The following is a 57,671-nucleotide window of genomic DNA, read 5'->3' on the forward strand; positions in this document are numbered from 1 at the left end:
TTTAAACACCCCCCCCCCCACCCCCGCCTGTATTTGCGTGTCACCCTCTAACCCCCGGGCGGGCGGGGGGGGGGGGGGGGGCCCCCCCCCCCCCCCCGGCTCAACGCGGGTTGTTTCTCACTTGTCCGTGGTGATCCGCCGCGGCAGACCGGGGCCGCACACCGAGTCGCAGGACTCTTCGGCGGCTGTCTCCCTTCCGGCGGGCCGACCGCTGTGCTGTCCGCGAAGGAGCGCGCTGCCCCTGGCGGGCGGGGGCACGAGCTGGTACTCCCGGCCCAGCGCGTCGGCCTGGGTGTTTCCGTAGACCGTCACCTCTCCGCCGGACCAGCGGACGAAGAGGTCGTCCTCCCACAGATTGCCGCCGAACTCGCCGGGCACAAGGACACGGGAGTGGGTCCACGCCCTTGCGGAATTCGCTCGACCGGCTGGTCAACCAGGCGGCATCGCCCGCCAGCAGCCCGAACCGATCACCGCTTGCCTGGTGCGCATGGCCAGGCGAACTCGGCGCTTGGGACGCTCGCGCTCCAAGGCTGGCCGTCCTTCTGTGCGGAGGAGGCGCGGCCAGGGGTGATCCCGGCCGCGCCGGCACGTGGGATGCGGGTGGGATGCGGGTGTTCCTAGACTCGTAGGGGGGCCGGAAGGCGGTGGCGCCTCGTGCCGTATGTCGCGGTGAGTTCGATCAGTCATCCCGGGCTGCTGCGGGAGCGGAACGAGGACAGCCTCGTCGTCGGGCCGTGGACCCTGTGCGGCACGGTGACCGAGAATCCGCAGACCCTGGTCTTCCCACTCGGCACCCCGCTCGTCGTGGCCGTCGCCGACGGGCTCGGCGGGCATCCCGGCGGTGATGTGGCCAGCTCTCTGGTCGCCCGGAATCTCGCCGCGCTGGGCCCTGCCCTGACCAGCGAGGTCGCCGTCCGCGATGCCGTGAACGCCTGCAACCGTGCCGTGTACCAGGCGGCGGGAGGCGACGAGGAGACCCCGCTCACCGCCATGGGGACCACCGTCGCCGGTGTGGTCGTACAGCCCGAATCGATGCTCGTGTTCAACGTGGGCGACAGCCAGGTCTTCGTGGCCGGCGGCGACGGGCTGAGCCAGGTGAGCGTCGACGACAATCCGCCCCATCCGCCCGGCCGGACCACCTCCCTGGTCACCCAGTGCCTGGGCGGCTCACCCACCTACCGTGCCGTCCATCCCCATGTGACGTCCCGGTCCCTGGCGCCCGGCGAGCGTTACCTCATCTGCTCGGACGGTCTGACGGACCCGCTGACCACGGACGTACTGGACGAGATCCTGAGCGAGCACGACGACGGGCGGGCGGCCTTCGAGCTGTGGAAGGCCGCGATCGAGGCGGGCGGGCCGGACAACATCACGGTGGCGGTGGTGCGGGTCGGGGAGTGATCAGATCTCGGGTGACGGCTCGTGGGCGAGGGCCAGTACGAGCCGGGCCGTGGAGTCGATGAGCTCTCTGTCGATGGGTGTGCCGGACACGAGCACCCGGTAGTAGAGCGGGCCGAGGAGCAGGTCGACGAGGTGGTCGAGGGTCCGGTCGTCGATGACGGGTCCGTGATCGCGGGCGAGGAGCTCGCGCAGGCCGGTCGTGTCGCGTTCGCGTTGTTCCTTGAGGAAGCCGTCCCGCAGGGACGTGGCGGTGTCGCTCTCCAGTTGGGCGTGGCCGAGCAGTGCCTGGAGCACCTGGCCGGCCGGCTCCTCGAAGAAGTCGGCCACGCGCCGCAGATGGGCGACGAGGTTCTCCTCGGCGCTCACGGTCCCGTCCGTCCGCCACCGCAGGGCCTCACGGGCGTCGTCGATGAGGGTGTCCAGAAGGATGTCGACCTTCGACTTCCACCAGCGGTAGATCGTCTGCTTGGCCACGCCCGCGCGCTGGGCGATGCCCTCGATGGTCAGACCGGCGAACCCCCGCTCCACGAGGAGGTCGTCCGCGGCGTGCAGTACCGCCAGCCGGACACTCTCGCTGCGGCGCGGGCCGGTTCGGCTGATGACCTCGGTCTGTTCACAGGCCGGTCGTGGCTTACGCGTGGCGCTGATGGTCCCGTCAACCTCTCGACTCGTACGGCTGCTGAGGATTCTGGCACAGGGGCGGGATCGGTCAGGCGGCCCTCTTGCCGGTGCGCACCAGGCTGAGCAGGACACCGAGGGAGAGTACGGCGACGACCGCGCTGAACGTCTCGCCCGCGGGGCGCAGGCTGGTCTCGCGGATCAGGACGCCCACGCCGATCGCGGGAACCGCCAGCATCGCGTACAGGATCGCGAAGAAGGTGGACACCGACGCGCCCCGGTGCTGGGGAGCGCTGCGCGTGGTGATGCCGCCGATGCCGTGGCCCACGGCGATTCCCGTCGCGAGGCCGTTCACCGCGGCACCGGTCAGCAGGGGTGCCAGGGTGCCGGTGGCCATCGACGTGGCGATCAGGCCGGCGGCGACGATCAGGCCCAGACAGGCCGCGGGCAGGGCGGTGACCGGCTTGAGGGTGCGCACCAGGAGCTGGCCGAACGCGGTGCAGGCGAAGGCGATGAAGACCACGAGGCCGGTCAGCGCATGACTGGTTTCGTTGAGCACGGTGCCGAGGAACAGGCCGGTCACGGCGGTCAGCACGCCGAGCACCGCGAAGCCCGAACCGGCCGCCATGGCGGAGCGCAGGAAGTCCGAGCGGATCTCGCCCGGCACGTGCAGCGGCTGGAACCGCAGGGAGAAGCCGGACCGGTGCGCGGAGCTCTCCCCGTTCACCATGACCCCGAGCATGCCGATGGCGGCCAGGACGAGCATGACGACCCACGGTGTGCGCAGCGGGGACGGGGCGACGTCGGCCAGGACGCCGGCCAGCAGCGTGCCGCACGCCAGGCCGCCCATGTTGGCGAACAGCGCCAGGGTGGCGGGCCTCACGCGGGCGCCGGGCCCCAGCCGTTCGGCGAGCGACGCGGTGGCCGCGCCGGTCACCAGGGCCGCGGAGAAGCCGGAGATGACCCGGGCGACGAGCATGGCCCCGACGTTCTCGGCGACCAGGAAGACGGCCGCGGCGCACACGGACAGCAGCGTCGCCGCGATGAGCACCGGGCGACGCCCCACCTGGTCCGACAGCGGCCCGAAGAGCAGCAGTCCGAGGACGACGCCGAGCGCGTAGACGGCGAAGACGACCGTCACGGTGAAGGGCATGAAGCCGAACCGCTCGCCGTAGAGCGGGTAGAGGGGGGTCGGGGCCGTGGTGCCGGCCATGGTGATCCATAAGGCGAAGGCCACGCTGAACACGGCGAGTCCGCCGCCCTTCCGCTTCTCCGGTGCGTTGGTTCGGGCCGCGGAGTCCATGGAGTCCGTGGAGTCCGTGGGGCCTGTGGAGTCCATGGGCCGGACGGTGGGGTTGCCCACTGCTGTGGCCTCTCGTGAGTCGGTGCGGGTTGAGCGACGCGCGAGCGAGACAAGACTCACCGTTGCGTCTATTTAATAGACTAGACGAGTCGTCGCGTCTATTCAACGGCCGCGTTGGCGGGAGAGGCCGGGGACGCGCGTGAAGGTCCCGGTCAGAGGATCTTGCGCTGAACCATGATCGACAGTACGAGTGCGCCCGGCAGCAGCGGGACCCAGACCGTGAGGATGCGGTGGCCGATGACCGTGGCCGCGGCCAGGCCCATCGGGGCGCCGAAGGTGACCATCATGAAGACCAGGGCCGCGTCCACGGGGCCGATACCGCCGGGCGCGGGCACGGCGCCCACGGCGGTGCTGGCGAGCAGCAGGGCCAGCGTCACCTGCGTCCAGGACAGCGGCAGACCGAGCGCGAAACCGACCGAGGCGATCACGCTCGCCTGGAGCAGCGGCGTGGCCGCGGCGCCGCCCCACAGGGCGAGGACGCGGCTGGGCCGGGTGTGCAGGATCCGGGCGTCGGTCAGCGCGGTGCGGACGAAGCCGAGCAGGGGGCGGCGCAGCGGCCGTACGGTCGTCACGAGTACGGCCGCCGTCGCGAGGGCCGCCGTCACGCCGCCGGCCACCAGGAGCGACGTCCGCCGGTCGGGGACGAGTTCGCCCAGGTGCAGCAGCTCGGGGAAGGCCACGAGGAAGCCGAGCAGTACGGCCGTCTTCGCGACCGGCTTGGCCAGCGAGTACAGGGCGAGTGAGGCGGTGCCCCGGGCCAGGGGTATGCCCTGGCCCTGGAGGAAGCGCAGGGTGACGGCGTGGGCGCCGATGGACGCCGGCAGCACGTGATTGGCGGCGCCCGCCGCGAACTGCGACGCGAGCAGCAGGCCCGGCGGCAGCCGCTCCGGTATCGAACCCTGGCGCACCACGGCGGCGACGACCCAGCCCATACATGTGAAGAACAGACCGGCCAGCACCCACCAGGGGTCGGCGGACACAAGCCGGGCGGCCCCGTCGCGCACGGTGTGCCAGTCGGCCGCCGCCCACGCCCCGATCAGGAGGAGCGGGAGCAGGGTGAGTGCGTGGCGGGCGAGATGGGCGGGGGAGAAGGGGGAGGGGGAGGGGGTGGGTGTGGTGGGGGCCTCGGCGGCGGCGGGGAGGGCCGAGGCGGGGGGAGTGGAGGAGATGGGGCTGGTGGGGCGAGCGGTGGTGGCCGGGATGGCCGGGGCGGGGCGCGTGGGCAGCGGTCCGGGGAGATCGCTGAGCGGGAGCGAGGAGGACACGGCGCGGTCGTCCTTCCGCGTCGCACCCACGCTGACGCGGGCGGACGGCTAGAGGGCGAGGGCAGGAGGGGACGACGGCAACGTGCCCGCCCGGTGTGACGCGACGGTGTCCGGGAACCGACGGGGCGTCGGCGGATGAGCGACGCGACCGGGGGATGTCACTCCGTTGTGTGAAGGGAGGGGTGCGTGATGGTGCTGGGGTGCGGGCTGCTGAATCAGCCAGCCATCGGATGGTTGACTTTCGGCTTACCCAGCCAGAGCATTGTCGAGGTGAGCCCTTTCGAACACGAGCACGTCCCCCTCCGATCGGCCGCCGCACTCCCCGCCGACCTGGACGAAGCCGCCCACCGCTGTCTCGTCGCCGGGTTCGACGGGGTCGCGAGCGTGCCGGACACCCTCAAGGAGCTCATCGACCGCGGCCTCGGCGGCGTCATCCTCTTCACCCGCAACATCCGCGACGCACACCAGGTGCGCCACCTCACCGACGAACTGCGGGCCATACGCCCCGACCTCCTCGTCGCCATCGACAACGAGGGCGGCGGCATCGGCCACCTGGTGAGCGCCGGCGCCCCCGAGGTCCCCGGCTCCTACGCCCTCGGCGTCGCCGACGACCCGAACCTCACCGCCCGCTGTGCCGACGCGCTCGCCGGACACCTGGCCCGCCTCGGCATCACCGCCTCCTACGCCCCCGTCGCCGACCTCCAGCACCGGCCGGACAACCCGATCGTGCGCACCCGTTCCTTCGGCGCCGGCCCCGCACTCGCCGCCCGCCATCTGCGCGCCTGGATCACCGCCACCGAGGCCCGCGGCATAGCCTCCTGCGCCAAGCACTTCCCCGGCCACGGCGGCACCGTCACCGACAGCCACCACGGCCTGGCCGTCGACCCGCGGCCGTACGACGAACTCCGCGTCGACCTCGAACCGTTCCGTGCGGCCGTCGCCGCGGGTGTGCCGATGCTGATGAGCGCCCATGTCGTGTTCCCGGCGTTCGACCCCAACCGGCCCGCCACGCTCAGCCGCCGCATCCTGGGCGATCTGCTCCGCCACGACCTCGGCTTCGACGGCGTCCTCGTCAGCGACGCGCTGGAGATGAAGGCCATCGCAGACGCGTACGGCGAGGCGGCCGGCGCGCGCATCGCCCTCGCCGCCGGGGCCGACCAGGTCATCGTCGCCGTGGCGGATCCGGACGTCACGCTGGCCTGCCGGGACGCGGTGCTCGACGCGCTGCGGACCGGCGTGCTCGCCCCGGAACGCGTCGAGGAGGCCGCCGGCCGGGTGCGACGGCTCGCCGAGCGCTATGCCACCCCGCCCGGCGAGGTCGCCGACTGGGACGCCGGGGCCGGTCTCGCGGCCGCGCGGCGCGCCGTACGCGGCCGGGGCGTACCGCCCGCCGTGCGCGGCGCCCATGTCGTCGACCTCTTCCCGCCGCCGCACCCCGCGCTCAACTGGGGCGGCGAGGACCTGCTGACCGAGGTACGCGCCGTCGACCCCACGGCCACCGGCACGGCGGTCACGGGTGAGTGCGCCGACCCGGACGCCCTCGTAGAGGGCATCGTGCGCCACTGCGGAGCCGCTCCACTGGTCGTCGCCACCTGCGACGCCGGGCTGCACCCCTGGCAACTGCGGTTGCGGGACGCCCTGTTGGACCGCCGACCGGACGCGGTACGGGTGGACACGGGGCTGCCGGAAGGCGGCGCGCTGTGCTCCTACGGGCGGGGGCGGGTGAACCTGCGGGCGGTGGCCGAGGTGCTGGCGGGGGTCTGACGGGCGTCCGGCCCTCAGTGCTCAGGTCGGCCCGCGGCGCTCAGGCCGGTCGCAAGTGCTCAAGTCGGTCGTACGACCTCCCTGATGCCCCGCGCCGCCAGGTGTTCCGTGTCCTCTGCCCGGGCGGCCAGGACCACCGCCGGGCGTACCCCTTCCGTCCGCAGCCGCATCCACGACTCGAAGTACGCCCCGCCGGGGCCGGACACCGAGCGCGTGCCCGGCTCGCAGTCCAGCACCAGGGCGATGTCGCGCGGCGGCGCGCCCACAGGGGCCCGGCGCAGTTCGGCGATGGTCTCGGCGAGGGCTTTCGCGATCGGCTTCGGGTGGCCGGACGAGTCGAACAGGCCCAGTGTGTATTCCAGTTCCGGGAAGTCGGACAGTGAGCGGTCCACGTCGTGGGAGCACCACCAGGTCACGCCCCACAGCCCCGCGCACTCGGCGGCGTTCCGTACGGTGGCGCGCGCGAAGTCCGGTGCGTCGGCGGCCGGGATGTGCGGCTGCGGCGCGCCCGTCTCCTGGACCCAGACCGGACGTGCCGGGTCGGTCGCGTAGGCCTTGGCCAGCTCGGTGCCGTACTCGGCGAGATGGCGGACGTGCGGGGAGCGGGGGCCGTAGCGGCGGGCGCAGTCGCCGGAGAACACCCACGGGTGGACGGTGGTCAGGTCGCCCTTGCGGGCGGAGGCCTCGGGAGTGAAGGGGTGGTCGTCGCCGTACCAGGCGGCGTCGTACGCGGAGTGCGTGACCAGGCCGCCGCCGTCGCCGAGTCCGTCCCGGGCGGCGGCCAGCAGGGTGTCGAGATAGTGGTCGACCTCGTCCGCCGTCACCGGGTTGTGCTCGACCAGGTTGTTGAGCTCGTTGCCGAGCTGGAGGCCGATGAGGTGGGGGCGGCCCGCGAGGGCGTGGCCGAGAGTGCGCAGGAGGGTGGCCTGGGCCTCGATGGCCTCGGGGTCGGTGAACACGTTGCGGTGGTGCCAGCTGCGCGTCCACTCCGGGTAGAAGTCGAAGCTCGACAGATGGCCTTGTACGGCGTCCACCATCACGTCGAGACCGGCCTCGCCGGCCAGGTCGACCAGATGCGTCAGGTCGTCCACTGCCGTGGGGCGGATCAGGGTGCGGTTGGGCTGGAGCAGCGGCCACAGGGGGAAGACGCGGACGTGGTCGAGGCCGAGTGCGGCTATCGCGTCGAGGTCCGCACGCGCGCGTGCCGGGTCGAAGTCGTGCCAGGAGTGGAACCACCCGTGGCGGGGCGTGTAGTTGACGCCGAAGCGGAGCGTGTGGATGGGATCCTCCCCGAGTCCTGACCGTCCTGCCGTCCTGTCCGTGTTCCTGGCCTTGTACCCAGCGAATGTATCAACCACCATGGTCGATGATGAATAGTGATTTGAACCAGACCTCGTACGTCGTCGGCCTCGACGCCGGCGGCACCCGCACGCGCGCCGTCCTGGCGCCCGTGGGCGAGGGCGAGCCGGAGAGTGAGGGCGTCTCCGGACCCGGCAACGCGTTGACCGTCCCCGGCACGCAACTCACCGAGCATCTCGCCGAGGCCCTCGCCCGCGCCGTGCCGGAGGCGCTGCGCGGCCGGGTCGTGGCGGTGGCGGGCGGGTTCGCCGGTGCCTCACGTACCGCTCCGGACGAGCCGGGCCGCGTCAGGGCGCATGCCGCGCTCACCATCGCCCTGCGGCGGCTCGGCATCGACGCCGCCGAGGTCGAGGTCCACAGCGACATCGAGGCCGCGTTCGCCTCGGCGCCCGGGCATCCCGCCGACGGGCTCGCCCTGGTGGCCGGCACCGGCGCGGTCGCGGCACGCGTCACCGCACGCGCGTGCACCACGACAGCGGGCGGGGACGGCTGGCTGCTCGGCGACGACGGCGGCGGCTTCTGGATCGGGCGCGAGGCGGTGCGGGTGGCGCTGCGCATGGCGGACGGGCGGGGCGGGCCGACGGCGCTGGGCGCCTCGGTGGGGCGGGCGCTGGGGGTGCCGGAGGACGTGCTGCCGCCGGGTGCTCCGGGCCCGTACGACACCGCGTCCTGGACCCGGGCCCGGCACGAGGCCTACCGCATGCACCTGCTCCCCGCCGTCATGGACCGGCCGCCGGTCCAACTGGCCGAACTGGCACCGCTCGTCGCGGAGGCCGCCGCCCACAAGGACGCCGTGGCCGAGGGAATCCTCGAAGCGGCGGCCGGCCATCTGTCCGGCCTCGTCCGCGCTCTCGAACCCCGGCCCGGGGAGCGGATCGTCGCGACCGGCGGCCTGCTCGGCCCGGACGGACCGCTGACCGGCCCCCTCTCCGCCCGGACGCGGCCGCTCGGCCTCACCCTCGACTGGGTCCCCGACGGCTCCAGGGGTGCCGTCGCCCTCGCCCGCCTGGGATACGACATGGGGCACGAGGTGAGACCCGACGTGGGACACGACGGACACTCCGCGGGACACGACGGATGACCGGCTCCGCCGCCCAGCGGCACCGCACCGACGTCCCGCACACCGCGCAAACCCCGCCCACCCCGCAACCCCCACGCACCCCGCTCCACCGCGACCCCACCGCCCCCGTCGACACCCGCGTCCGCGACCTGCTCTCCCGTATGACCCTGCGCGAGAAGGTCGGCCAGCTCAACCAGCGGATGTACGGCTGGAACGCCTACCGCCGCACCCCCGACGGCGGCTTGGAACTCACCGACGCCCTGTACGCCGAGACCGACCGCTTCGAGGGACTCGGCGCCCTCTACGGCCTCCAGCGCGCCGACGCCTGGTCCGGCGTCGAGCACGGCGAGGGACCCGGTGCCGAGGACGGCGCGGCCCTCGCCGAGCTGGTGCAGCGGCATGTCGTCGAGCGCAGCCGGCTCGGGATCCCCGCGCTGTTCGTCGAGGAGGTGCCGCACGGACTGATGGCCCTCGACGGCACGGTCCTCCCGGTCAATCTGGCCGTCGGCGCCACCTGGGACCCGGCGCTGTACGAGCGCGCCGCCGCCCACGCCGCCGCCGAACTACGCGCCCGGGGTGGGCATGTCGCCCTGGTCTCGGCGCTGGACATCGCCCGTGACCCGCGCTGGGGCCGCACCGAGGAGTGCTTCGGCGAGGACCCGTACCTGGCGGCCCGCCTCACGGAGGCCGTCGTACGCGGCATGCAGGGTGAGCCCGGCACAGGCGCGCCCGGCGAGCACTTCGCCGCCGACAAGGCCGCCGTGGTCCTCAAGCACTTCGCCGGTCAGGGCGCCACCGTCGGCGGCCGGAACTCCGCCGAGTCCGAACTGGGGCTCCGGGAACTGCACGAGATCCACCTCCCCGCCGCCCGGGCCGGCATCCGCGCCGGGGCCGCCGCCGTCATGGCCGCGTACAACCAGGTCGACGGCCTGCCCTGCGCCGGCAACCGCGCCCTGCTCACCGAACTCCTCAGGGAACGCTGGGGGTTCGAGGGCCTCGTCATGGCGGACGGACTCGCCGTGGACCGGCTGGCCCGGATCACCGGCGACAAGGTGTCGGCGGGCGCGCTCGCGCTCGACGCCGGTGTCGATCTGAGCCTCTGGGACGAGGGCTTCACCCGTCTGGAAGAGGCGGTCGAGCGAGGGCTGGTGGCCGAGGAGGCCGTGGACGCCGCCGTCGCCCGCGTCCTGCGGCTCAAGTTCCGGCTGGGGCTGTTCGACCGGCGGCAGGGCGACCCGACCTCGCCCCCGACCGGCGGCAGGGACCTGAGCACAGCCCTCGCCCGCGCCGCCGTCACGCTGCTCCGCAACGACGACGTACTTCCGGTACCGGACTCCGTCTCCCGTATCGCCGTACTGGGACCCCAATCGGCCACCGCCGCCCACCAGTTGGGCGACTACACCGCCCCGCAACCTCCGGGCACGGGCACCGGCGTCCTCGACGCCCTGCGCACCCTCGCCCCGCCCGGCGTCGACATCCGCCACACCCTCGGATGCGCCCTCACCGGCGACGACCTCTCCGGCATCCCCGCCGCGGTCGCCGCGGCCGCCGCCTCCGACCTGGCCGTGCTCGTGCTGGGCGGCAGCAGTGCCCGTACGCCCGACACGGAGTTCGACGCCAACGGCGCCGCACGGACCGGCGTCTCCCACATGACCTGCGGCGAGGGCGCCGACCTGTCCGGGCTGGGGCTGGGCCGCGCCCAGTACGCGCTGCTGGACGCCGTGATCGCCACGGGCACGCCGACGGCGGTCGTCCTGGTCCAGGGCCGCCCACACGTCGTGCCCGACACCGCGGGCGCCCTGCTCACCGCCTGGTACCCCGGCCCGTGGGGCGGCGAGGCGATCGCCGAGGTACTGCTCGGGCTGCGGGAGCCGCTGGGCCGCCTCCCGCTGTCCGTGCCGCGCTCCGCCGCCCAGCTCCCCGTCCACTACAACCACAAGGACATCGAGTACGGCGGCTACGTGGACGAGAGTGCCGAGCCGCGGTACTCCTTCGGGCACGGGCTGTCGTACACGAGTTTCGCCTACGGCCCACCGCGGCTGTCCGGGCTCGCGGTCGAGGCCGACATCACCAACACCGGTCGGCGGCACGGCCGTTCGGTCGCCCAGCTCTATCTGCGCCGACTGCGGACACCCGTCTGGCCGCGCACCCTCGAACTGTGCGGATTCCAGGCCGTCGAGCTGGCGCCGGGCGAGACCCGCACGGTCACGTTCCCGCTCGGCGCCGACGAGGAGGCCGCCGTCCCGCCCGGCACGGTGGTCGAGTTCCGGGTCGCCGAGTCGGCGCGGGCGGCGCTGGCCGCCGTACCGACTCAGAGCTTCACGGCCCCCGACGAGACCCCCTTGTAGAACCACCGCTGAGTGATCACGAACAGCACCAGCACCGGGACCACGGAGATCACCGAGCCCGCCATCACCAGCCGTTGGTCGTAGCCGAACGAGGACGTCTGCAGCCGGGCCAGGCCCAGTGTCAGCGTGAAGTGCTCCTCGGAGCGAAGCACGATCAGCGGCCAGAGGAAGTCGTCCCAGGCGCTGATGAAGGTGTTGATGGTGACGACCAGGATCGCGCCGTAGGCCGACGGCAGGTACAGATGGCGGAACCGCTTCCACTCGCCCGCGCCGTCCAGCATCGCCGCGTCCTCGATCTCGCGCGGGACGGCGAGGAACGCGGCCCGCATGATGAGGACGTTGATCGCGGCGACGAAGCCGGGCAGCCAGACGCCCACCAGGTTGTCGACCAGGCCCATGTCCCGGACGCTCAGGAACAGCGACACCATGATCGACTCGAAGGGGAACATCATGGACGCCATCAGCAGCACCCAGACCAGCTTTCGGCCCTTCCAGCCCGGCTTGGAGAGCATGTAGCCCGCCATGGTGGAGAAGACGAGCTGGCTGGTGATGGAGATGACCGCGACGAACAAGCTGTTCCTGATGTACGTCCACACCGGGACCTGGGCGAACACCTCGCGGTAGGCCCGCAGGGTGGGGTGACGGGGTATCAGGGAGGCGCCCGCGCCGAAGACGTCCTCGCCCGCGCCCTTCAGGGACGACAGCACCTGCCAGAGCAGCGGGCCGACCGTGATGAACAGGACGAAGACCAACAGCAGGTAGCGGACGAGGAGTTCGCGGGGGCGGCCGTAGTCGCGCCAGCGGGGCATCAGGCGCCTGCGCCCCCGCACAGCCGTGGTCATGCCTCGTCCTCCTTCGTCAGGCGCTGGGCGAGCAGCGTCAGGCCCAGGGTGAGCGCGAACAGGGCGACGCTGACCGCCGCGCCGTAGCCGGCGTTGCCGGTGAGCGGGTCGAGGCCGACGTCGCGGATGTAGAAGGGGAGCGTGCGGTCGGCGCCGCCGGGGCCGCCGGTGGAGCCGCCGAGCATGTAGATCTCGGTGAAGACGCGCAGCGAGCCGATGCCGGTGAGGGTGCCGACCAGCATCATCGAGGTACGGACGCCGGGGACCGTGACATGCCAGAAGCGGCGGATCGCGCCCGCGCCGTCCACGGCCGCCGCCTCGTGGAGTTCCCTGGGCACGTTCCCGAGCGCGGCCAGGTAGAAGATCATGTACCAGCCGAGGCCCTTCCACAGCGTCAGGCCCATCGCCGACAGCAGGATCAGCCAGGAGTCGGACAGGAAGGGGACGGCCTCGCGGATCAGGTGCGCCTTCTGCAGCCAGGTGTTGACCAGCCCCTGGTCGCTCAGCAGCCACTGCCAGCTCAGGCCCACGACCACGGACGAGGCGAGGACCGGGGTGTAGAAGGCGGAGCGGAAGAAGCCGATGCCCGGGAGGTTCTTCTCCACCAGGACCGCGAGCAGCAGCGGCAGCAGCACCATCAGCGGGACCACGATCAGCGCGTACAGCAGGCTGTTGCGGGTGGCCAGCCAGAAGTCCGGATCCCCCAGCATCCGGGTGTAGTTGTCCAGACCCACCACGTCGTACGCGCCGCCGAGCGGCTTGGCGTCGGTGAAGGACACCAGGATCGTGTTGAGGAACGGGAACACCCCGAAGACGGTCGTGCCGACGATCGCCGGGAGCATCCACAGCCACGGCAGCCACCAGCGGCGGTACAGCGCCGCGCCCCCCGCGTCCACCGACGGGCCGGGTGTGACGGCGCGCAGGGCACGGCGCAGCGGCCCGGGCGCAGGGGGCGTGGGGGATACGCCGGGGCGCGGGGCGCCCGCCCCCGGGGGAGCGGGAACGGGCGCCTTGGCCGGTACGGTGCGCTGAGCCATCGTCAGCTGCCCTGCTCGATCAGCTCGTTGGCCTTGGACTGGGCTTCCTTCAGCGCGTCCCCTGCGCTCTTCTTGCCCTGCATCGCGAGCTGGATCTGAGCCGCGATGGCGTTCAACTTGCCCGGTGTGAGGGAGATTTCGTCCGCCGTGGCGGTCTGCCGGTCACCGGCGACGATCTTGCGGGCCTCGGCGAACGGGTCGCTGCCCTGCGCGGACTGGAAGAAGGGGTCCTTCAGCGACGCTGTCGTCGACGGGAAGATGACGACGTTCGGGTCCTTCGCCCACGCCAGCTGGTTCTCCGCGTTGGTCAGGAACTGGGCGAAGGCGAGCGCGGTGGACGCGTTCTTGCTGGTGGAGGCGACACCGACGTACTGCGGGGCGCCGACGGTGTGGCCGAGGTCGTCCAGCATGTAGCGGGCGACGCCCGTCTTCTCGTAGATGGACGGGTTGTTCTGCTGGATGAAGCGCAGGTAGTTGGGGTTGGTCGAGCCGTAGACCAGCTTGCCCTGGCCGTAGACGGTGGAGGAGTCCTGCGTGGAGGAGAGCGAGTCCCTCGGCATGGCCCCGGCCTTGTAGAGCCTGGTCATGCCGTCGACCCACCGCACGGTCCGCGGGTCGTCGGCGAAGGTGAACTTCTTGCCGTCGGCGGAGAGGACGCTGATGCCCATCTGCTGCCAGTCGGCCGGGATGCGCAGCTGCGGGTTGGCCAGGAAGGCGTAGTACTTGCCGTCGGACGCCTTGGCGATCTTCTCGGCGTCGGCGAACAGACCGAGGACGGACGTCGGAGGTTTCGCCGGATCCAGGCCCGCCTTCGTCAGCAACTCGGTGTTGAAGGTCTGCACGATGCCGCCGGAGTACCAGGGCAGCACGCTGTGCACCTTGGTGCCGTCGGCCTCGGCGTAGGTGCTCGACTTCCACATAGCCTCGGTGAACGGCTTGCCCGCGTCCGGCGCCTTCTTGTCGAGGTTGAGCAGATAGCCGTTCTTGGTCAGTGCCACCGCCGTGTTCACGTTGATGTTGACCACGTCCGGCAGCGTGCAGCCCTGAGCGTCGGCGACCAGGCGCTGGGTGAAGGTGGCGTCGCCGGGGTCGTCGATCCACTTGACCTTCGTGTCCGGGTGCTCCTTCTCGAAGGCGGAGATGACGCCGTTGAAGTAGTCGCCGAAGTCTTTCTTCAGGTTCGTCGTCTGGAAGGTGATGTCGCCCTTGACGTCCCCGGAGAGCGCGCCGGACCCGACGTTGGCCTTGTCGACCTTGCAGCCGCCGGCCGTGGCGTCGCCGTCGTCGGATCCGCCGGACAGGCCGCAGCCGGCGGCCGTGAGCGTCAGAAGGACAAGGCAGGTCAGAGTTCCGGTCAGTCGTCTCGCACGCATGTGTACCCTCCTGCAACCTGCCGATGGCGGTTCAATTAACCAACTTCGGCTCCGATTGATGAAAAGGTGGACCAGAATTCATCGGAGGTCAAGAGGTGCCGTGTTGCTTTCGGGTTCAGTTCGCTTCAGTGGCGGTGCTCGTGGTCCGGGTGGGACGGGTCGCCGGGGTGCTCGTGTCCCGGGGCGTACTCCACACCCCCGCGCACTCCGTCCAGCCAGTCGAAGAACGCCACCCGGCCGGCCGCCCTGCGCAGCTCGCGTCCGATGCCGTCGCGGACTTGGCCGTACGTCAGGAAGTCCGCCGGTTCGGCCGAGGCGCCGTAGGGATCGACACCGCGCCGGAGCGCGTCCGGGGTCAGATGGCGGTCCCGGTTGCGGGCGTAGTACTCCCGTACCGCTTCCTCCGGGATGTGCTGCTCGCCCTCCAGTGCGGTGAGCAGTGCGCGGGCGGCGGGGGAGTGGGCCAGTGCGGCCGCGATGATGCTGCCGAGGTCGGCGACGTCTGCCTCCGGCACGGTCAGCATGGCGGCGGGGGAGACGTCCGGCGGGGCCGGTAGGCCGCGCTCCGCGCAGGTGCGGCGGGCCAGTTCGTCGATGAGTACGACCTGGGTGGCCCAGCGGCGGCGTTGGCGCTCCGCTCGGGCCAAGCGGTTCGCTGTGAGTGCCGGGGCAGGTTGTCGTGTGTCTGCGGGTTCGTCGTGGCTGGTCGCGCAGTTCCCTGCGCCCCTGGGGGGCGTTGTCGGACCGGCCGTCAGGAAGGCGTCCACTCTCTTTCTCGGGACCTCCTCACCCTGCACGCGAGCCGCGTACTCCGTCTCACTGTGCTGTTCCGTCATGGCGTCACCTCCAGCTCCACCGCCGCCGTGTACGCCACGCAGCCATGCCAGCCCACCTTCGCCATCAGCCAGTACGAACCCGGCGCCACCGCCCCGCCGTCCACCTCGATCACGCACTCCAGCCGTTCCCCGCCGGGCACGGTGAAGCCCTGGCAGCCCGGTGATACGCCCGCCCAGGTTCCCCATGAGGAGACGGCCCACAGGGCGCCGGTGATCGGTCCCCGGGTCGTGTTGCGCAGGGTCACCGGCAGCCGGGCCCGTTCACCCCGCCGTACGTTGACCCGCTCGACTCCCGGCTCTGCCAGCAGCGTTGGACCGCGATGCCCGTCCGCCACGTCCAGCGCCACGACGTCCTCGTAGGTCTGCCCGCCGTACGACAGCCGGGCGGCGAGCCAGTGCCGCCCCGGCTCGGCGTCGGGTGGTGGGGTCACCGTGGCCTCCGCGACCGTGAAGCCGCCGGGGCCCAGGGTGTAGGGCAGTTCGGCCGGTTCGACGGACCAGCCGGGCGGGGCGTGCAGGCTCACCGTGCCCGAGACGGGGGCGTCGGTCAGTTCCGAGGCGACCCGGACTGTCGCTGTGACGGGGCCGTAGGAGGCGGTGAGCGTGGTCGGAGAGACGTACACCGTGACCGGCATGTTGCCGCGTGGGGCGGGGCCGGAGTTGTGGAGCCAGTAGCGGGTGGGGGCGGGCTGGGCGGGTTCATGGGCGGCGACGCCCTGGCCGGGTGAGGTGTGCGTCGCTTCGGTGGCGGCCAGGACGGTGGCGACCTCGAAGCCTGTCATGGTGAGGTCGAGTGCCCCCTGGCCGTCCGGCGTCAGCGGCTCGCCCCGCCTCTCCAGTACGTCCGCACGCGCACCCTCCGTCCACTCCCGCGGCCCGCTCACCCGCGCCCGCACCGGCCGCCCGTTCACCTCATGCACCCGTACGACGACCCCGCGCCCAGGATCGGCCGCCGCCACACTCCCCCGCGCGAGCGGCGACCCGGCCGCCTTGAACGCGTCGAGCAGCACCTCCCCGGCAGGTTCGAGCCCCAACAGCACGGCCTTCCTGGGCAGTACGGCATCCTCGGCCGGCGTCCGCCTCAGCCGTGCCGTCAGCGGATGGTTGAAGGCGTGCCCGGCCTGCGGCAGCCGCAGCTCCCGCCAGTCGCCGGCGCCCGCGACCACCGCGTACTCGAACGTGTGCGACCAGCGCTGCAGTTGGAAGGCGGACCCGTCGGGCGCCGTGCGCCGGGGCGGGTCGACCCAGATGCCGGAGGGCCAGCCGGTGCAGGAGCGCATCAGCGACATGTAGAGGTCACCGGACGAGGTGATCACACAGCCGGGGGTGCCCCGGTTCAGGACCGCGAAGCTGCGCCCGTCCCACGCGTCCCCGGGCGGCAGGGCCTCGCCGCCGCCCGCCGCCGTGGCCGACACGACCCCGTCGTCCAGGTCGGCGATCAGCGCGTCCACCGCCTTGGCGTCGTCCTCGGGCCGGGCGCCCGCCACCACCAGCAGCGGCAGCCGCTCCAGGTCGCGCAGGTCGGCGCCGGGCACCCACTCCTCGCGAAGTGAGGCGCGCGGCGCGACCCAGACGGCCGCCACGCCCCGCTCGGCCAGCTGGCGGCGCAGCTCCCGCCCGGCCGCCGGGTCCCAGCCGAGGGCCTCGGCGACCACGGAGTTGCGCTCGGGCGCGCCGACCGCGATCCGGATGTCGGGCAGATTGGAGTCGACCTCCAGATCGCCGTAGCGCGGGCCCCCGGCGATCGTCGACGTCGCCGTCACGCCCACCCGCACCAGGGCCGCCGCGAGCGCGGTGCCCAGTTCACCGGCGTCGTCCCAGGAGGCGTACACCAACTCGGCGACCCCGATGGACCGTTCACCGAGCGGTAGCCCGGAGCCGTCGGCGACCGCGACCCGTGCGGTGGAGCCCAGCCCGAACCAGGTGTTGGCCGGGTTGTCCAGCGTCCACGGGAACCGCTCGCTGTCCACCTCCACGAACCCGAACCCACGCCCGATCACCGCGTCCGCCACCTCGTGCACCGGCAGCCCGCCCCGTACGTCGGAGGGCCAGCGGACCCGGATGAGCCGGTCGGCGCCGTCGTAGCCGTCGAGGGTGGTGGTGAGGTCGAGGCGGTCTACGCCCTTCCACAGCGTCAGGCGCTGCGTGTAGCGGAACGGGCCGAGGTCGGCGCGGACCGTGATGCGCGCGCCGGCGGGGGAGTGCTCGACATCGATGTCGGCCGTGACGTCCCGGCCGCGGGCGGCCGTCGTGCCGGTCGGTGTGAGGTGCCAGGGGCCCTCGCCGAAGCGCGGGTGCCTCGGGTACTCCTCCTGGACGACCAGCTCGTTGCCGATGTCGCCGGGGCGCAGCAGTTCCCGGCCGTCCTCCGCGAGCGCGCGCAGGCTGCTGACGGCGCCTCCGCGTGCGGGGTCGACCGTCACCTCGTAGAACTCGTTGCGGATGGTGGTGCCCTCGGCGCGCGTCCAGCCGGGGACGCTGCCCTCGGCGAGCGGGAGTGCCTTGAGGCCCATGCCGGGCACCTCCGGTACGACGACGCGGAGTGCGCCGTCCTCCCGTACGGCGGGCAGGGGCAGGCCGGTGTCGTCGAGGGGGACGAGCCCCGGGTCCTCGACCGTCAGCACGTCCCGCCGCTGCCAGGTCGCCGCGTTGAAGACCACCAAGTCCGGTGTGGCGCCCGGCAGTTGGGCGACCCGGCGGGCGAGGGCGTCGGTCGCGTCGGCGTGCACCGTCCCGGCGAGGTCGTACAGCTCCCGCCAGCCGGTGAGCAGGTCGATGTAGACCTGGTCCGACTCCGAGCCGGTGATGGCGTCGTGATGGGCGCCGTAGATCAGCTGCCGCCAGGCCTTGTCGAGTGCCGCGTCCGGATAGGGGTGCCCGGCCACCAGCGAGGCGAGCGTCGCCCAGGCCTCCGCGTCGGCGAGCAGCGTCTCGCCGTACCGCTGGGCCTGCTTGGTGTCGATGTAGGAGACGTCCTTGCCGGTGTAGATCGGGTTCATGTCGCGGGTCTGCGGGGACGCCTTGCGGCCCTCGGCGTCGAGCTGGGCGCGGACGGCGGCGAAGAAGTCGCGCGGGATGCCGCTGACGAACCGCGGCCAGACATAACGCTCGTTCCAGTCCCGGTGGATGCCCATCACCCAGCGGCACGGCGGTGCGTAGTCGCCGCCGACCGGGAGCAGGACGTTCCGGGTGAGCGCGACCTGCTTCAGGCCCTTGAACAGCTTGAGTGCGGCCGCCTCGGCCGCGGGCAGGGTGGGCGCGTTGTCGATCGCCCAGCCGGCGCCGTAGTGGTTGACCATGTACGCCGTCAGCAGGCCGCGCCCGGACGGCGCGATCCAGCTGAACTCCGCCGGGAACTGCATCCGCTTCGGGTCGCGGGGCTCCTCGCCGAAGACGGAGAGCGTCGGGCCCCACTGGTGGAAAGGGCCGCGCGCCCATGAACTGGAGCTGACCCCCGCGTCCGCCATCAGCCCGGGGAACTGCGGATCGTGCCCGAACGCGTCCAGCTGCCAGGCCGTCTCCGGGGACGCCCCGATGATGCCGCGCTGGAAGCCGTCGCCGTACAGAGCGTTGCGTACGGTCGCCTCGGCGCCGGTGAGGTTGGTGTTCGGCTCGTTGTAGGTGCCGCCCATGATCTCGACGCGGCCGGTGCGGATCAGCTGGCGCAGGAAGGCGCGCTCCTCCGGGAAGGCGTCCCAGTAGGGCTTGAGGTAGTCGACCTCGGCGAGCACGAAGGTGTACGCCGGGTCGCGCCGGGCCAGCTCGCAGTGGGCCCGGACCAGGCTCATCCCGGACTGGCCGCGCGAGTCGAAGGTGCGGGCGGGCAGGCCGGTGGAGGCGCGGTCGTCGGCGACGTCCCAGGTCTCGGTGTAGGCGCCCTGGGTGTTCCACCAGACGGGGTCGTAGTGGAAGTGGCTGACCATGAACATGGTCCAGCCGGGTTCGGCGGCCGTGAAGGCGGTGGAGTGCTGCGCGGCCTGGTCCGGGTCCTCGGTGTCCTCCGCCGTGACCCTGATGTGCGTACGGTCGCCGGGGGCGAGGTCGGTCGTCACCGGTATCTCGGCGCGTACCGTGCCGTCGTCCCCCGTGGCCGCCTCGGCGGTGCCGTGCACACCCGGCCCCTCCACGGTGAGGCGGACCGCACGGCCGGGAGTGTGCCCGATCTCGACGGCCAGCACCTGCCGCGGCCGGTCCTCGGTGCCGACGAACAGCTCGGTCGACTCGACAGAGATGACGCGCATGGGGCTCCTACGAGTACTCGTGGGGGAGCCCCATCCTGGCACCGGCGGGGTGGCTCAAACAACCACTCGGGCGCATCCTTGGTGGTTCATCCATGCAGTCCCGGACAGGCCGGGCGGGCTCAGCGCGTCCGGCGGGACTTCACCGCGTGCTGCGGGGTGATGTGGTCGGTCAGCGCCAGCGAGGCGCTCGCGCGCTGGTAGGTGAGCTGGGCGACCCGGACGTACAGACAGTCCACGAGCATCAGGACCGAGTGCCGACTGCTGATGCTCTCGGCGCGGAAGCTGGTCTCCGAGGACGACGAGACGAGCCGGATGTCGGCCGCCCGGGCGAGCGGGGAGCGCGGGTCGGTGGTGAGGGCGACGGTGGTGGCGCCGCGCTCCTTGGCCATCTCGAACGGTTCCAGCGTCTCGCGGGTCGCCCCGGAGTGGGAGATGCCGATCGCCACGTCCGCCGGGGTGAGCAGGGCCGCGGAGGTGGCCGCCGCGTGCACCTCGGTCCAGCCGCGCACCGAGCAGCCGATCCGGAACAGCCTGGTCTCCGTCTCCTGTGTCACGGCGCCGCTGCCGCCGACGCCGTAGACGTCGATGCGCCGGGCGCGGGCCAGCGCCTGGGCCGCCCGCTCGATCGCGTCGAGGTCGATCCGGTCCATGGTCTGCTGGATGGCCCGCAGATCGGCGGTGCCCACGACCTGCACGACCCGCTCCAGACTGTCGTCGGGCGAGATGTCCGGGCCGATCTCGGCGGTGCCCCAGTCGGAGACCTCGCCGCGACCGCGCTCCTGGGCCAGCTCGATCAGCAGATGCTGGTAGGAGTCGAGCCCGATGGCCCGGCAGAAGCGGGTCACCGTGGCCTGCGAGGTGCCGGTGCGGCGGCCCAGCTCGGCGGCCGAGCAGTGGGTGACGGCGGCCGGATCCTCCAGGATCAGCTCGCCGACCTTCCGCAGGGAGCCGGCCAGCCGGGGCAGCTCGGTGCGGATCAGTGTGGTGACGTCCGTCGAGGGCATGGGAAGAAGGTAGCAGCCACCGTTCCGCTCACTTGATGAATACCAGGACCGAATGCCGGGGGCCGTCCAGGGGTGGCGGCTCAGGTGGGTCATGGGCGGGTCATTGCCGGGGCCGTCCCGGGTGTGATTTATTGATTCATCGATGGAGTAGTACGAGGTGGTTCAATCCACCAGTGGGGAGTGAGTGACGCGTGTCCGACGACTCCGTGAGCGCCCGGCGCTTCGCCCGCGAGAGCATGGCCGTCCTCGACCGCACGACCGAGTCCGCCCGCGACGACGTGGCCCGCGCCGCCGGGCTGATCGCCGACTGCGTGCGCGCGGACGGCGTGATCCAGGCCTTCGGCACCGGCCACTCCCAGGCCATCGTCCTCGAACTCGCCGGACGGGCCGGCGGACTGGTGCCCACCAACCGCCTCAGCATCGCCGACCTCGTCCTGTACGGCGGCGAGCCCCCGAGCGTCCTCGACGACCCGCTCCTGGAGCGCCGCGCCGGAGTCGCCGGCCGCCTCTACGAACTGGCCGCACCGCGCCCCCAGGACCTCTTCGTCGTGATCTCCAACTCCGGCGTCAACAACGTCGTGGTGGAGATGGCCCTGCACGCCAAGGAGCACGGCCACCGCCTGCTCGCCATCACCTCCCTCGCCCACACCCGCGCCGTCCCCGCCGGGCACCCCAGCGGCAGGAAGCTCGCCGACCTCGCCGACGTCGTCCTCGACAACCGGGCACCGCGCGGCGACGCCCTGCTGGAGCTCCCCGAGGGCGGCGCGGTCTGCGCCCTGTCCACGCTGACCGGCGTGATGCTCGTCCAGATGGCCGTCGCCGAGGCCTCCGCCCTGCTCCTCGCCGCCGGGGAACGCCCGCCGGTGTACGTCTCGGCCAATGTGCCGGGCGGCTTCGAGGGCAATCTGGAGCTGGAGAAGCGGTACGCCGGACGGATCCGGCGTACCGCGAGCTGATCACTCCACCGGTACCGGCGTCAGCGCCACGGCGAGCGGGTAGGCGCCGGTCTTCAAGGCCTCCTTGGCGGTGCCCGACGCGGTGTCGACCGGTACGAGCGCGTTTCCGTCGGCCGTCGTGACGTAGGCGGTGGCGCCGTTCCAGTCCAGGCCGACGTCGAAGGCGGACCGCCCGACCGTCACCTTGGCGCCGGGCGCGCCCGTCACCGTGTCGACCGGTGTCACGTAGTCCCCGGTGCTGGGGCTGACCCACAGGGTCCGCCCGTCCGGCGACAGTCCGAGGCCGTAGGCCTGGCCGGTGACCAGCAGCGTCGGTGCGGTGTCGTTGGTGGCCGTGTCGATCGGAGTCACCGTCGAGCCGCCGGAGTTGGACACGTACACCGTCCGCCCGTCCGGCGCGGCGACGACGTTGAAGGGACGGGGCCCGACCGGAATGGCCCGGCCGGCGCTTCGGGTGGTGAGGTCGACGGGGCTGACCGTGTTGTCGTGGATGTTGGCCACGTACAGGGTCCGGCCGTCGGGCGTGACCGCCATGTTCTCCGGCCCGGAGCCCACCGGGACCGGTGTGCCCGCCGTCAGCGTGCCGGTGTCGATCGGCTGCACCGTGCCGTCCGTGTAGTTGGCGACCCAGAGCGTACGGCCGTCCGGGGTGAGGGCGAGCCCGGCGGGGACCCTGCCCACGGCGACGGTGGCGCTGACGGTGCCCTTCGCCACGTCGATCACGCTGACCGTGTTCGAGCCCTGGTTGGCGGCGTACGCGGTCCGGCCGTCCGCGCCGACGACGACCTCGCCGGGGTTGTCGCCGACCGCGATGTTCCTGCTCGTACCGCTGGACAGGTCGAGTGAACTCACCGACGCGCCACTGAAGTCGGCCGTCAGCGCGCGCGGCGTGCCCGTGCCGTCCGTGACCTGGACGGGGAGCGCGCGGGCGAGGAGCCCCGCACCCGACACGACGACGGAGTGGACGCCCTCGGTGACGCCGGTGAGGGTGACGGTGACCGAGGCCGGGGTGGTCGCCGTGCCCTCGGCGGGCGTGGCGGTAACGCCGTCGGGTACGTGGAGCCGCCAGCTGACGGTCCTGGCCCGCGCGTCGGACAGGTCGAGGGTGACCTTGGCGGAGGCCCCCGGCTTCAGTGACAGCGAGCCGGGCGAGAAGGCGGCGTCGATGCCCGGGTCGGGCGCGGTGTCCAGCATCGTCGTGTAGAGGAACTGGTCCATCACACCCGGGGAGACCTGCTGCGGGATGGCATCCAACTGCCCCCGCTGCGCCCGGAGTTGGGCCCAGTGGCGGGACACCGCGTCCGTGTCGCCGCGCTTGTGGGCCAGCAGCAGCTCCACGGCCGTCCCGCCCGCGGTGCCGTAACGGCCCAGCTTGTCCAGCCAGGCGGAGGTCTCCGCGAGGAACCCGGGGTTGTCCAGGCCGGCCCGCAACCGGCCCGGGGTGGCGGCCATGTCGGCGAAGTAGGACGTGAGCCGGGCCGCCGCACGGTCGAGTCCGCTGTCCTCCTCGTACGCCTTGCGGAACGCCTCGATGAGCCCGGTGAGCGTGGGGGACTCGGTCGGATCCAGCTGGGAGGAGTAGTTGTTCTCGGCGAAGATCCGCAGCCATTTCGCGAGCCGCTTCGAGGCGCCGGGCCCCGCGAGATCCCTCACGGAGGCGAGGAAGGCGGCCCGGGGATCGTAGGCGCCCGGGTTCCAGAGATACGCGGCCGACGTGAACAGCGCGAGTTTGCTCGCCTCGCCCTGGACCATCGGGTTGGCGGTCACCCCGGTGACCTCCTCGGCCACGCCGGGCTCCCGGCCGGTGCAGGGGCCGAGCAGGAGGCGGCTGGTGACGTAGTCGTTGACCGGGTAGTTGTCCCAGACCAGGATCGGGTGGCCGTACACCGCACGGGCCTGCCTCACCTGCTCGGCGGTGATCGTCGGCGCGATCACGCCGACGCCGGTCCACTCGACCACCACGGACGGGTCGAGCTTCTCCCGCAGCGCCTTCTTGTACGGGGAGTCGGCGAGGTCGGAGTACTCGGTCGGGACCATCTCCAGGGGCTGGAGGCCGGCGTGCCCGGCGCTGAACTCCCGCCACACCGTGTTCAGCAGCCGGGCCTGCGCGGTGCCCGCCGCACCCCCGCCCGTCCCGAACTCCGCCTCGTCGGCGGGGCAGTTCCACTTGGTGTAGCTGATGTCGTCCAGCGGGATCGCGAAGGACCGCACGCCGATCGCGTACAGCGAGTCGAACTTGGCGGTGAGCGCCTTGATGTCGGCGTCGGAGGAGTAGCAGACGGAGAGTCCGGGGGAGAGGGCGTAGGTGAAGCGGACGTGGTTGGCGCGGGCCCGGTCGACGAGCTCCCTCAGCTTCGCCAGCTCGGCGGGCGGGTACCCGTCGCGCCAGCGGGCCCGGAGATAGTCGTCGTCCTTGGGCGAGTAGACGTAGACGTTCTGTTTCGTACGGCCGTAGAAGTCCAGCTGGGCGAGGCGTTCGACGTGGGACCAGGGGGTGCCGTAGAAGCCCTCGATGACTCCGCGCAGGCCGGCCGTGGGCCAGTCGCGGACGTTCACCGCGGGCAGGCGGTCCCGTGTGACGAGTTGGCGCAGGGTCTGGGCCGCGTAGAAGGTGCCGGTGGTGTCGGTGCCGGAGAGGGCGACGAGGGCGTGGCCGTGGGAGCGGCCGGAGGCGAGGGCGTAGCCGCCGGAGGGCAGTCCCGCCGGGGACTTGGCGCCCAGTCGGCTCAACACCGGGCCGGTGGCGGTGTTCTCGGTGGGGCCGCCGACGTAGACCGTGAGCGCGGCGGCCGGGGGTCTCTCGCCCGCGGGCACGGTGACGATGTGCCGGGCGCCGGCGTCCCGCAGGACGGATTGCACGAGGCGCCGGGCGGAGGGGTCGGTGTCCGGGCCGACGACCTCGACGACCCGGTCCGGGACGGCGAGGCGGGCCGGGCCCGTGTGCATGCTCTTGGGCGTTGGCCACACCTGCGGGGCCCGGGCCTGAGCCTGGTCAGGGGGTGCGGACGTGGGCGCGGCGGTCGCGGACGGCGCGGTGAGGCCGATGGCCAGGAGCAGGACCGCTGGAACTACACGAAGGGATGGAAGCACGAATCCTCCCGGGGTGAATGTATCCACCGGGAGATGCTAGGGATGCTGAATGTTTCATTCAATGGGGCGGTTCGGGAGGCAGGTTTCCACAGGGGGCGCACACTGGATATGTGTGCCGTCGGTGCTCAAGGGGGTGTCGGCATGGCTGCGTCAGGGTGCCCGAGGGTGCGGTTGTGGCGGTGGCGGCGCAGCCCGTTGAGGCGGCGCAGCGACCTCGTCGAAGCCTGGGTCGTGCTGGCCGGATGGGTGTTCGCGCTGGTCGGTGCCCTGTTCGCGGGGCTGGCGGCGGCGGACGCGGTCACCCACTCCGCCAAGGAGCAGCGGGCCGCGAGCCACAAGGTCACGGCCGTACTCGTGAAGGACGCTGCGGATCCGGGTGCCTCACGGGTCACCACCGACCATCTCGTATGGGGCACCGTCCGCTGGACCGACCCGGACGGTACGACCCACACCGACGACGCTCGGGTGCCGCCCAAGACGCACGCGGGCAGCAAGGTCGTGGTGTGGGCCGACCGGCACGGCGCCGTCGTCAACGAGCCGCTGACCGAGACCGAGATCCTGCTCCACGCGGTCGCCGGAGGCATCCTGGCCGGCTGGGCCGCGGGCGGCGTCGTGCTCGGCTGCACCTGGGTGGTACGGCTGGGGCTGGAGCGGCGGCGGATGGACGAGTGGGCCGCGGAGTGGGAGCGGATGGACACGCCGTGGGGGTGGAAGACGGGCTGACTTGCCGTCTCACCCCGTGGGGTGGCAGACGGGCCGTCGTGCCGTCTCACCGCACGGCACGACCAGCAGCACGATCCGGGGGCGGCCCATCGCCGCCGTCACTTCACGTCAGCGCTCGGCAGCGCCGACGGGGACGCGGTGTTCAGGTCCTCCAGTCCCTTGGGGATGGAGAGCGTGAGGACCGGCGAGCCCGGCTGGGGTGCGGGCGGGGTCATCTGGTCCTTGGGGAGCTTCGGCGGGGTGGTCTGCTGGAAGTTGTTCGCGTCGAAGTTCACCAGGCCGGTCTTCTCCAGGACCGTCATGTGGTCGAGCACGGTGTCGTTGGCCAGGTCCGCCAGCTGACGGACCAGGCTGTTCTGCGTGGTGCCCCGGATCTTCGCGATCGCCGGGAAGATCTGCCCGTGCGTCACCCGCATGATCGCGACGCCCGTGGCGTCGAACTCCTTGCCCGTCTTGGAGTCCACCGTCGCCACGAACTGCTGCTGCTGCGGGCTGGCCTGGTTCGGCAGCGTGATGTTCAGCTGGGACGCGAGCTTGCGGCAGGCGAGGTCGAGCCGGGCATGTCCGACGACCAGGTGCTTGCCGGCCTCCTTCATCTCCGGGGTCGTCCCGCGCTGCATCGCCATCATGCCCAGCGGGTGCTCCCACAGGCCCGCCGCGCGGACCTTGACGACGAAGTCCCGGTCCGCCTCGGTCAGGGGCCCGAACTGCGTATTGGTGATGACACGGTCCTGGCTGGTGGAGGTGTTGTCCAGGCCCAGCATGGCCGGGTAGGCGAGCGCGGAGAGGGTGAGGACTAGCGCGCCTCCCACGAAGACGGTTCCTACCATGCGGCGCGAGATGGGCATCGTGCCTCCTGACGTGAGCGGCTTGGTCCCCAGGAAGTACGGATGGAACACGCGAAACAATCATCGCCGCGGGAAAAAACTTACGACCCGCTGTGCGTCGTCGGTCACACGCCACCGTGAACCGCCTGCTCGGCCCCGGCCGCCCGGTGACCGCGGCCGCTGTGCCCCGGTTCCTGATCCTTCTCGGCGGCGACAGCGGAGGCCGAGACGAGCGTCGCGGCGGCGAGGCCGCCCCACAGGGCGGTCGGGCCGTGGGGCGCGAGGGCGGTGATGACGGCCGGGGACACGGCGAGTCCGAGGCCCGTGGAGAGTTCGAACCGGGCGAGGGTACGGCCCAGGGCGTGGGCCGGGGCGAGGTGGGTGACGAGGGCGGTGGCGCTGCCGGCGTAGACGATCTCCCCGAGGGTGCAGAGCACGGACACCGCGGCGACGGCCGGGGCACCCCAGCCGCGTCCCAGCGAGGTGGCCGCGAGGAAGCCCAGGTAGGACACGGTGAGGAGGACACCGGCGAGCGCCAGCACCGTGCGCCGGGAGTAGCGGGACAGCAGCACGGTGACCGGCACCTGGAGGGTGACCACCAGCACCGTGTTGGCCACGAAGATGGCCGCCGACCACACCGGGGACGCGTCCAGCTGGGTCACCAGGATCAACGGGAGCGCGATCTCGGGGACGTTGAGGCAGAAGACGTAGACCACGTTGGCGGCCAGCAGCGCGCGCATCCGGGGCACCGCACCGTCGCCCCCGGCCCCAGCCTTAGCCCCAGTCCCGGCCCCGTCCACGTCCTTGGCCAGGGCGGCGGCCGGACGCGCGTGCAGATGGACCGACCAGGCCACGGCCGCCGCGGTCAGATAGGCGAGCCCGGTCACAGCGGCCAGTGCCCGCAACGCCGTCGGGCCGCCCGCCAGGGACACGGTCGCGATGAGCGCGCCCACGCCCAGACCGGCGTTGCGCAGGGCGCGGCCTGCCGCGAGCGCGGCGTCGCGGTCCCGGCCATGGGCGACCGTGGCCACGACGGCCGCGTGTGCGGCCGGCCATGCCTGGTTGCCTACGCCGAAGAACAGCGCCGCCGTCCCGAACAGCCAGACGTGCCCCGCCGGAGTGGCCAGCAGCAGTACCACGCCCAGCACCCGGACCAGCATCGACGCCGCCACGACCGTGCTGCGCGCACCCCGGTCCAGCCACCGGCCCACCGCGGGCATGCACACCAGACCCGCGACCACGCCGACCGTCATGGCGACGCCGGTGACCGGCGCGGACAGCTTCAGCACCGTCACTCCGTACAGCAGCAGAAAGGGCCGCAGCAGGCCGGTGCCGAGCGCGTCCACGGCCAGGGCGACGGCATAGCGGGGGCCTCCGGAGGCGCGGACGAGCGCACGGGGCCGGATCTTGGTGGTGGTGGGCATGGTGCCAACGGTGCGTGCGGCCGTCGGGGCGGCCACGTCGGTTGACGGACACCGTCAATCGACGTCGTCAGCGGCCGTCCGGTCGGTGATGATCAGGGGATGACGTTGAGGATCGACATCGGCGGACTGCCGTCCGAGGGGCTGCGGTTCGCCGCCTCCCCGCTGGCCGAGCTGACCGCGATGCTGCACGTCCTGGCCGAGCCCGGCCATCATCCGCAGTTCGCCGGCTGGGCCGGGGACGTCTGGGCCGGGCTGCGGCCGGAGCTTGCCGAGCGGCTGCGGGAGGCGGAGTTCCTCTGGCGTTCCTCACAGGCCGACTTCCTGATCCCGGCCCGGCCCCGGCCGACCCTCGCCGAGGAGTTGGACGACGTGGACCGGATCGACGACGAGAGGTATGTGACCGCCGCGCTCGTCACCACGTGCGGCGGCAACCGGGTCCGCTTCGCCGCACCGTCGCCCCTCACCGACGCGACCGCGCGCGAGCGGGCCCTGGACGTGGCCCAGGCCCGCGGCGCCCTGCAGGAGGCCTTCGCGGAACGGCTGCTCGCCGACCCGGCCGCGGTGCGGGCGCGGGTGCGCGACACCCTCGAACAGTGCGCCGAGGCGTTCTTCGACGCCGCCTGGGCGGGCGTCGCCGTGCAGCTCGCCACCGATCTGCGCCTGAAGAACGACCTGCTCAAGCACCAGGGCATCGGCGCGGCGCTCGCCTCGGTCTCCGGCGCGGTCAGGCTGGCCCCGGACGGCGACCGCATCGTCGTGGACAAACTCCAGGACAAGGCGACCACCGCCCACGGCATCGGGATCACCTTCATCCCCAGCGTCTACGGCCGCCCGCACCTGCTGGCCGTCCACGCACCCGGCTGGCAGCCGGTGGTGCAGTACCCCGTGGCCGAGCCGGGTCCGGCGGAACCGGTCCCCCTGGAAACGGTCACCCTACGGCTGGAAGCCCTCGCCCACCCGGTACGACTGCGGCTCCTGCGCACCCTGGCCCGCGGCCCCCACACCACCGGCGAACTGGCCCACGCCTGGGAACTCACACCCCCGGAGGTCTCCCGCCACCTCACCGTCCTGCGCCGCGCGGGCCTCCTCACGACCAGGCGACACGGCCGCTACGTCCGCTACACCGTCGACCTGCCCGCCGTGACGGCACTGGGCACCGACCTGCTGGCGGCCGTACTGCGCTGAACGGCACCCGCGGTTCCACGCCCTCGCAACGTCCTCGGTGCGGCCCGCGACGCCCAGGTGAGCCGTTGTGAGGCGCGTCACATTGGGACTAGGGTGAGAGCGCTTGTAGAAGCCCACCGGGCCGTGGGCCGAGCGGCGGCGCGCGCGATCCGGCCGGCTTCGGGTGAGGGAAGTGATCCCGTTGTCCGTCGCCTGGGACGACATCGGCGGGCTCGTCGATGCGCACGAACGGTTCCTCGCCGGCTCACCGGTCGAGTCGGACGTTCGCGACTCCGTGCTCGACTCCTGGAAGCGCTGCCGCTCCGTCGGCCTGGAGCCGCACCGGCTGCTGGTCCGCTACACCGCGGACGTGGCCCTGGACGACCGGCTCCAACGGGCCGTCGACCCGGTCCTGACGGAACTCTCCGCCTCCCTCGCCGATGTCGGCATGACGATCGCGCTCTGCGACGGACAAGGCCGCATGGTCCAACGGCTCGGCGGGGACCGGCAGTTGTGCGAGCGCCTCGACGCGGTGCAGTTCGCGCCCGGCTTCGACGCCTCGGAGCAGGTCGTGGGCACCAACGGCATCGGCACCGCCCTCGCCGAGCGCGGCCCCGTCTACGTCGTCGGCCGGGAGCACTTCGCCGACTGTCTGCAGCCCTTCGCCTGTGCGGGCGCGCCCGTGCGGGACCCGCTCAGCGGGCGGATCGAGGCCGTCCTCGATCTGACCTGTCTGCGCGACCAGGGCGACCCGGCCATGGTGGGGATGGTCCGCGAGGCCGCCCGGGACATCGAGGCCCGGCTGCTGGAGCAGGCCACCGAACGGGAACACGCGCTGCTCGCCGCGTACCGGCGGGCCGACGGTCATGCGCGGGGCTGGCCGAAGCAGCCCGAGCACCTGCCGCCCGCCCCCTACGGCGGCGCCCTCGGCCGACTCGACCTGGCGGTGCTGCGGGAGAAGGCCGAGGAACTCATCGCCTCACCGCACCGCACCCTCGACCAGATCACCCTGCCCAGCGGCCGCACCGCCACCCTGCTGCGCCGACAGGTCAGGGGAGCGGCGGGGGAGAGCGGTGTCGCCGTCGAGGCCCGCGTCCTCGGCGGCCCCCGGCTGAGCCACCTCCGCCCGGCACCGTCGGACACGCAGCCGCCGCCCACGCACGCGGCGGCCCGGACCCCGGCGCCCTCCGAACCGGCCGGACCCTCCGCACCGTCCGGCCCGACGACGGCACCCGCATCCGTACCGCCACAGCCCCTGCCTGCACCGCGATCCACGCAAGCGCCGCCCGCACCGGAACCGCAGCCATGGCCGGCACCCAACGCCGTGACGCACACCGCCGTAACCCCGCCCAGCCCGGTCACCCGACCCGCACCGGACGGTGACCGCGACGGCGAGGGCGACGGCGCCGAAGGCTGGCTGCTGCTCGTCGGCGAGCCCGGCGTCGGACGGCTGGCCATGCTCGCGCGGCGGCGCCTTGGGCTGCTGCACGACGCGAGCGTGCGGATCGGCACCACCCTCGACGTCACCCGCACCGCGGAGGAACTCGCCGAGGTCACCGTGGACCGGTTCGCCGACTTCGTCGCCGTCGACCTGCCCGACTCGGTGCTGCGCGGCGAGGAACCGGAGGCGCTCGGCGGCCGGACCGCGCTGCGCCGGGTGGCCATCCGTGCCGTACGCGAGGACCCGTACAACCTGTACGACGTGGGCGATCTCGTCGAGTACGTCCCGTCCACGCCGCAGGCCCGCTCGCTGGAGACCCGGCAGTCCGTGCTGGAACCCGTCCTGGCCGAGGCGGGCGGCTGGATCGCGCAGGACCCGGAGCGGCTGGAGCAGGTGCTCGCGGCGGGCATCCACTCCCTGATCACCGTGCCGCTGCGGGCGCGCGGCACGACCCTCGGTGTGGTCAGCTTCTACCGCTCCCTGCAGCCCGCCTCCTTCGAGGACGACGACCTGTCCCTCGCCCAGGAACTGGCCTGCCGTGCGGCGATCTGCATCGACAACGCCCGCCGCTTCACCCGCGAGCACAACACCGCCCTCACACTGCAACGCAGCCTGCTGCCCAGGGGCCGCGCCGAGCAGAGCGCCGTCGAGGTCGCCTACCGCTATCTGCCCGCGCAGGCCGGGGTCGGCGGCGACTGGTTCGACGTGATCCCGCTGTCCGGCGCCCGGGTCGCGCTGGTGGTGGGCGATGTCGTCGGGCACGGGCTGCACGCCGCCGCCACGATGGGCCGACTGCGCACCGCCGTCCACAACTTCGCCTCCCTGGACCTGCCGCCCGACGACGTCCTCACCCACCTCGACGACCTGGTCGGCCGGCTCGACCGGGGCGAGGGCTGGGCCGCGGAGAGCTCTCCCGACTGCGGCATCGTCGGCGCCACCTGTCTCTACGCCGTCTACGACCCGGTGTCCCGGCGCTGCACCCTCACCCGCGCCGGGCACCCGCAGCCCGCGGTCGTCGCCCCCGACGGCACCGTCGAGTTCCTCGACCTGCCCTCCGGGCCGCCCCTCGGCCTGGGCGGCATGCCCTTCGAGACGGTCGAGCTGGAGCTGGCCGAGGGCAGCCAGCTCGTGCTCTACACCGACGGTCTGGTCGAGGACCGGCATCGCGACATCGACACCGGCCTGGACAAACTGCGTGCCGTCCTGGCCTGCGTCGACCGTCCGCCGGAGGAGACCTGCGAGGCCGTCCTCGACGCCCTGCTCCCGGCCCGCCCCGGCGACGACGTCGCCCTGCTCGTGGCCCGCACCCACACCCTGGGCGCGGACCGGGTCGCCCAGTGGGACCTGCCCAGCGACCCGGCGGTCGTCTCCCGCGCCCGGGTGGCCGTCACCGAGCGGCTCGCCGCCTGGCACCTGGCCGAACTGGCCTTCACCACCGAGCTGATCGCCAGCGAACTGGTCACCAACGCCATCCGGCACGCCACCGGCCCGCTCCAGCTCCGCCTGCTGCGCGACCGCGCCCTGATCTGCGAGGTCTCCGACGGCAGCAGCACCTCACCCCGGCTGCGCCGCGCCTGCACCGAGGACGAGGGCGGCCGCGGTCTGTTCCTGGTCGCCCAGCTCACCGAGCGGTGGGGGACGCGGTACACACCCGAGGGCAAGGTCATCTGGGCCGAGCAGCCACTACCGTGACGCTGCCGCCGGGGGGTTGCCGACCGGCGTCGAGGAGCGCCCGTCCGGTGTCATAGCGCGTCCGGAAGCCCCGGACCGGCGCACCGCACATCGGCCGCGGGCACCGCCCCGTCGACCAGGTAGGCGGCCACCGGCCCGTCCACGCACGCGTTGCCGCGGCTGGCGAACACGCCGTGCGAGTAGTCGTCGTCGAGGGTGACCAGACGGGAGCCCGGCAGCAGCTCCCGCAGTTCACGCGCGCCCTCGATCGGCGTCACCGGGTCGTGCGCGGAGGCGACCAGCAGCACCGGCGGCGTGGCCGGACCGCCCAGTGGGGTACGGCGGCCCGGGCGGTGGGGCCAGTACGCGCAGGCCGATGCCTCCATGCCGGTCAGGACCGGCTGCGGGTCCAGGCGCCGGGTGCGGCGGATGTCCGCCACGATCTCGCGCGGCGTCGGACCGGGACCGTCCGCGCACTTCACGATCCGGTTGGCCGCCTCGTAGTTGCGGGCCGCGGGACTGTCGAAGGCGGACGTGGGGCGCAGCCCGTCGGGGCTGCCGTCGGCCAGGTAGCCGCGCAGTCCGTCGGCCAGGCCCGTCCAGCGCTCGGTGCGGCCCAGGGCGCGGTAGACGGCACGGTCGAACTCCGCCGGACCGAAGCCGTTCACCGGACGGGCGGCGAGCCCTCGGCGGGCGCGCAGATACGCCTGCCGTACGGCATCCGCGTCGCCGCCCAGCCCGAAGCGCTCCGGGTGCGCGGCGGTCCAGGCGAAGAAGGTGTCGCGGGCGCGCAGCATCGCACGGCTCTGGACGACGTCGAAGTCGTACCAGTCCCAGGGGCCGACCACACTGTCCAGCACCATGCGGCCGACCCGGTGCGGAAAGCGGGCCGCGTAGGCCGCGCCCAGGTAACTGCCGTACGAGACACCGAGGAAGCCCGTGCGCGGCTCGCCCAGCGCGGCACGGATGGCGTCCATGTCGTAAGCCGTCTGCTCGGTGGACAGATACGGCAGCACCTCCGTGCCCGCCCCCGTCGCACAGTCGTCGGCCATCCGGCGCAGTGCGGCGAGGTACGTCCGCTCGGCAGCCGGGGTCGTCGGCACCGGGTCCGCGCCCGGCGCGCTGAACAGGCCGCCCATCCGGCCGCAGTCCACGGGTGCGCTGCTCCCGACGCCGCGCGGGTCGAAGCCGATGACGTCGTACGCGCGCCGCACGCTCGCGGGGAGTTTGGCGCGCTTGGTCACCGCGTAGGCGAGCCCGGAGCCGCCCGGGCCGCCGGGGTTCACCAGCAGGATGCCGCGCCGCTCGGCCGGGGTGCCGGAGGCGGGGACCCGGGAGACGGCGATCTCGATGCGCGGGCCGGACGGGTGGCGCCGGTCGAGCGGGACGGAGAGACGCCCGCACTCCACACGGTCCGGCGCGGGCGGCTTCGGTACGGAGTCCGGGCAGGCACCGAAGGAGAGGGAGGCGGAGGCCCGGGCGGGACCGGCGGTGGGGAGCAGGGCCGCGGCGGCCACGAGGGCGCACAGCAGGGCGGTGGGGCGGGGTGGCAGAGACAAGTGGTCACTCCGAGGCAGGTGGGTAAGAACGGGCTAGCAAATGAAAATGATTATCGATAGCGTGTGCCAGTCAAGTCCGGCCCCCTCCCGCCGAGGGGCGCCCCGGGCTGCCCGAAAGTCTGAACGCACGGCACGAAAAGGGGAGTTGTGGCTCATCTGCTGGTGGTAGAGAGCTGGGTCGGGTCGATGAGCAGGCTGCTGCCACGCGCGATCCGGGAGGGCGGACACGAGTTCACCTTCCTCACCCGGGACCTGCACCACTATCTGCGCTCGGCGCCCGAAGGAGCCGCCCATCCGCTGCTCGGCGCCCGCAATGTGATCACCGCCGACACCAACGACCTCGGCGCCCTGCTGCCCGAGGCGGCACGGCTGCACTCGGTCCTGGGTTTCGACGGTGTGATCACCTCTTGCGACTACTACCTGCCTACGGTGGCCCGGATCGCCGGGCACCTCGGCCTGCCCGGCCCCGGTCCCGAGGCGGTGGAGAACGCCTGCCGCAAGGACGCCACCCGACGTGTCCTCGCCGACGCGGGCCTGCCCGGACCGCGCTTCGCCGTGCACGAGGAGTGGGCCGACCTCGCGCGGGCCGCGAAGGAGATCGGCTATCCGCTCGTCGTCAAGCCGGTCGACCTGTGCGCGGGCATGTATGTGCGGCGCGTGGACGACGAGAGTCAACTCGCCGATGCCGTACGGGCGTTGGGTGAGTTTCCGGTCAACGCCCGGGGGCAGCGGCGCACCGCCGCCGTACTCCTCGAAGAGCTCCTCGACGGCCCCGAGGTGAGCGTCGAGACCGTGTCGTACCGGGGTGCGGTGCACATGGTCGGCGTCACCGACAAGAGCATCGGCGGAGCGCCCGCCTTCATCGAGACCGGCCATATGTTCCCGGCCGCCCTGCCGCTCGCCGACATCGACGCCGCCGAGCAGACCGCGCTCGGCGCGCTCAAGGCGCTCGGACTGACCGACGGGGTGGTGGCGCACACCGAGATCAAGCTGACCTCCGCCGGGCCGCGCGTGGTCGAGGTCAACCCCCGGCCCGCCGGCAACCGCATCACCGAGCTCGTCCGCCATGTCACCGGCATCGACCTCGCCGCCGCCTGCGTGGACGTCGCCCTCGGCCGTGCCCCCGACCTCAGGCGCACGGACACCGGGCTGCGCAGCGCCGCCATCGGCTTCCTCGTCCCGGACCGCACCGGCACCCTCGAAGCGCTCGACGGCTCTCAACTGACCGACCGGCCGGAGGTGTTGGAGGTGCAGCTCGCCGAGACCGGCAAGGCCGTGAAGGCGGCTGGCAGCAACAACGAGTACCTCGGCCACATCATGGCCGGCGACCCCGACGGGCCCGGCGCCCGCGACCGCGTCGAGGAACTGCTGGCGGGGCTGCGTGCGGGGCTGGTGATCCGATGACCGACCTCAGCGCATCGCCGACGGCACCCTGTCGGACGTACGACGATCTCCTCGCCCGCGTCCGCGAAGGCGCCCTCGGCCCCGACCCCCGCACCCAGCGGATCGCCGTCGCCTTCACCACCCGGCAGGCCGTACGGCACGACGGACGCGGCACCGGCTACCGCAACGAGGTCCTCAGCCTGCGTCTCGCCGGGGCCGTCGGGTCGTGCGCCGTGGAACCGGGGCAACTTGCCGACAGCGCCCTCGACGACTGCGTCGGCGCCGACGTCGCGACGCTGCTCGACCATCCGCTGCTCCCCGTCCGCGTCGCCGCCCTCGACGCCTACCTGATGCATGCCGTCCCGCACACCTTCGCCAACGGGGCCCGCTCCGTCCCGCTGCCCGCCGGGTCCTCGCTGGAGAAGTCCCGGGCCCGCGCCAAGACCGTGGTCGAGCTGCTCGATCTGCCGACGGGCGCGACGGTGCTGGTGGTCGGGGTCGTCAACTCCCTGCTGGAGGCGCTGCGTTCACGAGGGCTCGGATATGTCCCGTGTGACCTCAAGGGGGGTGTCACCGAGTGGGGCGAGCCGGTCGTCGGCGACGCGCTCGCCGCCGCCGGGAGCTGTGACGCGCTGCTGGTGTCCGGGATGACCCTGGGCAACGGCACCTTCGAGCCGCTGCGTGAGCACGCGCAGCGGCATGGCAAGCAGCTGGTGATGTTCGCGCAGACCGGCAGCGCGGTCCTGCCCCGCTTCCTCGGGCACGGCGTCAGCGCGGTGTGCGCGGAGCCGTACCCCTTCTTCTGGCTCGACGGCGGACCCGGGGTCGTCCACCGCTACACGTCCTGCGGGGGTGCGCGATGACCGCCACCGCCGTACGGCCCACCGCGCGCCCCGAGCTGCTCACCCTGCTCGGTCGGACCCCCGTCGTACGGGTCGCCACCGAGCTGCCGCACGCCCACCCCGGTTTCTGGGCCAAGCTCGAAGGGCTCGCGGCGGGCGGCATGAAGGCGCGGGCCGCCCTGTCGATGCTGCTCGGCGCGCGCGAGCGGGGCGAACTGCGGCCCGGCGCCCCGGTGGTGGAGTCCACCTCCGGCACCCTCGGCATCGGACTCGCCTTCGCCGGACAGGTGCTCGGCCATCCCGTCGTACTGGTCGGCGACAGCGAACTGGAACCGTCCATGCGGCAGTTGCTGCGCGCCCACGGTGTCCGACTGGAGATCGTGGACCGCCCCGCACCCCAGGGCGGCTGGCAGGCCGCCCGCCTCGGCCGGCTGCGCGAACTGCTCGCCGAACTCCCCGGCGCCTACTGGCCCGACCAGTACAACAACCCCGACAACACCGCCGGATACGCGTCCCTGGCCGCCGAACTCGGCGCCCAGCTCGACCACCTGGACATCCTGGTGTGCAGCGTCGGCACCGGCGGCCACAGCGCCGGACTCATCGCCCCGCTGCGCCGGCACTGGCCCGCGCTGCGCCTGATCGGCGTCGACGCCACCGGCTCCACCATCTTCGGCCAGCCCGCCCGCCCCCGTCTGATGCGCGGCCTCGGCAGCAGCATCCACCCCCGCAACGTCGCCTACGACGCCTTCGACGAGGTCCACTGGATCGGCCCCGCCGAGGCCGTGGACAGCTGCCGACGGCTCGCCCGGGGCTGCTTCGTCAGCGGCGGCTGGAGCACGGGGGCCGTCGCGCGGGTCGCCGCCTGGGCGGCCTGCGTACACCCGGGCGCGGTCGTCGCCACCGTGTTCCCCGACGGGCCGCACCGCTACCTCGGCACCGTCTACGACGACGACTTCCTCGCCGCCCACGGCCTCGACCCGGCCGACGCCGCCACCCGGCCCGTGGAACTGCCGCACCCTTGCGCCGCCGAGGCGAGCGGGTGGGCGCGGTGCACACGGGTCGCCGATCCACTCTCCACCGGAAGGACCGAATGAAGGCCCGCCTGCGCACCGTACGTCTCGAACTCGCCGAGCCGCTGCGCATCTCCCGCTCCACCATGACCGCCCGCGACGCCGTGTGGCTTTGCGTCGAGCACGAGGGGGTGACCGGCTACGGCGAGGCCGTCAGCAGCGTCTACTACGGGCTGGACGCCGACACACTCGTACGGCTGATCTCGGCCGTCGGGTTGGAACGGTTCGCCGATCCCGAGAGCGCCCTGGAGGCCCTGCCCTCCCGTGCCGTACCGCCCGCCGTGAACGCCGCCGTCGAGTCCGCTCTGCTGGACCTCGTCGGCAAACGGGACGGTGTGCCCGTCCACCGTCTGCTGGGGACTCCGAATCCGCCCGGTGTCGCCACCGCACGCACGATCGGCATCACCTCGCTCGCGCACGCCGCCGCCGAGGCCCGGCGCCTCGCCGCGAGCGGATTCGAGGTCCTCAAGGTGAAGGCGGGCGCGTCCGATCCCGAGGACGACGTGGAACGCGTGCGGGTCATCCGTGACGCGGCTCCCCGGGTACGGCTGCTGCTGGACCCGAACGGGGCCTGGAGCGTGCCGGAGGCCGAGCGGCTGCTGCCCCGGTTCGCGGCGCTCGGTGTCGAGGCCGTCGAACAGCCGCTGCCGCCCGGCGACCCGGACGCGCTCGGCGCCCTCGCCGAGAGGTCGCCGCTGCCCGTCATCGCCGACGAGGACGCGGTGAGCGTGGCGGACGTACGGCGGCTGGCGGGGCGCGTCCACGGCGTCAACGTCAAGCTCGCCAAGTGCGGGGGAGTCCGGGCCGCCCTGCGCATCGCGGAGCTGATCGAGGGCAGCGGGACCGAGCTGATGCTCGGCTGCCTCACCGCCAGCAGCCTCGGCCTCGCGCCCGCCGTCCACCTGGCCGACCGCGCCCGCTGGGCCGACCTGGACGGGCATCTGCTGCTCGCCCACGACCCGTGGCGGGGGATCGGCGGCGCCGACGGGTTCGTACGCCCAAGTGCCCTGCCCGGTCTGGGAGTCGAGGAGGTGACGGCGCATGCGGACGTGGCGTGAGATGCGGGGCTTCCCGCTCGCCGTCCAGCTCCTTCTCGTCAACCAGCTCGGCGTCAACACCGGCTTCTACCTTCTCATCCCGTATCTCGCCACCCACCTCGGCGAGAACCTGGGCATGTCGGCGGCGGTCGTCGGGATCGTCCTCGGTGTGCGCAACCTCAGTCAGCAGGGCTTGTTCATCATCGGCGGCTCGGCAGCGGACCGGCTCGGGGCGCGGGGCGTCATCATCGCCGGATGCGCGCTGCGGACCGCCGGGTTCGCCCTGTTCGCGCTGGGCGACGGGCTGCCGGTGCTGCTCGCGGCGTCCGTGCTCAGCGGGCTCGCGGGGGCGCTGTTCAACCCGGCCGTGCGGGCCTATCTCGCGCAGGAGTCGGGGGAGCGCAAGGCAGAGGCGTTCGCGTTGTTCAACGTGTTCGCCACGACCGGCGCGCTGATCGGCCCGCTGCTGGGCAGCGCCCTGCTCCTGGTCGACTTCCGCACCTCCGCCCTGACCGCCGCCGGCATCTTCGCGGTGCTCACCGTCGCGCAGGCCCTCGTCCTGCCCGCCCGCAAGGTCGAGCCCACCGGCAGCGGCGTCCTCGGGGACTGGCGCGAGGTGCTCGGCAACCGGGCCTTCCTCGCCTTCGCGCTCGCCATGGTCGGCATGTTCACCCTGGAGAACCAGCTGTATCTGCTGCTGCCCGACGGGGCCCGGGAGGCCACCGGGTGGGACGGGGCGGCAGGACTGGTCTTCCTGATCGGTACGGTGGCCAACCTCGCGCTCCAGCTGCGAATAACCCGCTCGCTCAAGTCCCGTGGTTCCAGGCCACGTTGGATAGCCGCCGGGCTCGCAGTGATGGGGCTGGCCTTCCTGCCGCCCCTCCTCGGCGCACCGCTCGTGCTGCTCAGCGCCCTCCTGCTCTACCTCGGCATCATGATCGCCTCCCCGTTCGTGATGGAGCTCATCCCCGGCTTCGGCCGCCCCGAGCTGACCGGCACGTACTTCGGGATCTTCTACGTCGTCTCCGGCATCGCCGCCGCCGTCGGCAACGCGGTCGTCGGCTGGGCCATGGACGCCGGGGAGAACCTGCCCTGGATGTGCTGTGCCGTCGTAGGACTGGCATCGGCGGGCGCCGTCGCGTGGCTGCATCGCCGTGGGGCGCTGCCCGCTCAGGCGGACCCGGTGCGCGAGGCGGTCGGCGCATGACCGACGGCGACCTCCTCACCGACGCCAACCTCCTCACCGACCATCCCGCCCTCTACGAGGCCCGCTTCCCCGACGCCGAACGGCTCGCCGGGCGCTGGGCGGAGGACTGTCTGCGCCGGTACGACGCCGGGCCGCGCGTCCTGGACATGGGCTGCGGCACCGGCCGCGACGCCGCGCACCTGCACTCCGCCGGCCGCACGGTGACCGGCGCCGACCTCTCCGAGGCGATGCTGTCGTACGCCCGTGACCGGCACCCCGGCCCCTCGTTCGTCCGCGCCGACCTGCACGGATTCGACCTGGGCGGGTTCGACGCCGTCGTCTGCCTGGACAGCTCCCTGCTGTACTGCCACACCAACGACCAGCTCGACGGCTTCCTCGCCTCCTGCCGCCGGGCCCTCGCGCCGGGCGGGCTGCTGGTCGCGGAGATGCGCAACGGCGCGTATTTCCTGGGCCGTACGGACCTCCTGGACCGCCCGAGGGTCGACTCCTTCACCTGGCGGGGGACCGCATACCGGTCCACGACCACCCTGACCGTCGACCGCACGGCCCAGCTCCTGCGCCGCACCCGCGTATGGACGACCGACGACGGTTCACGTCCCGTCGAGCAGCGCTCCGCCTGGCGGCTGCTGTTCCCGCAGGAGCTGCGTCGCTTCCTCGCCGCGCACGGCTTCGAGGTGCTCGAACTGCACGACGGGCCGGGGCCGCGCACCGAACCCCCCTGGCAGCAGGGCGGGTTGCCCGGCACCGCCGCCGACGCGGACCGGCTGCACGTCGTCGCACGCCTGCACACCCACTGACCCGAAGGACCACTCATGTACGACGAACGTTTCCCCGGCCTGCGCCGCCGCGGCTTCCTCGCCGCCACCTCGGGCGCCGCCGCCCTCGCCCTGGTCGGATGCGGCGGTTCCGCCGATCCGGTGGCGTCCGGGGGCACCCCGAAGCGCGGCGGCCGACTGCGCGCCGCGTTCGCCGGGGGCGGCGCGAGCGAGACCCTGGACCCGCACCTGGCCAACCTCTTCGCCGACGTGGCCCGCGCCAAGGCCCTCTTCGACAAGCTCGCCGACTACGGCGCCGACCTCTCCGCCGAGCCCCGTCTGGCCGAGAGGTGGGAGTCCAACAAGACCCTGGACCGCTGGCAGGTGACGCTGCGCAAGGCGACCTTCCACGACGGCAGCCCGGTCACCGCCAAGGACGTCCTCTACAGCTACCGCCGGATCGCCGACCCGAAGCAGGCGTTCCGCGCGAAGGCGTCGCTGGAGCCCATCGACCTGGACGCGAGCCGTGCCACGGGCGAGCGGTCGATCGAGTTCGTACTGAAGCGGCCGACCGCCGAATTCCCCAATGTCCTGGCAGCGTTCGGCGCGTACGTCGTCCCCGAGAACGCCACCGAGTTCGATGACAGGCCGATCGGCTCGGGCCCCTTCCGGTTCGTGTCCTTCGCGCCCGGCCGCTCGGCCGTCTTCCGCCGCCACGACGCCTACTGGGACGGCGCGCCGCTCCTCGACGAGATCGAGTTCGTCGTCGCCAACGAGGAGTCCGCCCGCGTGGGCGCCCTCCTCGGCGGCCAGGTCGAGTACGCCCATGAGCTCAACCCGACCACCGCGCGCGCCCACGAGGGCGGCGGCCAGATCGAGATCGTGCGGCTGCGCAACAGCGCCATGCAGGCGTTCTGCATGAAGACCGACCGGGCACCCTTCGACGACAAGCGGGTCCGCGAGGCGTTCTTCCTGATCGCCGACCGCCAGGAACTGGTCGACGGCGCGCTGTCCGGGGCGGGCGAGGTCGGCAACGACCTGTTCGGCAAGGGCTACGAGTACTACGCCGCCGACCTGCCGCAGCGCACACAGGACCTCGACCGGGCCCGCGCCCTGCTCAAGCAGGCCGGTGCCGAGAAGCTCAAGGTCACCCTGGACACCTCGGCCGTCGCCGCCGGATTCACCGAGGCCGCCGGGATCTTCCGCGACCAGGCCGCCAAGGCGGGCGTCACGATCGACGTGAAGACGGGCAGCAAGGACTCCTACTGGAGCGACATCCTCGACGGCGGCACCCTGTGCTGCTACCGCTCCGGCGCCATGCCCATCGAGGCCCACTTCTCCCAGCGCCTGCTCACGGACTCCACCACCAACGCCACCAAGTGGCACCACAAGGACTTCGACGCCCTCTACCAGCAGGCCCAGTCCACCCACGACAAGACGGAACGGGCGGCGGTGTACCAGCGCATGCAGCGCCGCCTGTACGCCGAGGGCGGGTTCCTGGTGTGGGGTTTCGCGGACTGGATCATCGGAACGGCGCGGAGGGTGAGGGGAGTCGAGACGAAGGCCCCTGCCAACACCCTCGACTGGGCACGATTCGACAGGGTGTGGCTCGCGTGAGTGATTTGCGGTTCGGCAACGCCCTCAAGGGGCGCGGGGAACTGCGCGACCAGCCACGACGGCGCAGCAGACGCACGACGCCACGGCGCGGCACCACGAGTATGCGCTCCTTCGCCGTCCGGCGCCTGCTCCTCGGCGTCGCGCAAACGATGGCCGTCGTCCTACTTGTCTTCGCCCTCACCGAGGCCCTCCCAGGCGACGCCGCAGTCGCCCTGGCCGGCGACCAGCCGGACCCCGCCCGAATCGCCGCGATCCGCGAGACGATGCACCTGGACCGCCCCGCGTACGAGCGACTCACCGACTGGGCCACGGGCCTGCTGCACGGCGACCTCGGCACCTCCCTGACCTCAGGCCGCCCGGTCACCCAGTACATCGCCGACGCCTTCGGACCGACCCTGATCCTGGCCGCCCTCACCCTGGCGCTCCTCATCCCCCTCGGCTTCGGCCTGGGTGTGCTCGCCGCCCGCCACGAGGGACGCCCCGTCGACCGGCTGGTCAGCTCGGTGACGCTGGCCGTGTACGCGGTCCCGGAGTTCGCCCTCGGGATCCTGCTGGTGACCCTGTTCGCGCTGAAGCTGGCCTGGCTGCCGCCGACCGCCCTCGGCTACGGCACCGACCTGCTCGCCCATCCGGCCGCCCTGGTCCTGCCGGTGCTGGTCCTGCTGTCCCGCCCGGTGTGCTCCCTGTCCCGCCTGGTGCGAGCCGGCATGGTCGACGCCCTCGCCTCCCCCTACGCCGCCCACGCCCGCCGCTACGGCATCCCCGGCGCCCGCGTCCGCTATGCCCACGCCCTGCCGAACGCCCTCGCCCCGGCCGTGCAGCAACTCGCCCGCACCGTCGACTGGTTGCTCTGCGGAGTGATCGTGGTGGAGGCCCTCTTCGTGATCCCGGGACTGGGCACGGTCCTGCTCAACGCCGTGGCCGAACGTGACGTACCGGTGGTGCAGGGGCTGGCCGTGGTGTTCGGTGTGCTGACGGTCCTGCTCAACCTCGGCGCCGACCTGGTCGCCCACCGGCTCACACCCCGCGCGGGGGTGGCCGCGTGACGACGTATCGCCGTTTCGCGCTCGGCCTCGCCGTGATCGCCGTCCCCCTCGTACTCGCTCTGCTCGGACCGCTGTTCACCGGTGACCACGGCCCCCGCGCCATCTCCTTCACCCTCGGCGGCGACCACTGGCTCGGCACCGACTTCGTGGGCCGCGACGTGTGGCGTCAGGTCCTGCTGGGCGGCCGGACGGTCGTACTCACCGCCCTGGCCGCCACCGCGCTCGCGTACCTCGTCGCCGTGCCGGTCGCGCTCGTCAGTGCCCTCACCCGCCTCCGCCCGCTGGAGGAGCTGCTGATGCGGCCGCTGGACGTGCTGCTCGCCGTGCCGTCGCTGCTGCTCATCCTGCTCGTGGCGGCCGTGTTCTCGCCGGGCGCCGCCGGGCTCGCGCTGCTGGTGGCGCTGGTGAACGTGCCCGACGCGGCCCGGATCGTGCGGGCGGCGGCGGGGGAGGCGGCCGCACGCCCCGCCGTCGAGGCGTTGCGCATGCAGGGGGAGAGCTGGTGGCGGATCGCTGTCGGCTATGTCGGACGGTCGACGCTGCGCACCCTCGCCGCCGACGCCGGCATCCGGCTGACCGGCGTGCTCTACCTGGTGTCGACGGCCGCGTTCCTCGGCGTCGGCGTCGCGCCGGATGCCGCCGACTGGGCGGTCATGGTCGACCGCAACCGCACCGGACTGTTCGTGCAGCCCTGGGCCGTGGTCGTGCCCGCGCTGCTGATCGTGGCGCTGACGATGGGCACCAACCTGCTCTTCGACGCGGCGCTGGAGAAGAAGGGAAGGCGCCGATGAGGGCCGCGACACCTCTCGTGGAGATCCGCGCCCTGCGCGTCGAGATCGGCGGCCGGGCGATCGTCGACGGGGTCGATGTGCGGGTGCTGCCCGGGAGGGTGACCGCCCTGGTCGGCGCCTCCGGCAGCGGAAAGACCACCACCGGCCTCGCGTTGCTGGACGAGTACCCGCCCGGCGCCCGGGTGACGGGCGAGGTCCGGCGGTCCGGCGACGGCCCGGTGGGCTACGTCCCGCAGCACCCCGCCGCCGTCCTCAACCCGGCCCGCCGCGTCGGCGCGCTCCTGCACGACATCGCCCGCCGACAGGTCCGCCACCTGCCTCGCCCCGAACGCCGCACCGCGGCCCGCGCCCTGGTCCTGCGAGCCCTCGCCGATGCCCAACTACCGGACGCCGAAGCCCTGTTGCGCCGTCACCCGCACCAGCTCTCCGGCGGCCAGCAACAGCGCATCGTCCTCGCCCAGGCCCTGCTGCTCGGCGCCCGCGTCATCGTCGCCGACGAACCCACCACCGGCCAGGACGCGTTGACCAAGAGCCGGGTCGTCGAGCAGCTGGCGGCGGTGGCGGCCCGCGGCATCGCGCTCGTGCTGCTCAGCCATGACCTGGACGTCGTACGCGCCCTCGCCGACGAGGTGCTCGTCCTGCGCGCGGGCCGGGTCGTGGAGTCGGGCCCGGTGGAGCGGCTGTGGTCGGCACCCCGGCATGAGTGGACCCGGCGCCTGCTGGACGAACAGCGTGCGGTCCGGCAGGGCGGAACGACAGTGACTTCCCGCTCAGGGCAACCCGTCCTGGAAATACGGGACTTGACCGCCGTACACGACCGTCGGACCCCTGTCCTGCACGCCCCGCACCTCACACTCCACCCCGGGGAATGCCTGGCCGTCGTCGGCCGCTCCGGCAGCGGCAAGACGACCCTCGCCCGCTGCCTCGCGGGCCTGCACCGCGACCACGACGGCGAGATCCTGCTCGACGGCACACCGCTGCCGCGCAGCCTGCGTCACCGCAGCCGTGCCCAACTCGCCGCCGTGCAGTACGTCTTCCAGGACGCCCGCGCCGCCTTCGACGAGCACCGGCCCGTCCTGGACCAGGTGGCCCGTACGGCGGTGCGGCTGCGCGGCGCCGGCGAACGGGCCGCGACGGACGAGGCGTCGGCCACCCTGGACCGCCTCGGCCTGTCGGCGGAACAGGCCCGGCGCCGCCCCGGCGAACTCTCCGGCGGCGAACTCCAGCGCGCCGCCCTCGCCCGCGCCCTGCTCGCCCGCCCCAGGGTGCTGATCTGCGACGAGGTCACCTCCGGCCTGGACACGGTCACCCGGCGCGGCATCCTCGACGTCCTCGCCGGCCTGGTCGGCGAGGGCGAGGACCTGTCCCTGGTCCTCATCACCCACGACCTGGACACCGCACGCCTGGCCCACCGCATCGCCGTACTCGACGCGGGGGAACTGGTCGAGCAGGGGTCGGCGCGGCGGGTCCTGACGGAGCCTCGGCACCCGTTCACGATCTCCCTGATGGAGACGACGGGGCGGTTGGAGGCGGGGACCCGGACATGAGCCGGCCTCCGGGCGGACTCGCTGAGGAGACAGACGGGAATGCCTCGGCGAGTGGCCCGGAGGCCGGCGGTACGGGGCCTGCCTACGACCTGGTCGGCAGCCGTCGGCGGCGCGGCCGGGCGTTGGCCTCGGCGAGCAGGAGGTGGATCTGGCGCACCGCGTCTCCCGGATGGGTGGCCGGGGTCGCGAAGGGCAGACGGGCGTCCTCGTGGTCGTCCGCCGTCTCCACCCGCAGCACCAGACCGTGCCGGTCGAGCCGCAGCGGCCGTACGCCGGACGCGCCGAGCCGGCTGCGGGCCGGGAGCAGGCGGGCGAGCGGGGCGACGGTGTCGGCGTGTGCCGCGTTCAGCCGGGCCAGCATCTCCGCCTCGTGGGTGGCCAGCGGGTCGGGGGAGGCGAGGGTCAGTTCGTCGAGGCCGACGACGGTCGTCCCGTCCTCCTCCGTGAGCACGGCCCGCGCCGGATTGAACACCAGGGCTTTCGGTCCGAGGGCGGAGAGCCAGCCGCCCAGGGTCAGCCGGGCGCGCACCCGTTCGCGTACGGCGACGGGGGCGATGTCGGTGAACTCCACCAGGGCGGCCAGGTCGCCGTGGGGTGCCATGGCGAGTTCGGCGGCGAGGTGCGCGTCCGGCGGGTTCTGCAGCAGCAGCCGTGCGGCGGCGTCCACGGTGTGCAGGCCGATCAGCTCGACGCGATGGCCGTGCGTGGTGACGGTCAGTGAGTCGGCGGCCGAGAGCACCGAGCGGGCACGCTCGGCGGGCGTCGGCTCAGGGCAGGCGGCAGCAGACATGGGAACCTTTCGGCTTAGGTAAGCCTAACCTTATCTCCTGTTCCTCTACTGCACCAACCACCGACGCGCCGACGACCGGAAAAACGTCTGACCGAGGGGCGGTGCCGCAGCCCCTCGGTCAGTGTGCCGAACTCGTCTGACACGCCCCGCGGTTACGCCGCCCGCTCCTCCGCCCGTTCCTCCGTCCGAGCCACCGGGAAGCCCTCCGTACGGAGGACCCGCCGTTCGGCGTCCACCGCGAACACCTCGCAGCCCTCCCGCGCGGCGGCCCACTCCACGCCCTCCGCGCCCATCGCGAACGCGGCGGTCGCCACCGTGTCCGCCACGGTGAGGGAGGACGCCACCACCGTGAGGGACAGCAGACCCGTCGCCGGACGCCCGGTGCGGCCGTCGATGATGTGGTCGCCGCGCTCGTAGCGGGCGGACGTCGCGATCGCCCGGTCGGTGAGTCCGGCCACCGTGCACACCTTGTCGGCCTGCTCGGGATGCCGTACCCCCACCCGCCAGGGCCCGCCGGAGGCGACCACGTCACCACCGGCGTTCAGGACGAACCGCCGCGCGCCCGCCGCCCTCAGCAGCTCGGCCGCCCGCTGCACGGACCAGCCCTTCACCACCGCGCACGGATCGAGGCCACGCCCGGGCAGCCGTACGTCGAAGGCGCCGCCCGTGGCGAGCCGGTACTCCTCGCACAGGTCCAGCACCTGGGCGAGGTCCGCGCTGATCCCGGCCCGCGCGATCTCGCCCCGGTCCAGGCGGCACACCTCGCTGTCCGCCTTGAACGGGCTGAACCGGGCGTCGACCTCGCGCAGCCACGCGAACACGGCGTCGGCCGCCTCCTCGCCGACGTGCTCGTCGTCCACCCGCAGCGAGACCGGGAACCCCATGACGTGTTCGACTCGGTGCATGATCAGCCCTTCGCGTCGATCGCGGCCTGGAGGGATTCCCGGTAGCCGTCGCTGGTGATCGTGGCGCCGGAGACGGTGTCGATGTCGGCGCTCTGGGCGTCCAGGGTCTCGGCGATCAGCTTCGGGACGGCTGCCGTGGTCTGGGGGTGGTTGGGCTGCTGGAGCATCTTCACCGACGCGATCTTGTCGCCCTCGAAGGTCACCTGGACCTGGACCGGACCCTTGTCGGTGTTCACGGTCGAGCCGTCGACCGTCCGCGCCTGCGCCGCGGCGGACTCCGAGGGTGAGGCGGCGGACGAGGACGCCGACTCCGCGTTCGCGTCGATGGCGGCCTGGAGGGATTCCCGGTAGCCGTCGCTGGTGATGGTGGCGCCGGAGACGGTGTCGATGTCGGCGCTCTGGGCGTCCAGCGTTTCGGCGATCAGCTTCGGGACGGCTGCCGTGGTCTGGGGGTGGTTGGGCTGCTGGAGCATCTTCACAGCCGTGATCTTGTCGCCCTGGAAGGTCGCCTGGACCTGCACGGGGCCCTTGTCGGTCTGCACGGTCGAGCCCTTCACGACCGTGTTCCCCGAACCGGCCGCCGCCGAGGACGCCGCGGAGGGCGTCGAAGCCGGTGCCGCGGTCTCCGTCGTCGTGCCGAGGGACGGCTCGTAGCGCCAGACCGGGATCAGGCCCGCGATGCTCAGGACCAGGACAGGTATTGCTCGCTTCACGATGTGTTCCTTGTCCCTCTCAGCCGGCCAGGCTGAAACGCTCGAAGTGGACCTGCTGCTTCGGCACGCCCAGCTCGCGCAGGCTGCCGATCACCGCGTTCATCATGGGCGGCGGTCCGCACAGGAACACGTCCCGGTCGGTGATGTCCGGCACCAGCCGCGTCAGCTCGGCCGGGGCCAGCCTGTCCGGCGTGGCCGGGCCGGTGACCAGGTGCAGCTCGGCGCCCTTGGCGTGGGCGAGCTCCACCAGCTCGTGGTACAGCACCGCGTCCCGGTCCGAGGCCACCCGGTAGATCACGACCGCGTGCCCGTGCAGCTCCTCCAGCAGCGCCCGGATCGGGGTCACACCGACGCCGCCGGCGATCAGCACCGCCTCCGGCCGGGTGCGGTGCAGCGCGGTGAAGGCGCCGTACGGGCCCTCGGCGAAGACCCGCGTGCCGACCTTCAGATGCCTGAGGGCCGCCGAACCGTCACCGGCCGCCTTCGCGGTGAGCCGCAGCCGGTTGCCGTCGGGCGCGGCCGACAGGGAGAAGGGGTTGGCCTGCCACCAGCGGTCCTTCGTCAGGAACCGCCACAGGAAGAACTGGCCGGCCCGGGCGGGCAGCCTGTCCAGGTCACGGCCGGTGATGTAGATCGAGACCACGTTGTCGGACTCGGGGACGACGGCCGAGACCCGGAACTGATGGCGCCAGTTCCGCCACAGCGGCAGCACAAGGCGGCCGACCAGGACGGCACCGAGCGCGACGCCCCACACCCCGTACCAGTACGCCGTGGCGGCGGAGGACGACGTGAAGGACGTACCGACCGCGACCTGGTGCGTGAACGCCAGCACCACCGCGACGTACGTGTACAGATGGATGAAGTGCCACGTCTCGTACGCCAGCCGACGCCGCGCGAACCGGGCCGACACCACGCCGATCACGATGATGATCCCCAGCGCGACGACCGCCCGCAGCACGCCCTCGACCGTCTCGGCGAGGTCGACCAGCTGGTTCACCGGGTCCAGCGAGGAGGACTCGGCGTAGCCGAACGTGATGAACACGGCGTGCGCGAGCAGGACCCACAGGACGCTGAAGCCGGTCCAGCGGTGCCAGGACGTCAGCCGGTCCATGCCGATCCGGCGGTCCAGCCAGGGCAGCCGGGCCACCAGCAGCAGCTGGAGCGCCATCAGCAGTGCGCCGGACAGTCCGGTGAGACGGCCGAGCACGATGAGCGTGTTCGAGGCGAAACCGGCGGCGAAGAAGAAGTACAGCACCACGGCCACGTTCGCGGCCAGCACGGCGTACAGGCCCGTGCGGGCCACCACCCTGGGGCGTATCGCCGTGGGGGGCGCAGGGGGCGATTGGACGGTCGTCACGGCGACAGCTCCTTGATCTCGTCTGTGGATACCGAGCTTGTCCGGAAAGACCTGTCGAAAAGCTGTCTTTGTTCTTTCAAGTGTTTATCGATGTGCCGACGACCGCCTCCCGGCCTGCGAGGACCGCCACCCGGTGCCGCACTATGGGCGGGTGGAGAAAGTACGCCTGCTGGTCGTGGACGACGACCCGCCCATCGCCGACCTCGTCGCGACGGTCGCCCGCTACGAGGGCTGGGAGGCGGTCACCGCGAACTCCGGCGAGGAGGCGCTGCGGCTGGCCGCGGAGTTCCACCCGGACATCGTGGTGCTGGACCTGATGCTGCCCGACGTCGACGGCTTCGGCGTCCTGGACCGGCTGCGCGCCGCCGGTGCGATGGTGCCCGTGGTGTTCCTGACCGCCCGCGACGGGGTCGCCGACCGGGTGGCCGGGCTGACCCGGGGCGGCGACGACTACCTGGTCAAACCGTTCGCGGTGGAGGAGCTGATGGCCCGGCTGCGCACCGTGCTGCGCCGCAGCGCCGGGCCCGGCTTCCAGCGTTCCGTCCTTCGGGTGGCGGACCTGACCATGGACGAGGACACCCGAGAGGTGCGCCGCGGCGACCGGCTGCTCACGCTCACGCCGACCGAGTACGAGGTGCTGCGCTATCTGATGCGCAAGTCACCGACCGTGCTCACCAAGGCGCAGATCCTCGACCATGTGTGGGAGTACGGCTTCGGCGGCCGCTCCAACGTCGTCGAGCTGGTCGTCAGCCGGCTGCGCCGCAAGCTCGACGAGTCCGACGACGGCGGGGGGCCGCTGATCCACACCGTGCGCGGCTTCGGGTACGTCATCCGGCAGGCGGCCGAGTGATCGGGCGGCTGCGCCGGGCGTATCGCGGAATGCGGCTCGGCACCCGGCTGGCGCTGGGCCTCGGGGTGCTGTCGCTGGTGGTGTTCGGCGTCGTCGGCACGGCCCTGACGACCTACATGCGGGACTACCTGTCGGCCCAGCTCGACACCCAGCTGGCGCAGGGCCAGGTCGCCCAGTCCAAGTCCATCGCGGACTACGGCACGCTCTCCGGCAAGAAGTACTACAGCTGGTACTACGCCGTGTACGACGTCTCGGACGGCGAGCCCGTGCTGCGCAGGCCGGAGGACCCGGCCGACATCCCGGCGGACGTCGACGACTTCACCTCCCTGGCCCGCGCGCAGACCGCCGCGAGCACGGAGGTCCTGCGCACCGAGCACCTCCGGGGCAAGGGCGAGTACCGGCTGCGCGCCTGCGAGGTGGAGCCCGGAGTGGTGCTGGTCAGTGCCGCGCCCATGGGTGACATCGAGGACACCGTGGGCCAGCTGATCACCATCCAGGCCGTCACCTTCGGACTGGCGCTGCTCGCCCTCGTCGTCCTCGGACGGGGCATGCTGCGGCGCGGCCTGCAACCGCTGAGCGACATGGCGCACACCGCCCACGACATCACCTCGCACAACCTGACCGACTCGGCCCGGCTGCCGGTGCGGCACCCCCGGCGCGGCGGCGGGCCCGAGGTCGAGGAGCTGCGCACCGCGTTCAACACGATGCTGGAGCACATCGACGACTCCCTCGCGGTGCGCGCGGAGGCGGAACAGCGACTGCGCCGCTTCGTGGCGGACGCCTCGCACGAGCTGCGCACCCCGCTGATGTCGGTGCGCGGCTACGCCGACCTCTTCCAGTACGCCGCGGCCAACGCCCCCGAGGAGCGGGACAGGCACCTCGCCCGGCTGCGCGCCGAGGCCGCCCGTATGGGTTTCCTCCTGGACGACCTGCTGCTCCTCGCCCGCCTCGACGCCGCCGAGGTCGAGACGCCGCTGCGCCCGAGCCAGGCCGACCTGGTGGAACTGGTCGACCAGGCGGCGGACGCGTTCCGCGTCACCCACGCCGACCACCCGCTGACGGTGACCCCCGGCCCCGCCTCCCTGACCCTGCGCCTGGACCCCCAGCGCATCCGCCAGGTCCTGGACAACCTCCTCACCAACGCGGCGGTGCACACCCCGGTGGGCACACCGGTGTCCGTGTCGCTCTCCATGACACCCGGCGCGGCCCGCATCCGGATCGCCGACGCCGGCCCCGGCATCCCGCCCGCCGACCGGGAACGCGTCTTCGACCGCTTCTACCGCGTCGACAAGGCTCGCAGCCGGGATCGGGGCGGCAGCGGGTTGGGACTGGCGGTCGCGGAGTCCCTGGTCCGGGCGCACGGCGGACGGATCGACCTGACCAGTGAGCCGGGAGCGACGGTGTTCACGGTGACGATTCCGCTGGCGGTGGAGCGGGGCCGGGAGCCCTGACCCGGGTCGCGACCTCGGAGTTCGTGCTGCCTGGCCGTTCTTCTGATCACGGCAAAGGTGCCGCAACACAAGCGGTCTAGACTCGGGCCTCAACGGCCCGGGCCCGTGGTCGAAGCGGGCGAAATCTGCCAAACCCGAAGGGTATTCGGCGTTTTGATACGGATAGATTCAGTCACCAAGCGGTACCCGGACGGCACGGTGGCGGTCGACCGGCTGTCGCTGGAGATACCCGACCGCTCGATCACCGTTCTCGTGGGGCCGTCGGGCTGTGGGAAGACGACGACGCTGCGGATGATCAACCGGATGGTCGAGCCCAGTGAGGGCGCCATCCTGCTCGACGGTGTGGACATCGCACAGCAGCCCGTGAACACGCTGCGCCGGTCCATGGGTTACGTCATCCAGAACGCCGGTCTCTTCCAGCACCGCACGATCCTCGACAACATCGCGACCGTGCCCCGTCTGCTCGGCTGGGGCAAGGAGAAGTCGCGGGCGCGGGCGCGGGAGTTGATGGAGCGGGTGGGGCTCGACGGGGCGCTCGCCAAGCGGTATCCGTACCAGTTGTCCGGGGGGCAGCAGCAGCGCGTCGGTGTGGCGCGGGCGCTCGCCGCGGATCCGCCGGTGCTGCTGATGGACGAGCCGTTCTCGGCCGTGGACCCCGTGGTGCGCAAGGGGCTGCAGGACGAACTCCTCAGGATCCAGGAGGAGTTGGGCAAGACCATCGTCTTCGTGACCCATGACATCGACGAGGCCGTCAAGCTCGGCACGATGGTCGCCGTGATGCGCACCGGCGGGCATCTCGCCCAGTTCGCCCCGCCCGCCGAGCTGCTGACGCATCCCGCCGACGCGTTCGTGGAGGACTTCCTCGGCGCCGACCGCGGCATCCGGCGGCTGTCCTTCTTCCCCTCGGCCGGCCTGGAGCTGCTGACCGAGCCGGTCGTCGCCGTCGACGCCACCGCCGAGCAGATCGCCGCCGCCGGTGCGGGCGAGGCACCGTATCTCCTCGTCACCGACCCGGACGGCAAGCCCCTCGGCTGGAGCGAGCCGCAGGACCTCACCGCCGGGGAGATCGCGACGGACCGACTGCTGCCGCACGGGCGGCCGTTCGCCGCCGGTACGGACTCGCTGCGGGCCGCCCTCGACTGTGCCGTGCTCTCGCCCACCGGATGGGCCGTCGCCGTGGACGCCGACGGGCGGGCCGCCGGGGTCGTCTCCCAGCTCACCATCGGCGAGGCCATCCGCGGGGCGCACGCGCAGCGGAGCGCGGACGGCGACGCACAGGACGGTGACGTACCGGACGACGACGTCCCCGACGTCGAGAAGGTCGCGCCATGAACGACCTCCTCCGTATGCCCAGCGACCTGCAGAACAGCTACTTCGGACTCGTCGCCCTGCATCTGCGTGAAGCCCTGATCCCGGTGCTGGCCGGACTGCTCGTGGCCCTGCCCGTCGCCCAGCTGTGCGTGCGGCTGCGCTGGCTGTACCCGCCCGTGCTGTGGGCGACGACCGTGCTGTACGCGATTCCGTCCCTCGCGTTCTTCGTCATCCTCATCGACTACACCGGTCTGAGCGAGCTCACGGTGATGATCCCGCTGGCCGTGTACAGCCTGGTGGTGCTGGTCCCGGCCATCGTCGACGGCGTGCGGTCGGTGCCGCAGGAGACCCTGGCCGCCGCCACCGCCATGGGCTTCGGGCCCGTACGGCGTTATCTGCAGGTGCAGTTGCCGATCGCGGCGCCCGCGATCATCGCCGGACTGCGGGTGGCGTCCGTGTCGAGCATCTCCCTGGTCAGCGTCGGCATGCTGATCGGCAACGCGGGGGCTCTCGGCAACCTCCTCAACAGCGGCATGATCTACCACCAGCCGCGTCTGGTGTGGCTCTCGGTGGTCGGCACGGCCGTCCTCGCCCTGCTCGTGGACGCCGCGCTGATCGGCCTCCGTGTGCTGCTGACGCCCTGGATGCCACGCGGCACCCGCAAGAACGCGCGCACGCTCGCCGTCAAGGAGGCCGCCCGGTGAACGTCCTCAACTTCATCAACGCCTTCTTCAGCGACAGCGGCCACTGGCAGGGCTACGACGGCATCCCGACGCGGGTCGCCGAACACATCCAGTACACGCTGACGGCGCTCGCCATCGCCGCCGCGATCGGCCTGCCGGTCGGCCTGCTCACCGGCCACACCGGGCGCGGCGGCAACACGCTCGCCCTCATCGCCACCGCCGGCCGGGCGCTGCCCAGCTTCGGCCTGATGGTGCTGATGTTCATCCTGCTCGGCCTGGGCATGGCTCCCGTGATGATCCCGCTGGTCGTGCTCGCCGTCCCGCCGATCCTGGTCACCACCTACGAGGCGATGCGCTCCGTCGACCCCGCCCCGGTGGACGCCGCCCGCGGCATGGGCATGGCCGAGACCGGCGTCCTGTTCCGGGTCGAACTGCCCGTCGCCCTCCCGCTGATCCTCAGCGGCCTGCGCTCCGCGGCCATCCAGATCGTCTCGACGGCCACCATCGCCGCCTACGTCAGCTTCGGCGGCCTCGGTCGCTACATCATCGACGGCCTCTACCAGCGCAACTACGAGAAGGTCGTCGGCGGCGCCACCCTGGTCGCCGCCCTGGCCCTCACCACCCTCGCGCTGTTCTGGGCACTGGGACGGCTCGCCGTGTCGGCGGGGGTGCGCAGGCGCAGCTAGCCGCGCGGAGAGCGCCGTACGGCCACGGCCTCGACCTCGAAGAGCATGCCGGGCAGCGCCAGCGAGGCGACGCCGCTCAGGGTCTGGGCGGGCAGGCGGTCGCCGAAGCGGGCGTGCAGGGCCTTGCCCAGGGTCTCCAACTTGGCGGTGTCGTGGTCGACGATGAACGTGCCGAGGCGGACCACCTGTTCGTAGCCCAGGCCGACGCCCTCCAGCGCCGCCCGCAGCCGGTCGAAGGCCAGCTCCACCTGCGCCGCGAAGTCACCGGGTACGGGGGCGCCGTCCGCGTCGGAGGCGTACTGGCCGGCGATGAAGACGAGTTCGCCGGGCGCCGAGACGGCGTGGCTGTAGCCGAACGGCGTCGGGTCGTGCAGCGTGGACGGATTGGTGATCGTGCGGTCGTCGAAGCTCATGACGGACACCAACTGCGCGGCGGGCGCGGGCATTCCGCGCTCGCCCTCACGCCTCCGTGCGCGCCAGGGCCAGTTCCAGTACGACCAGCAGCGCGTCCCGTACCGAGCCGCGCTCGCGGGCGTCGAAGACGACGACCGGGACGCCGTCGCCGACGTCGAGTGCCCAGCGGATCTCCTCCAGGGTGTGCTCGACCTTGCCGTCGAAGGCGTTGGCGGCGACCGCGAAGGGGATGCCCTTGTGCTCGAAGTAGTCGACGGCGGCGTAGCAGTCGTCGAGACGGCGGGTGTCGACGATGACAAGGCCGCCGACCGCGCCCTCGACGATGTCGTCCCACATGAACCCGAACCGCTGCTGGCCGGGCGTACCGAACAGGTACAGCTTCAGCGTGGGGTCGATGGTGAGGCAGCCGAAGTCCATCGCCACCGTGGTCGTCGTCTTGCGCGGGGTGTGCGTGAGGTCGTCCACGCCCGCCGCGACCTCCGTGATGGCGGCCTCGGTGGTCAGCGGCTCGATCTCGGATATCGAGCCGACCGTGGTGGTCTTGCCCACGCCGAAGCCGCCCGATATCACCATCTTCACCGGCAGCGGCGGTCGTACGGTGGCCGGTTCAGTCGGTGTCACTGAGTACCCCTCGTGAGTCGGGGACGGCGCGCAGGCCGTCGATGACCCTGCGCAGGACGGATGCGTCATGGACGGCGTCGGAGTCGGGCACGTGCACCGTCAGCTGCCCGGCGGCGCGCAGGTCCTCGGCGAGGACGCGCACCACGTTGAGGTGCAGCCGCAGCCGGGCCGCGATCTCCGCGATGGACTGCGGCAGCCGGCACACGGCGACGATGTCGTGCTGCTCGAAGCGCAGCCGGTCGAGCGCGTCGAGCCCCTCGGCGGTGGCCACCACCTGGGTCTCCACGGGCATCGACGGGCCGTCGGCGCCGTCCGCCACCCGGCCGGCGGTGAGCAGGAACGGCCGCACGGCGGAGGCGGGGCCGACCGGGTCCGGGCCGCTAGGGTCCGGCGGTGGGGTGCCGTCCGCCATGGGGTCGTCCGTTTCTCCTCGGTCTGGTGCCGGCCCGGTCAGCGGGCCGACGCGGCGCCGACGCTGTTCTTCAGCTCCAGCACGAGCTGCGGGCTGAGGGCGGCGCCGACCCGGTTGGCGAACACCGTCATCTCGTAGGCGATGTTGCCCAGCTTGGCCTCCTTGTCGGTGACCACGCCGAGCACGGCGCCGCTGCCGATCGCGGAGACCAGGACATGGCCGCCCTCCAGGTCGATGATGACCTTGTTGAGGCCGCCCAGGCCGTAGTTGCCGGAGGCGCCGGCGGCCAGGCTGGTGATGCCGGAGACGATCGCGGCGAGCCGCTCGGAGTCGGCGTGCTCGCGCACTTCGGACACGGCGATGAGGAGTCCGTCGGACGAGACGGCGATGGCGTCCACGACGCCGGCGGTCTCCGTCGCGAAGCGCTTCAGCAGCCAGGTGAAGTCGGCTGCGGCGGCCTGCAGTTCGGCCGGGGTGGGGCCTCCCGCCGGGGTGCCACCTGTCGACGTGCTCACTGCTCCGCTCCTTCCGGGGGGTCGTTCTGGTCGTGCACGTGCACATGGGGGGTTGGGGGTGTGGCTGAGGGTGTGGCTGGGGCGGAGTGTTCTCCGGTGTCCCTTCGAACGCTGCCCTTTCGATCGCCGCCGCTTCGGCTGTCGCGGTGCGCGCGTTCCACGGCGGCCTCGAACTCCTCGATCGCGGCCCGCACGGCCTCCGCGTCCACGGTCCGCACCGACTCGGGCAGCGTCGCCTGCCGCTCGGGGGCCGCGCCGTTCGCCTGGAGGGTCGCACCGCGGACCCGGCGACGCAGGGGGCGGGTGCCGGCGGGGGACTCGGGGGCGACCGGTGTCTCGTCCTGGGCGACCGCCCGCTGGGAGACCCGGCGGGGGAGCGGCCGCAGTCCGTCGTCGCCCGCGTCGCCGCCGGCGTCGTCGTCCGCCGCCCGTACGGCGGCGGCTCCCGGCACGGCGGCCGACGGACGGGGGCCGGGCACCGGGACCGACGGTGTCTTCGCGGCGGGCACCGCCTCGGCCACCGTGGCCACCGCGGCCAGCGCCGCCATGGCCGTGGCGCCGGTCGTGCTCCCCGTCACCAGCCGCGACGACGGCACCGTCACCTCGGCCGTCACACCGCCGCCCGGCGTACGCGACAGCGTGACCGTGATCTCCCAGCGGCGGGCCAGCGTGCCGACCACGAACAGGCCCAGGACCTTCGTCGGTACGAGGTCCAGTCGCTCGCGGCGGATCAGCCGGGCGTTCTCCTCGTCGAGGCGCTCGGGGCTCATGCCCAGGCCGTGGTCGGCGACCACGATCACCGCGTCGTCGTGCTCGCCGTTCGCCACCGTCACCTCGACGGGGCTGCCCTCCGGCGAGAACGACACGGCGTTCTCCAGGAGTTCGGCCACCATCAGCGTGAGGTCGCCGATGACCTCCGGCTCCACCATGGCCTCGGTCCGCGCCCGCAGCTCCACCCGCTGATAGCCCTCGATCTGGCCGAGCGAGGCGCGTACGAGGTTGGTGAGTGCGGTGGGACCGGCGTCCAGGTCGGCCTCGTGTATGCCGGCGAGCAGCATCAGACTGTCGGCGTTGCGGCGCAGCCGGACCGCGATGTGGTCGATGGAGTACAGGCGCTCCAGGAGCGCGGGGTCGGTCTCGCCCCGCTCCACCGCGTCGATCAGCGCCAGCTGGCGCGTCGTCAGGTTGCTGACCCGGCGGCCCACGTTGCCGAACATCTCCGCGACGTTGCGCCGGCTGAGCACCTGCCGCTCCAGCAGGGCCGCCGCCATCGTCTGCACCTGGTTGAACGTCTCGGCGAGCTCACCGATCTCGTCGCGCGCCGTCACCGGCATCTCGCGCAGCCGCGGCGGACCGTCGTCCTCGGCGTCGTCGTCGGCCACCCGGGCCAGCTCGCGCTCGGCGACCTCGGCGACCTGCCGCGCGGCATCCGTGACCGCCTGCACCGGGCGGAGCACGGAACGGCGGACCAGCATCGCGAGGACCAGCCAGACGGCGAAGGCGAGCAGGGCGAGGCCCAGCAGCAGGACCGCGCGCAGCGCCGCCTCCTCGGAGGCGTGGTCCGCCCGGTCGGCGATCTGGCCGATCAGGGACGTGGTGATCGCCAGCCGTGTCCTGGCCTGGTCGCGATAGGCGGGGTAGGAGTCGAGCGCCTCATCGAGCGACCTGCGGACCTCGGCCGGCGATTCGGCCTGCACCGCGCCGGGGTCGATCTGCAGCTCGGCGAACTGCCGGCTGATGATGCTCTGGGCGGCGGTGTACCGGATCCCGGAGAGCTGCGCGGCCTGCGACTCGGTGGCGAACCGGGCGAAGCGGTCGGCCTGGTGGGTGTACTCGTCGTAGGAGCCGATCGCGCCGATGAACTCGATGAGCGCGTTGGAGTCACCGGTCGACGCCGAGAACACGCCGGTCTCGAAGGCGCTGTGCGCGGCGCCCGCGCGCAGCAGTGAGTCGAGCAGGCTGCCGGTGAAGGTGGTCGCGAGATCGGGGTTGCGGTCCAGCCCCAGGCCGTCGATCAGGCCCTGTGCGCTGTGGGTGTACGCGGGGTCGATGTTCTCGGCGGCCAGGTACTGCTGCTCGACCGTGTCGCGCAGGCTGCTCATGCCCTCGACCGCCCGCAGCGCCTGTGCCTCGCTCTCCGGCAGCCGGTCCCCGAAGGCGTCGCGGACCCGCTCGACCTGGGCGTTCACCAGGGACTGCGCTGTGCGGTAGGCGGCGGACGAGGGCGCGTCACGCTGGGCGGTCTCATGCCGTACGGAGAGCAGGACGGCCTGCTGGTGCTCGGCCGCCAGCCGGTCGACGAGGG

47 protein-coding genes (1 of these 47 running past the window's edge) are annotated in these 57,671 nt (G+C 72.6%); 23 read left to right on the forward strand and 24 right to left on the reverse strand.

Annotated features, from left to right (window positions below):
* Nucleotides 1–117 precede the first annotated feature (117 nt).
* On the reverse strand, nt 118–378 hold the full coding sequence (locus tag ACFWYS_RS22475) for a hypothetical protein (RefSeq protein WP_384771680.1): 261 nt from the start codon (nt 376–378) through the stop codon (nt 118–120).
* A 276-nt stretch (nt 379–654) separates the two neighbouring features.
* Between ACFWYS_RS22475 and ACFWYS_RS22480 the strand changes: the two genes are divergently transcribed.
* Nucleotides 655–1,398, forward strand: coding sequence for a PP2C family protein-serine/threonine phosphatase (locus tag ACFWYS_RS22480; protein ID WP_384771683.1), 744 nt, complete (start codon nt 655–657; stop codon nt 1,396–1,398).
* Here the strand turns inward: ACFWYS_RS22480 and ACFWYS_RS22485 are convergent, their stop codons facing one another.
* The 3 genes from ACFWYS_RS22485 to ACFWYS_RS22495 all read right to left on the reverse strand — a co-directional run bounded on the left by ACFWYS_RS22485 (nt 1,399) and on the right by ACFWYS_RS22495 (nt 4,644).
* Nucleotides 1,399–2,046, reverse strand: coding sequence for a TetR/AcrR family transcriptional regulator (locus tag ACFWYS_RS22485; RefSeq protein WP_384772073.1), 648 nt, complete (start codon nt 2,044–2,046; stop codon nt 1,399–1,401).
* A gap of 61 nt (nt 2,047–2,107) precedes the next feature.
* Nucleotides 2,108–3,355: an MFS transporter gene (locus ACFWYS_RS22490; protein ID WP_384771686.1), complete on the reverse strand. Its 1,248-nt coding sequence runs from the start codon at nt 3,353–3,355 to the stop codon at nt 2,108–2,110.
* A gap of 176 nt (nt 3,356–3,531) precedes the next feature.
* Nucleotides 3,532–4,644 carry a YbhN family protein gene (locus ACFWYS_RS22495; protein ID WP_384771689.1) on the reverse strand — a complete coding sequence of 371 codons (1,113 nt, stop codon included), beginning with the start codon at nt 4,642–4,644 and terminating at the stop codon, nt 3,532–3,534.
* 270 nt (nt 4,645–4,914) lie between these two features.
* Here ACFWYS_RS22495 and ACFWYS_RS22500 point away from each other — a divergent pair, with 270 nt between their 5' ends.
* A complete protein-coding gene (locus ACFWYS_RS22500; RefSeq protein ID WP_384771692.1) occupies nt 4,915–6,408 on the forward strand; it encodes a glycoside hydrolase family 3 N-terminal domain-containing protein in 1,494 nt (497 codons plus the stop codon).
* Between the two features lie 59 nt (nt 6,409–6,467).
* Here ACFWYS_RS22500 and ACFWYS_RS22505 read toward each other — a convergent pair whose 3' ends face one another.
* Nucleotides 6,468–7,769, reverse strand: coding sequence for a glycosyl hydrolase (locus ACFWYS_RS22505; protein ID WP_384771694.1), 1,302 nt, complete (start codon nt 7,767–7,769; stop codon nt 6,468–6,470).
* Between the two features lie 8 nt (nt 7,770–7,777).
* Here ACFWYS_RS22505 and ACFWYS_RS22510 point away from each other — a divergent pair, with 8 nt between their 5' ends.
* Nucleotides 7,778–8,848, forward strand: a complete 1,071-nt coding sequence (locus tag ACFWYS_RS22510) for an N-acetylglucosamine kinase (protein WP_384771697.1) — start codon at nt 7,778–7,780, stop codon at nt 8,846–8,848.
* Between the two features lie 140 nt (nt 8,849–8,988).
* Entirely contained in the window at nt 8,989–11,175 is a 2,187-nt protein-coding gene (locus ACFWYS_RS22515; RefSeq protein WP_384772075.1) for a glycoside hydrolase family 3 N-terminal domain-containing protein, read from the forward strand.
* On the opposite strand, the gene ACFWYS_RS22520 is transcribed toward ACFWYS_RS22515, so the two are convergent.
* The 6 genes from ACFWYS_RS22520 to ACFWYS_RS22545 form a co-directional block, all read right to left on the reverse strand.
* Nucleotides 11,139–12,017, reverse strand: coding sequence for a carbohydrate ABC transporter permease (locus ACFWYS_RS22520; RefSeq protein WP_384771700.1), 879 nt, complete (start codon nt 12,015–12,017; stop codon nt 11,139–11,141). The two genes, ACFWYS_RS22515 and ACFWYS_RS22520, sit on opposite strands and share 37 nt — an antisense overlap.
* Nucleotides 12,014–13,054 carry a carbohydrate ABC transporter permease gene (locus ACFWYS_RS22525; protein ID WP_384771702.1) on the reverse strand — a complete coding sequence of 347 codons (1,041 nt, stop codon included), beginning with the start codon at nt 13,052–13,054 and terminating at the stop codon, nt 12,014–12,016. The genes ACFWYS_RS22520 and ACFWYS_RS22525 overlap by 4 nt, the downstream gene beginning before the upstream one ends.
* 2 nt (nt 13,055–13,056) lie before the next feature.
* Nucleotides 13,057–14,427, reverse strand: a complete 1,371-nt coding sequence (locus ACFWYS_RS22530; protein ID WP_384771705.1) for an extracellular solute-binding protein — start codon at nt 14,425–14,427, stop codon at nt 13,057–13,059.
* Nucleotides 14,428–14,552: 125 nt separating this feature from the next.
* Nucleotides 14,553–15,263, reverse strand: coding sequence for a peptidyl-prolyl cis-trans isomerase (locus tag ACFWYS_RS22535; protein WP_384771707.1), 711 nt, complete (start codon nt 15,261–15,263; stop codon nt 14,553–14,555).
* Nucleotides 15,260–19,504 carry an NEW3 domain-containing protein gene (locus ACFWYS_RS22540; protein WP_384771710.1) on the reverse strand — a complete coding sequence of 1,415 codons (4,245 nt, stop codon included), beginning with the start codon at nt 19,502–19,504 and terminating at the stop codon, nt 15,260–15,262. Before ACFWYS_RS22540 ends, ACFWYS_RS22535 begins: the two co-directional genes overlap by 4 nt.
* 119 nt (nt 19,505–19,623) lie before the next feature.
* Complete coding sequence (locus ACFWYS_RS22545) at nt 19,624–20,508, reverse strand: MurR/RpiR family transcriptional regulator (protein ID WP_384771713.1); 885 nt, start codon at nt 20,506–20,508, stop codon at nt 19,624–19,626.
* Nucleotides 20,509–20,699: 191 nt separating this feature from the next.
* Here ACFWYS_RS22545 and ACFWYS_RS22550 point away from each other — a divergent pair, with 191 nt between their 5' ends.
* Nucleotides 20,700–21,464: a sugar isomerase domain-containing protein gene (locus ACFWYS_RS22550; RefSeq protein ID WP_384771716.1), complete on the forward strand. Its 765-nt coding sequence runs from the start codon at nt 20,700–20,702 to the stop codon at nt 21,462–21,464.
* Here ACFWYS_RS22550 and ACFWYS_RS22555 read toward each other — a convergent pair whose 3' ends face one another.
* A complete protein-coding gene (locus tag ACFWYS_RS22555) occupies nt 21,465–24,554 on the reverse strand; it encodes a beta-N-acetylglucosaminidase domain-containing protein (RefSeq protein ID WP_384771718.1) in 3,090 nt (1,029 codons plus the stop codon).
* A gap of 141 nt (nt 24,555–24,695) precedes the next feature.
* Between ACFWYS_RS22555 and ACFWYS_RS22560 the strand changes: the two genes are divergently transcribed.
* A complete protein-coding gene (locus ACFWYS_RS22560; protein ID WP_384771721.1) occupies nt 24,696–25,277 on the forward strand; it encodes a hypothetical protein in 582 nt (193 codons plus the stop codon).
* Nucleotides 25,278–25,375: 98 nt separating this feature from the next.
* On the opposite strand, the gene ACFWYS_RS22565 is transcribed toward ACFWYS_RS22560, so the two are convergent.
* Nucleotides 25,376–26,125, reverse strand: coding sequence for a DUF4142 domain-containing protein (locus ACFWYS_RS22565; protein WP_384771723.1), 750 nt, complete (start codon nt 26,123–26,125; stop codon nt 25,376–25,378).
* 104 nt (nt 26,126–26,229) lie between these two features.
* Entirely contained in the window at nt 26,230–27,528 is a 1,299-nt protein-coding gene (locus tag ACFWYS_RS22570; RefSeq protein WP_384771725.1) for an MFS transporter, read from the reverse strand.
* Nucleotides 27,529–27,627: 99 nt separating this feature from the next.
* On the opposite strand from ACFWYS_RS22570, the gene ACFWYS_RS22575 reads away from it, so the two are divergent.
* Together ACFWYS_RS22575 and ACFWYS_RS22580 are read left to right on the forward strand one after the other, a co-directional pair.
* Nucleotides 27,628–28,713 (forward strand): DUF5937 family protein, encoded by a 1,086-nt coding sequence (locus ACFWYS_RS22575; protein WP_384771728.1) that lies wholly within the window; start codon nt 27,628–27,630, stop codon nt 28,711–28,713.
* A gap of 172 nt (nt 28,714–28,885) precedes the next feature.
* Nucleotides 28,886–31,825 (forward strand): SpoIIE family protein phosphatase, encoded by a 2,940-nt coding sequence (locus ACFWYS_RS22580; RefSeq protein ID WP_384771730.1) that lies wholly within the window; start codon nt 28,886–28,888, stop codon nt 31,823–31,825.
* Nucleotides 31,826–31,875: 50 nt separating this feature from the next.
* On the opposite strand, the gene ACFWYS_RS22585 is transcribed toward ACFWYS_RS22580, so the two are convergent.
* The gene (locus ACFWYS_RS22585; protein ID WP_384771733.1) at nt 31,876–33,363 is read right to left on the reverse strand and encodes an alpha/beta hydrolase; all 1,488 of its coding nucleotides are present in this window, start codon (nt 33,361–33,363) and stop codon (nt 31,876–31,878) included.
* 147 nt (nt 33,364–33,510) lie between these two features.
* On the opposite strand from ACFWYS_RS22585, the gene ACFWYS_RS22590 reads away from it, so the two are divergent.
* The 10 genes from ACFWYS_RS22590 (at nt 33,511) to ACFWYS_RS22635 (ending at nt 44,658) form a co-directional block, all read left to right on the forward strand.
* Entirely contained in the window at nt 33,511–34,767 is a 1,257-nt protein-coding gene (locus tag ACFWYS_RS22590; protein ID WP_384771736.1) for an ATP-grasp domain-containing protein, read from the forward strand.
* Complete coding sequence (locus tag ACFWYS_RS22595) at nt 34,764–35,609, forward strand: Rossmann-like domain-containing protein (protein WP_384771738.1); 846 nt, start codon at nt 34,764–34,766, stop codon at nt 35,607–35,609. Before ACFWYS_RS22590 ends, ACFWYS_RS22595 begins: the two co-directional genes overlap by 4 nt.
* On the forward strand, nt 35,606–36,682 hold the full coding sequence (locus ACFWYS_RS22600) for a PLP-dependent cysteine synthase family protein (RefSeq protein WP_384771741.1): 1,077 nt from the start codon (nt 35,606–35,608) through the stop codon (nt 36,680–36,682). The genes ACFWYS_RS22595 and ACFWYS_RS22600 overlap by 4 nt, the downstream gene beginning before the upstream one ends.
* Complete coding sequence (locus ACFWYS_RS22605; RefSeq protein WP_384771744.1) at nt 36,679–37,716, forward strand: dipeptide epimerase; 1,038 nt, start codon at nt 36,679–36,681, stop codon at nt 37,714–37,716. Before ACFWYS_RS22600 ends, ACFWYS_RS22605 begins: the two co-directional genes overlap by 4 nt.
* Entirely contained in the window at nt 37,700–38,902 is a 1,203-nt protein-coding gene (locus ACFWYS_RS22610) for an MFS transporter (RefSeq protein WP_384771747.1), read from the forward strand. Before ACFWYS_RS22605 ends, ACFWYS_RS22610 begins: the two co-directional genes overlap by 17 nt.
* Nucleotides 38,899–39,699 (forward strand): class I SAM-dependent methyltransferase, encoded by an 801-nt coding sequence (locus ACFWYS_RS22615; protein ID WP_384771750.1) that lies wholly within the window; start codon nt 38,899–38,901, stop codon nt 39,697–39,699. Before ACFWYS_RS22610 ends, ACFWYS_RS22615 begins: the two co-directional genes overlap by 4 nt.
* Before the next feature lie 15 nt (nt 39,700–39,714).
* On the forward strand, nt 39,715–41,274 hold the full coding sequence (locus ACFWYS_RS22620) for an ABC transporter substrate-binding protein (RefSeq protein ID WP_384771752.1): 1,560 nt from the start codon (nt 39,715–39,717) through the stop codon (nt 41,272–41,274).
* Nucleotides 41,275–41,375: 101 nt separating this feature from the next.
* Nucleotides 41,376–42,320 (forward strand): ABC transporter permease, encoded by a 945-nt coding sequence (locus ACFWYS_RS22625; RefSeq protein ID WP_384772078.1) that lies wholly within the window; start codon nt 41,376–41,378, stop codon nt 42,318–42,320.
* Nucleotides 42,317–43,111: an ABC transporter permease gene (locus tag ACFWYS_RS22630; protein ID WP_384771754.1), complete on the forward strand. Its 795-nt coding sequence runs from the start codon at nt 42,317–42,319 to the stop codon at nt 43,109–43,111. The genes ACFWYS_RS22625 and ACFWYS_RS22630 overlap by 4 nt, the downstream gene beginning before the upstream one ends.
* Nucleotides 43,108–44,658, forward strand: coding sequence for an ABC transporter ATP-binding protein (locus ACFWYS_RS22635; protein WP_384771757.1), 1,551 nt, complete (start codon nt 43,108–43,110; stop codon nt 44,656–44,658). The genes ACFWYS_RS22630 and ACFWYS_RS22635 overlap by 4 nt, the downstream gene beginning before the upstream one ends.
* Before the next feature lie 82 nt (nt 44,659–44,740).
* On the opposite strand, the gene ACFWYS_RS22640 is transcribed toward ACFWYS_RS22635, so the two are convergent.
* The 4 genes from ACFWYS_RS22640 to ACFWYS_RS22655 form a co-directional block, all read right to left on the reverse strand.
* Nucleotides 44,741–45,448: a DUF2470 domain-containing protein gene (locus tag ACFWYS_RS22640; protein ID WP_384771760.1), complete on the reverse strand. Its 708-nt coding sequence runs from the start codon at nt 45,446–45,448 to the stop codon at nt 44,741–44,743.
* Nucleotides 45,449–45,600: 152 nt separating this feature from the next.
* Nucleotides 45,601–46,353 (reverse strand): FAD:protein FMN transferase, encoded by a 753-nt coding sequence (locus ACFWYS_RS22645; protein ID WP_384771762.1) that lies wholly within the window; start codon nt 46,351–46,353, stop codon nt 45,601–45,603.
* 2 nt (nt 46,354–46,355) lie between these two features.
* Nucleotides 46,356–47,066, reverse strand: a complete 711-nt coding sequence (locus ACFWYS_RS22650) for an FMN-binding protein (protein WP_384771765.1) — start codon at nt 47,064–47,066, stop codon at nt 46,356–46,358.
* 19 nt (nt 47,067–47,085) lie between these two features.
* Nucleotides 47,086–48,423, reverse strand: coding sequence for a ferric reductase-like transmembrane domain-containing protein (locus tag ACFWYS_RS22655; RefSeq protein WP_384771767.1), 1,338 nt, complete (start codon nt 48,421–48,423; stop codon nt 47,086–47,088).
* 151 nt (nt 48,424–48,574) lie between these two features.
* Here ACFWYS_RS22655 and ACFWYS_RS22660 point away from each other — a divergent pair, with 151 nt between their 5' ends.
* From ACFWYS_RS22660 to ACFWYS_RS22680, 5 genes are all read left to right on the forward strand, one after another.
* A complete protein-coding gene (locus ACFWYS_RS22660) occupies nt 48,575–49,273 on the forward strand; it encodes a response regulator transcription factor (RefSeq protein WP_384771770.1) in 699 nt (232 codons plus the stop codon).
* Nucleotides 49,270–50,724 carry an ATP-binding protein gene (locus ACFWYS_RS22665; RefSeq protein WP_384771772.1) on the forward strand — a complete coding sequence of 485 codons (1,455 nt, stop codon included), beginning with the start codon at nt 49,270–49,272 and terminating at the stop codon, nt 50,722–50,724. The genes ACFWYS_RS22660 and ACFWYS_RS22665 overlap by 4 nt, the downstream gene beginning before the upstream one ends.
* 153 nt (nt 50,725–50,877) lie before the next feature.
* Nucleotides 50,878–52,056 (forward strand): ABC transporter ATP-binding protein, encoded by a 1,179-nt coding sequence (locus ACFWYS_RS22670; protein ID WP_384771775.1) that lies wholly within the window; start codon nt 50,878–50,880, stop codon nt 52,054–52,056.
* Nucleotides 52,053–52,739 (forward strand): ABC transporter permease, encoded by a 687-nt coding sequence (locus ACFWYS_RS22675; RefSeq protein ID WP_384771778.1) that lies wholly within the window; start codon nt 52,053–52,055, stop codon nt 52,737–52,739. The genes ACFWYS_RS22670 and ACFWYS_RS22675 overlap by 4 nt, the downstream gene beginning before the upstream one ends.
* Nucleotides 52,736–53,404: an ABC transporter permease gene (locus ACFWYS_RS22680; protein ID WP_384771780.1), complete on the forward strand. Its 669-nt coding sequence runs from the start codon at nt 52,736–52,738 to the stop codon at nt 53,402–53,404. The genes ACFWYS_RS22675 and ACFWYS_RS22680 overlap by 4 nt, the downstream gene beginning before the upstream one ends.
* On the opposite strand, the gene ACFWYS_RS22685 is transcribed toward ACFWYS_RS22680, so the two are convergent.
* The 5 genes in view from ACFWYS_RS22685 to ACFWYS_RS22705 are tightly spaced (at most 46 nt apart) and all read right to left on the reverse strand, a layout consistent with a single transcriptional unit that may run on beyond the window.
* Entirely contained in the window at nt 53,401–53,817 is a 417-nt protein-coding gene (locus ACFWYS_RS22685) for a RidA family protein (protein ID WP_384772081.1), read from the reverse strand. The two genes, ACFWYS_RS22680 and ACFWYS_RS22685, sit on opposite strands and share 4 nt — an antisense overlap.
* 46 nt (nt 53,818–53,863) lie before the next feature.
* Nucleotides 53,864–54,439 (reverse strand): ATP/GTP-binding protein, encoded by a 576-nt coding sequence (locus tag ACFWYS_RS22690; RefSeq protein ID WP_384771783.1) that lies wholly within the window; start codon nt 54,437–54,439, stop codon nt 53,864–53,866.
* Nucleotides 54,426–54,851, reverse strand: a complete 426-nt coding sequence (locus ACFWYS_RS22695; RefSeq protein ID WP_384771786.1) for a DUF742 domain-containing protein — start codon at nt 54,849–54,851, stop codon at nt 54,426–54,428. Before ACFWYS_RS22695 ends, ACFWYS_RS22690 begins: the two co-directional genes overlap by 14 nt.
* A 38-nt stretch (nt 54,852–54,889) precedes the next feature.
* Entirely contained in the window at nt 54,890–55,366 is a 477-nt protein-coding gene (locus ACFWYS_RS22700; protein WP_384771788.1) for a roadblock/LC7 domain-containing protein, read from the reverse strand.
* Nucleotides 55,363–57,671, reverse strand: partial view of an ATP-binding protein gene (locus tag ACFWYS_RS22705; protein ID WP_384771791.1) — the 3' portion only. It continues 211 nt past the right edge of the window; only the last 2,309 of its 2,520 coding nucleotides appear in the window; its start codon lies off the right edge, out of view — the gene reads right to left on this strand; its stop codon occupies nt 55,363–55,365. The genes ACFWYS_RS22700 and ACFWYS_RS22705 overlap by 4 nt, the downstream gene beginning before the upstream one ends.

The organism is Streptomyces sp. NPDC059010 (genome assembly GCF_042740355.1).
GTDB lineage: Bacteria > Actinomycetota > Actinomycetes > Streptomycetales > Streptomycetaceae > Streptomyces.

What these genes read in the sequence shown, in the direction of transcription:
- ACFWYS_RS22565 (WP_384771723.1), bottom strand. Translation starts at nt 26,125, where the DNA reads ATGCCCATCTCGCGCCGCATGGTAGGAACCGTCTTCGTGGGAGGCGCG.
- ACFWYS_RS22520 (WP_384771700.1), bottom strand. Translation starts at nt 12,017, where the DNA reads ATGACCACGGCTGTGCGGGGGCGCAGGCGCCTGATGCCCCGCTGGCGC.
- ACFWYS_RS22570 (WP_384771725.1), bottom strand. Translation starts at nt 27,528, where the DNA reads ATGCCCACCACCACCAAGATCCGGCCCCGTGCGCTCGTCCGCGCCTCC.
- ACFWYS_RS22645 (WP_384771762.1), bottom strand. Translation starts at nt 46,353, where the DNA reads ATGCACCGAGTCGAACACGTCATGGGGTTCCCGGTCTCGCTGCGGGTG.
- ACFWYS_RS22620 (WP_384771752.1), top strand. Translation starts at nt 39,715, where the DNA reads ATGTACGACGAACGTTTCCCCGGCCTGCGCCGCCGCGGCTTCCTCGCC.
- ACFWYS_RS22575 (WP_384771728.1), top strand. Translation starts at nt 27,628, where the DNA reads ATGACGTTGAGGATCGACATCGGCGGACTGCCGTCCGAGGGGCTGCGG.
- ACFWYS_RS22510 (WP_384771697.1), top strand. Translation starts at nt 7,778, where the DNA reads ATGAATAGTGATTTGAACCAGACCTCGTACGTCGTCGGCCTCGACGCC.
- ACFWYS_RS22695 (WP_384771786.1), bottom strand. Translation starts at nt 54,851, where the DNA reads ATGGCGGACGGCACCCCACCGCCGGACCCTAGCGGCCCGGACCCGGTC.
- ACFWYS_RS22595 (WP_384771738.1), top strand. Translation starts at nt 34,764, where the DNA reads ATGACCGACCTCAGCGCATCGCCGACGGCACCCTGTCGGACGTACGAC.
- ACFWYS_RS22635 (WP_384771757.1), top strand. Translation starts at nt 43,108, where the DNA reads ATGAGGGCCGCGACACCTCTCGTGGAGATCCGCGCCCTGCGCGTCGAG.
- ACFWYS_RS22615 (WP_384771750.1), top strand. Translation starts at nt 38,899, where the DNA reads ATGACCGACGGCGACCTCCTCACCGACGCCAACCTCCTCACCGACCAT.
- ACFWYS_RS22530 (WP_384771705.1), bottom strand. Translation starts at nt 14,427, where the DNA reads ATGCGTGCGAGACGACTGACCGGAACTCTGACCTGCCTTGTCCTTCTG.
- ACFWYS_RS22640 (WP_384771760.1), bottom strand. Translation starts at nt 45,448, where the DNA reads ATGTCTGCTGCCGCCTGCCCTGAGCCGACGCCCGCCGAGCGTGCCCGC.
- ACFWYS_RS22605 (WP_384771744.1), top strand. Translation starts at nt 36,679, where the DNA reads ATGAAGGCCCGCCTGCGCACCGTACGTCTCGAACTCGCCGAGCCGCTG.
- ACFWYS_RS22675 (WP_384771778.1), top strand. Translation starts at nt 52,053, where the DNA reads ATGAACGACCTCCTCCGTATGCCCAGCGACCTGCAGAACAGCTACTTC.
- ACFWYS_RS22505 (WP_384771694.1), bottom strand. Translation starts at nt 7,769, where the DNA reads ATGGTGGTTGATACATTCGCTGGGTACAAGGCCAGGAACACGGACAGG.
- ACFWYS_RS22560 (WP_384771721.1), top strand. Translation starts at nt 24,696, where the DNA reads ATGGCTGCGTCAGGGTGCCCGAGGGTGCGGTTGTGGCGGTGGCGGCGC.
- ACFWYS_RS22545 (WP_384771713.1), bottom strand. Translation starts at nt 20,508, where the DNA reads ATGCCCTCGACGGACGTCACCACACTGATCCGCACCGAGCTGCCCCGG.
- ACFWYS_RS22525 (WP_384771702.1), bottom strand. Translation starts at nt 13,054, where the DNA reads ATGGCTCAGCGCACCGTACCGGCCAAGGCGCCCGTTCCCGCTCCCCCG.
- ACFWYS_RS22625 (WP_384772078.1), top strand. Translation starts at nt 41,376, where the DNA reads ATGCGCTCCTTCGCCGTCCGGCGCCTGCTCCTCGGCGTCGCGCAAACG.
- ACFWYS_RS22610 (WP_384771747.1), top strand. Translation starts at nt 37,700, where the DNA reads ATGCGGACGTGGCGTGAGATGCGGGGCTTCCCGCTCGCCGTCCAGCTC.
- ACFWYS_RS22490 (WP_384771686.1), bottom strand. Translation starts at nt 3,355, where the DNA reads ATGGACTCCACAGGCCCCACGGACTCCACGGACTCCATGGACTCCGCG.
- ACFWYS_RS22535 (WP_384771707.1), bottom strand. Translation starts at nt 15,263, where the DNA reads ATGACGGAACAGCACAGTGAGACGGAGTACGCGGCTCGCGTGCAGGGT.
- ACFWYS_RS22515 (WP_384772075.1), top strand. Translation starts at nt 8,989, where the DNA reads ATGACCCTGCGCGAGAAGGTCGGCCAGCTCAACCAGCGGATGTACGGC.
- ACFWYS_RS22600 (WP_384771741.1), top strand. Translation starts at nt 35,606, where the DNA reads ATGACCGCCACCGCCGTACGGCCCACCGCGCGCCCCGAGCTGCTCACC.
- ACFWYS_RS22685 (WP_384772081.1), bottom strand. Translation starts at nt 53,817, where the DNA reads ATGAGCTTCGACGACCGCACGATCACCAATCCGTCCACGCTGCACGAC.
- ACFWYS_RS22540 (WP_384771710.1), bottom strand. Translation starts at nt 19,504, where the DNA reads ATGCGCGTCATCTCTGTCGAGTCGACCGAGCTGTTCGTCGGCACCGAG.